This window comes from Peribacillus deserti (assembly GCF_016909175.1).
In the GTDB taxonomy this organism is placed as follows: Bacteria; Bacillota; Bacilli; order Bacillales; family DSM-1321; genus Paraperibacillus; species Paraperibacillus deserti.
This window is the reverse complement of the sequence record NZ_JAFBFI010000005.1, coordinates 115,343-173,013: the sequence shown is the minus strand read 5'-3', so window position 1 is coordinate 173,013 and position 57,671 is coordinate 115,343. Positions and strand designations below refer to the sequence as shown.

The 57,671-nt window shown below is 37.7% G+C and carries 58 protein-coding genes, 2 other RNA genes, 2 pseudogenes and 2 riboswitches (2 of these 64 running past the window's edge); of the genes and pseudogenes, 54 read left to right on the top strand and 8 right to left on the bottom strand.

Annotation, left to right across the window (positions count from 1 at the left end; all coding sequences use genetic code 11):
* The 5 genes from JOC77_RS07655 to thiW form a co-directional block, all read left to right on the top strand.
* Positions 1-698 carry the 3' end of a GH1 family beta-glucosidase gene (locus tag JOC77_RS07655; RefSeq protein ID WP_204541096.1) on the top strand. 712 nt of this gene lie to the left of the window's left edge, so only the last 698 of its 1,410 coding nucleotides appear in the window; its start codon lies off the left edge, out of view; it ends in the stop codon at positions 696-698.
* A 375-nt stretch (positions 699-1,073) separates the two neighbouring features.
* Entirely contained in the window at positions 1,074-1,778 is a 705-nt protein-coding gene (locus JOC77_RS07650) for a GntR family transcriptional regulator (RefSeq protein ID WP_204541093.1), read from the top strand.
* A 328-nt stretch (positions 1,779-2,106) separates the two neighbouring features.
* Positions 2,107-2,712, top strand: a complete 606-nt coding sequence (locus tag JOC77_RS07645; RefSeq protein WP_204541090.1) for a YdcF family protein — start codon at positions 2,107-2,109, stop codon at positions 2,710-2,712.
* 137 nt (positions 2,713-2,849) lie between these two features.
* A complete protein-coding gene (locus tag JOC77_RS07640; RefSeq protein ID WP_204541087.1) occupies positions 2,850-3,401 on the top strand; it encodes a GNAT family N-acetyltransferase in 552 nt (183 codons plus the stop codon).
* Positions 3,402-3,485: 84 nt separating this feature from the next.
* Positions 3,486-3,594, top strand: a riboswitch (TPP riboswitch).
* Between the two features lie 282 nt (positions 3,595-3,876).
* Positions 3,877-3,988: riboswitch (TPP riboswitch) on the top strand.
* A gap of 72 nt (positions 3,989-4,060) precedes the next feature.
* Positions 4,061-4,579, top strand: coding sequence for an energy coupling factor transporter S component ThiW (gene thiW / locus JOC77_RS07635; RefSeq protein ID WP_204541084.1), 519 nt, complete (start codon positions 4,061-4,063; stop codon positions 4,577-4,579).
* 1,247 nt (positions 4,580-5,826) lie between these two features.
* Here the strand turns inward: thiW and JOC77_RS07630 are convergent.
* Positions 5,827-5,925, bottom strand: coding sequence for a helix-turn-helix domain-containing protein (locus JOC77_RS07630; protein WP_377336971.1), 99 nt, complete (start codon positions 5,923-5,925; stop codon positions 5,827-5,829).
* Between the two features lie 62 nt (positions 5,926-5,987).
* On the bottom strand, positions 5,988-6,473 hold the full coding sequence (locus JOC77_RS07625) for a DUF2975 domain-containing protein (protein WP_204541081.1): 486 nt from the start codon (positions 6,471-6,473) through the stop codon (positions 5,988-5,990).
* Between the two features lie 558 nt (positions 6,474-7,031).
* On the opposite strand from JOC77_RS07625, the gene JOC77_RS21835 reads away from it, so the two are divergent.
* The 13 genes and pseudogenes from JOC77_RS21835 (at position 7,032) to JOC77_RS07565 (ending at position 19,312) form a co-directional block, all read left to right on the top strand.
* Entirely contained in the window at positions 7,032-7,619 is a 588-nt protein-coding gene (locus JOC77_RS21835; RefSeq protein WP_420850654.1) for a CBO0543 family protein, read from the top strand.
* Between the two features lie 369 nt (positions 7,620-7,988).
* The gene (locus JOC77_RS07620; protein ID WP_204541078.1) at positions 7,989-9,377 is read left to right on the top strand and encodes a branched-chain amino acid transporter BcaP; all 1,389 of its coding nucleotides are present in this window, start codon (positions 7,989-7,991) and stop codon (positions 9,375-9,377) included.
* A gap of 318 nt (positions 9,378-9,695) precedes the next feature.
* Positions 9,696-10,457, top strand: coding sequence for a transporter substrate-binding domain-containing protein (locus JOC77_RS07615; protein WP_204541075.1), 762 nt, complete (start codon positions 9,696-9,698; stop codon positions 10,455-10,457).
* Positions 10,458-10,517: 60 nt separating this feature from the next.
* On the top strand, positions 10,518-11,162 hold the full coding sequence (locus JOC77_RS07610; protein ID WP_204541072.1) for an amino acid ABC transporter permease: 645 nt from the start codon (positions 10,518-10,520) through the stop codon (positions 11,160-11,162).
* Complete coding sequence (locus JOC77_RS07605) at positions 11,159-11,887, top strand: amino acid ABC transporter ATP-binding protein (protein WP_239558653.1); 729 nt, start codon at positions 11,159-11,161, stop codon at positions 11,885-11,887. Before JOC77_RS07610 ends, JOC77_RS07605 begins: the two co-directional genes overlap by 4 nt.
* Before the next feature lie 304 nt (positions 11,888-12,191).
* On the top strand, positions 12,192-13,142 hold the full coding sequence (gene corA / locus JOC77_RS07600; protein WP_204541069.1) for a magnesium/cobalt transporter CorA: 951 nt from the start codon (positions 12,192-12,194) through the stop codon (positions 13,140-13,142).
* A gap of 252 nt (positions 13,143-13,394) precedes the next feature.
* A pseudogene (locus tag JOC77_RS07595) lies at positions 13,395-14,154 on the top strand (Nif3-like dinuclear metal center hexameric protein).
* A 137-nt stretch (positions 14,155-14,291) separates the two neighbouring features.
* Positions 14,292-14,690, top strand: a complete 399-nt coding sequence (locus JOC77_RS07590) for a 2'-5' RNA ligase family protein (RefSeq protein ID WP_204541276.1) — start codon at positions 14,292-14,294, stop codon at positions 14,688-14,690.
* Positions 14,691-14,881: 191 nt separating this feature from the next.
* Entirely contained in the window at positions 14,882-16,120 is a 1,239-nt protein-coding gene (gene fabF, locus JOC77_RS07585; protein ID WP_204541066.1) for a beta-ketoacyl-ACP synthase II, read from the top strand.
* Between the two features lie 464 nt (positions 16,121-16,584).
* Positions 16,585-16,752: a hypothetical protein gene (locus JOC77_RS07580; protein WP_204541063.1), complete on the top strand. Its 168-nt coding sequence runs from the start codon at positions 16,585-16,587 to the stop codon at positions 16,750-16,752.
* Positions 16,753-17,577: 825 nt separating this feature from the next.
* The gene (locus JOC77_RS07575; RefSeq protein WP_204541060.1) at positions 17,578-17,787 is read left to right on the top strand and encodes a hypothetical protein; all 210 of its coding nucleotides are present in this window, start codon (positions 17,578-17,580) and stop codon (positions 17,785-17,787) included.
* 168 nt (positions 17,788-17,955) lie between these two features.
* Positions 17,956-18,276, top strand: a complete 321-nt coding sequence (locus JOC77_RS07570) for a putative quinol monooxygenase (protein ID WP_204541057.1) — start codon at positions 17,956-17,958, stop codon at positions 18,274-18,276.
* A gap of 667 nt (positions 18,277-18,943) precedes the next feature.
* On the top strand, positions 18,944-19,312 hold the full coding sequence (locus tag JOC77_RS07565) for a DUF2500 domain-containing protein (protein WP_204541054.1): 369 nt from the start codon (positions 18,944-18,946) through the stop codon (positions 19,310-19,312).
* A gap of 444 nt (positions 19,313-19,756) precedes the next feature.
* Here the strand turns inward: JOC77_RS07565 and JOC77_RS21225 are convergent, their stop codons facing one another.
* Positions 19,757-19,972, bottom strand: coding sequence for an NUDIX hydrolase (locus JOC77_RS21225; protein WP_338047201.1), 216 nt, complete (start codon positions 19,970-19,972; stop codon positions 19,757-19,759).
* A gap of 754 nt (positions 19,973-20,726) precedes the next feature.
* On the opposite strand from JOC77_RS21225, the gene JOC77_RS07555 reads away from it, so the two are divergent.
* The 8 genes from JOC77_RS07555 (at position 20,727) to JOC77_RS07520 (ending at position 28,074) form a co-directional block, all read left to right on the top strand.
* The gene (locus tag JOC77_RS07555) at positions 20,727-21,731 is read left to right on the top strand and encodes a DUF3231 family protein (RefSeq protein WP_204541051.1); all 1,005 of its coding nucleotides are present in this window, start codon (positions 20,727-20,729) and stop codon (positions 21,729-21,731) included.
* 228 nt (positions 21,732-21,959) lie between these two features.
* Complete coding sequence (locus JOC77_RS21830) at positions 21,960-22,235, top strand: GNAT family N-acetyltransferase (protein ID WP_377336931.1); 276 nt, start codon at positions 21,960-21,962, stop codon at positions 22,233-22,235.
* 604 nt (positions 22,236-22,839) lie between these two features.
* On the top strand, positions 22,840-23,184 hold the full coding sequence (locus JOC77_RS07545; RefSeq protein ID WP_204541048.1) for an antibiotic biosynthesis monooxygenase family protein: 345 nt from the start codon (positions 22,840-22,842) through the stop codon (positions 23,182-23,184).
* Between the two features lie 544 nt (positions 23,185-23,728).
* Positions 23,729-24,748: an STAS domain-containing protein gene (locus tag JOC77_RS07540; RefSeq protein ID WP_204541045.1), complete on the top strand. Its 1,020-nt coding sequence runs from the start codon at positions 23,729-23,731 to the stop codon at positions 24,746-24,748.
* A 164-nt stretch (positions 24,749-24,912) separates the two neighbouring features.
* Complete coding sequence (locus JOC77_RS07535) at positions 24,913-25,266, top strand: VOC family protein (protein WP_204541042.1); 354 nt, start codon at positions 24,913-24,915, stop codon at positions 25,264-25,266.
* Between the two features lie 554 nt (positions 25,267-25,820).
* Positions 25,821-26,228, top strand: coding sequence for a MerR family transcriptional regulator (locus JOC77_RS07530; RefSeq protein ID WP_338047197.1), 408 nt, complete (start codon positions 25,821-25,823; stop codon positions 26,226-26,228).
* A 49-nt stretch (positions 26,229-26,277) separates the two neighbouring features.
* Positions 26,278-27,612, top strand: a complete 1,335-nt coding sequence (gene glnA / locus JOC77_RS07525; protein WP_204541039.1) for a type I glutamate--ammonia ligase — start codon at positions 26,278-26,280, stop codon at positions 27,610-27,612.
* A gap of 174 nt (positions 27,613-27,786) precedes the next feature.
* Positions 27,787-28,074 carry a hypothetical protein gene (locus JOC77_RS07520; protein ID WP_204541036.1) on the top strand — a complete coding sequence of 96 codons (288 nt, stop codon included), beginning with the start codon at positions 27,787-27,789 and terminating at the stop codon, positions 28,072-28,074.
* A 262-nt stretch (positions 28,075-28,336) separates the two neighbouring features.
* Here the strand turns inward: JOC77_RS07520 and JOC77_RS07515 are convergent, their stop codons facing one another.
* Entirely contained in the window at positions 28,337-28,522 is a 186-nt protein-coding gene (locus JOC77_RS07515; RefSeq protein WP_204541033.1) for a hypothetical protein, read from the bottom strand.
* A 237-nt stretch (positions 28,523-28,759) separates the two neighbouring features.
* On the opposite strand from JOC77_RS07515, the gene JOC77_RS07510 reads away from it, so the two are divergent.
* Positions 28,760-29,905, top strand: a complete 1,146-nt coding sequence (locus JOC77_RS07510; RefSeq protein ID WP_204541030.1) for an aminopeptidase — start codon at positions 28,760-28,762, stop codon at positions 29,903-29,905.
* Between the two features lie 654 nt (positions 29,906-30,559).
* On the opposite strand, the gene lexA is transcribed toward JOC77_RS07510, so the two are convergent.
* Complete coding sequence (gene lexA / locus JOC77_RS07505; protein ID WP_204541027.1) at positions 30,560-31,183, bottom strand: transcriptional repressor LexA; 624 nt, start codon at positions 31,181-31,183, stop codon at positions 30,560-30,562.
* 153 nt (positions 31,184-31,336) lie between these two features.
* Here lexA and yneA point away from each other — a divergent pair, with 153 nt between their 5' ends.
* The 8 genes from yneA to JOC77_RS07465 all read left to right on the top strand — a co-directional run bounded on the left by yneA (position 31,337) and on the right by JOC77_RS07465 (position 40,403).
* Positions 31,337-31,639 carry a cell division suppressor protein YneA gene (gene yneA, locus JOC77_RS07500; RefSeq protein WP_204541024.1) on the top strand — a complete coding sequence of 101 codons (303 nt, stop codon included), beginning with the start codon at positions 31,337-31,339 and terminating at the stop codon, positions 31,637-31,639.
* A 39-nt stretch (positions 31,640-31,678) separates the two neighbouring features.
* Complete coding sequence (locus tag JOC77_RS07495) at positions 31,679-32,323, top strand: YneB family resolvase-like protein (protein WP_204541021.1); 645 nt, start codon at positions 31,679-31,681, stop codon at positions 32,321-32,323.
* A gap of 74 nt (positions 32,324-32,397) precedes the next feature.
* Entirely contained in the window at positions 32,398-32,631 is a 234-nt protein-coding gene (locus JOC77_RS07490) for a DUF896 domain-containing protein (RefSeq protein ID WP_204541018.1), read from the top strand.
* A gap of 189 nt (positions 32,632-32,820) precedes the next feature.
* On the top strand, positions 32,821-34,830 hold the full coding sequence (gene tkt, locus JOC77_RS07485) for a transketolase (protein ID WP_204541015.1): 2,010 nt from the start codon (positions 32,821-32,823) through the stop codon (positions 34,828-34,830).
* A gap of 211 nt (positions 34,831-35,041) precedes the next feature.
* Positions 35,042-35,515 (top strand): sporulation inhibitor of replication protein SirA, encoded by a 474-nt coding sequence (gene sirA / locus JOC77_RS07480; RefSeq protein ID WP_204541012.1) that lies wholly within the window; start codon positions 35,042-35,044, stop codon positions 35,513-35,515.
* A gap of 51 nt (positions 35,516-35,566) precedes the next feature.
* A complete protein-coding gene (locus tag JOC77_RS07475) occupies positions 35,567-35,779 on the top strand; it encodes a YneF family protein (RefSeq protein ID WP_204541010.1) in 213 nt (70 codons plus the stop codon).
* A 1,079-nt stretch (positions 35,780-36,858) separates the two neighbouring features.
* Positions 36,859-38,604, top strand: a complete 1,746-nt coding sequence (locus tag JOC77_RS07470; RefSeq protein WP_204541271.1) for an ABC transporter transmembrane domain-containing protein — start codon at positions 36,859-36,861, stop codon at positions 38,602-38,604.
* A gap of 2 nt (positions 38,605-38,606) precedes the next feature.
* On the top strand, positions 38,607-40,403 hold the full coding sequence (locus JOC77_RS07465; RefSeq protein ID WP_204541007.1) for an ABC transporter ATP-binding protein: 1,797 nt from the start codon (positions 38,607-38,609) through the stop codon (positions 40,401-40,403).
* Between the two features lie 35 nt (positions 40,404-40,438).
* On the opposite strand, the gene JOC77_RS07460 is transcribed toward JOC77_RS07465, so the two are convergent.
* Positions 40,439-40,633, bottom strand: coding sequence for a Spo0E family sporulation regulatory protein-aspartic acid phosphatase (locus JOC77_RS07460; RefSeq protein ID WP_204541004.1), 195 nt, complete (start codon positions 40,631-40,633; stop codon positions 40,439-40,441).
* Between the two features lie 301 nt (positions 40,634-40,934).
* Between JOC77_RS07460 and JOC77_RS07455 the strand changes: the two genes are divergently transcribed.
* The 8 genes from JOC77_RS07455 to nagE all read left to right on the top strand — a co-directional run bounded on the left by JOC77_RS07455 (position 40,935) and on the right by nagE (position 47,106).
* Positions 40,935-41,642 (top strand): cytochrome c biogenesis CcdA family protein, encoded by a 708-nt coding sequence (locus JOC77_RS07455; protein ID WP_204541000.1) that lies wholly within the window; start codon positions 40,935-40,937, stop codon positions 41,640-41,642.
* A gap of 130 nt (positions 41,643-41,772) precedes the next feature.
* Entirely contained in the window at positions 41,773-42,132 is a 360-nt protein-coding gene (locus JOC77_RS07450; protein ID WP_204540997.1) for a response regulator, read from the top strand.
* Positions 42,133-42,325: 193 nt separating this feature from the next.
* Positions 42,326-42,751 carry a CcdC family protein gene (locus tag JOC77_RS07445; RefSeq protein ID WP_239558660.1) on the top strand — a complete coding sequence of 142 codons (426 nt, stop codon included), beginning with the start codon at positions 42,326-42,328 and terminating at the stop codon, positions 42,749-42,751.
* 84 nt (positions 42,752-42,835) lie between these two features.
* Positions 42,836-43,105 (top strand): hypothetical protein, encoded by a 270-nt coding sequence (locus JOC77_RS07440; RefSeq protein WP_204540994.1) that lies wholly within the window; start codon positions 42,836-42,838, stop codon positions 43,103-43,105.
* 905 nt (positions 43,106-44,010) lie between these two features.
* A non-coding RNA gene (gene ssrS / locus JOC77_RS07435) (6S RNA) lies at positions 44,011-44,204 on the top strand.
* A gap of 99 nt (positions 44,205-44,303) precedes the next feature.
* Positions 44,304-44,499, top strand: a non-coding RNA gene (ssrS, locus tag JOC77_RS07430) — 6S RNA.
* 198 nt (positions 44,500-44,697) lie between these two features.
* Positions 44,698-45,375, top strand: a complete 678-nt coding sequence (locus tag JOC77_RS07425; protein WP_204540991.1) for a LysM peptidoglycan-binding domain-containing protein — start codon at positions 44,698-44,700, stop codon at positions 45,373-45,375.
* Between the two features lie 276 nt (positions 45,376-45,651).
* Positions 45,652-47,106 carry an N-acetylglucosamine-specific PTS transporter subunit IIBC gene (gene nagE / locus JOC77_RS07420; protein WP_204540988.1) on the top strand — a complete coding sequence of 485 codons (1,455 nt, stop codon included), beginning with the start codon at positions 45,652-45,654 and terminating at the stop codon, positions 47,104-47,106.
* Positions 47,107-47,208: 102 nt separating this feature from the next.
* Here the strand turns inward: nagE and JOC77_RS07415 are convergent, their stop codons facing one another.
* Positions 47,209-47,409 (bottom strand): cold-shock protein, encoded by a 201-nt coding sequence (locus JOC77_RS07415; protein WP_101645790.1) that lies wholly within the window; start codon positions 47,407-47,409, stop codon positions 47,209-47,211.
* A gap of 403 nt (positions 47,410-47,812) precedes the next feature.
* Here JOC77_RS07415 and JOC77_RS07410 point away from each other — a divergent pair, with 403 nt between their 5' ends.
* Together JOC77_RS07410 and JOC77_RS07405 are read left to right on the top strand one after the other, a co-directional pair.
* Positions 47,813-48,109 (top strand): hypothetical protein, encoded by a 297-nt coding sequence (locus JOC77_RS07410; RefSeq protein ID WP_204540985.1) that lies wholly within the window; start codon positions 47,813-47,815, stop codon positions 48,107-48,109.
* A gap of 307 nt (positions 48,110-48,416) precedes the next feature.
* Positions 48,417-50,348: a BglG family transcription antiterminator gene (locus tag JOC77_RS07405; RefSeq protein ID WP_204540984.1), complete on the top strand. Its 1,932-nt coding sequence runs from the start codon at positions 48,417-48,419 to the stop codon at positions 50,346-50,348.
* Positions 50,349-50,499: 151 nt separating this feature from the next.
* On the opposite strand, the pseudogene JOC77_RS21825 reads toward JOC77_RS07405, so the two are convergent.
* A pseudogene (locus JOC77_RS21825) lies at positions 50,500-50,715 on the bottom strand (hypothetical protein); the annotation flags it as partial.
* 577 nt (positions 50,716-51,292) lie between these two features.
* Between JOC77_RS21825 and JOC77_RS07395 the strand changes: the two are divergent.
* The 9 genes from JOC77_RS07395 to JOC77_RS07355 form a co-directional block, all read left to right on the top strand.
* Entirely contained in the window at positions 51,293-51,598 is a 306-nt protein-coding gene (locus JOC77_RS07395; RefSeq protein WP_204540980.1) for a lactose/cellobiose PTS transporter subunit IIB, read from the top strand.
* A 12-nt stretch (positions 51,599-51,610) separates the two neighbouring features.
* The gene (gene celB, locus JOC77_RS07390) at positions 51,611-52,954 is read left to right on the top strand and encodes a PTS cellobiose transporter subunit IIC (RefSeq protein WP_204540977.1); all 1,344 of its coding nucleotides are present in this window, start codon (positions 51,611-51,613) and stop codon (positions 52,952-52,954) included.
* A 10-nt stretch (positions 52,955-52,964) separates the two neighbouring features.
* Positions 52,965-53,720: a chitin disaccharide deacetylase gene (gene chbG / locus JOC77_RS07385; RefSeq protein WP_204540974.1), complete on the top strand. Its 756-nt coding sequence runs from the start codon at positions 52,965-52,967 to the stop codon at positions 53,718-53,720.
* A 13-nt stretch (positions 53,721-53,733) separates the two neighbouring features.
* Positions 53,734-54,039, top strand: coding sequence for a PTS lactose/cellobiose transporter subunit IIA (locus JOC77_RS07380; protein ID WP_204540971.1), 306 nt, complete (start codon positions 53,734-53,736; stop codon positions 54,037-54,039).
* Positions 54,040-54,236: 197 nt separating this feature from the next.
* Positions 54,237-54,548: a PTS sugar transporter subunit IIB gene (locus JOC77_RS07375; RefSeq protein ID WP_204540968.1), complete on the top strand. Its 312-nt coding sequence runs from the start codon at positions 54,237-54,239 to the stop codon at positions 54,546-54,548.
* 78 nt (positions 54,549-54,626) lie between these two features.
* Positions 54,627-54,956 carry a PTS lactose/cellobiose transporter subunit IIA gene (locus JOC77_RS07370; protein WP_204540965.1) on the top strand — a complete coding sequence of 110 codons (330 nt, stop codon included), beginning with the start codon at positions 54,627-54,629 and terminating at the stop codon, positions 54,954-54,956.
* Positions 54,953-56,281: a 6-phospho-beta-glucosidase gene (locus JOC77_RS07365; protein WP_204540962.1), complete on the top strand. Its 1,329-nt coding sequence runs from the start codon at positions 54,953-54,955 to the stop codon at positions 56,279-56,281. The genes JOC77_RS07370 and JOC77_RS07365 overlap by 4 nt, the downstream gene beginning before the upstream one ends.
* Positions 56,282-56,504: 223 nt before the next feature.
* Positions 56,505-57,281 carry a Cof-type HAD-IIB family hydrolase gene (locus JOC77_RS07360; RefSeq protein ID WP_204540959.1) on the top strand — a complete coding sequence of 259 codons (777 nt, stop codon included), beginning with the start codon at positions 56,505-56,507 and terminating at the stop codon, positions 57,279-57,281.
* A gap of 36 nt (positions 57,282-57,317) precedes the next feature.
* Positions 57,318-57,671, top strand: partial view of a YczE/YyaS/YitT family protein gene (locus tag JOC77_RS07355; protein WP_204540956.1) — the 5' portion only. The gene runs 264 nt beyond the window's last position; only the first 354 of its 618 coding nucleotides appear in the window; it begins with the start codon at positions 57,318-57,320; the stop codon falls past the right edge of the window.

Sequence of the window (57,671 nt, the reverse complement as noted above, 5' to 3'; positions counted from 1 at the left end):
GACATGCTAATGAATATGAAACTTTTTGGTACTATGACCCCATTCTAAAAGGGGAATATCCGTCATATGTGGTTAAGCAGCTAGAGGAGAAAGGCTGGACGCCAGACTGGACAGAAGATGAACTGAATACGTTAAAGAGAAATGCGGGCAAAAATGATTTTATTGGTATTAATTATTACCAGCCCATTCGAGTAGAAAAAAATTTAGAAGCTGTTTCATCCATGGAACATTCTAGAGAAACATCTACACTAGCTCCAGGCAACCCCTCTTTTGATGGCTTTTATCGGACTGTTAAAATGGAAGATAAAACATATACCAAATGGGGATGGGAGATCTCACCGCAGGGATTTTTAGACGGGCTGCATATGTTAAAAGGCCGTTACGGTGATATCAAAATGTATGTAACAGAAAACGGACTTGGCGATGAGGATCCGATTATAGATGGTGAAATAGTCGATGTTCCTCGGATTAAATATATTGAGGAACATTTAAAAGTGATTAAACGTGCGATCAATGAAGGTATTCATTTAAAAGGGTATTACGCATGGTCTGTCATTGATTTATTAAGCTGGTTAAATGGGTATAAAAAGCAATACGGATTTATTTACGTGGATCATAACGATCATTTAAACAGAAAGAAAAAGCTTTCGTTCCATTGGTATAAGCATATTATCGAAACCAGAGGGGAAGAGCTGTAAATAAGAAAAGCGGAGAACGGTGCCTTTTCAAATAAACACTAATGCATAGAATCAATGAAATGCAAAATATTTATTAAAATCTATATAACTCGAAAGGCAGACACCTGATAGGCATAAGAAAAGCGGCATCGAAAGGCCGGTTTTGCCTTTTGATGGTGATTGGCTTATGACCAAAGGTGTCAGTTCGGAGCTGGACAACACGAAGAGCGGAGAACAATGTACCTGCCACATCGGATGTCAGTTGCAGCTAGACAATGGACAGTTATCCACGTTCAGAAAGTGTTTATCCCTTAAAACAAAACCTCTTGATTCTATTCAAGGGGTTTTGTGTATAATAGAGGCATTACATGATTGAACGAATAACAGGGAGATTATATGGCTAAATATAAAGAAATAGCTGATTATTTAGAACGTGAAATTCTGGATGGGAAATTTGATAAAACAAAAAAGCTGCCTACAGAAGACGAACTGATAAAGCATTTTGAAGTGAGCCGAAATACGATTCGAAAAGCAATTAATCAGCTGGTCAATCGAGGCTATATCTATCAAGTGCAAGGCAGCGGAATGTTTTTAAGAGAAAGATCTGTAACAGATTATATTAATTTAGGCAGTCTTAGAGGGTTAACAAAGGATCTGCCTTCTAAAATAATTGAAACGAAAATTCTAGCTTTGCATGTACTGAAAGCTGATGAAGTAAAGGCAAAACAATTGCGATGTGAAGTGGGAACAGACCTTTATTATATTAAGCGGCTCCGAATTGTAGATAAAGAACCCTTTTCGATTGAAGTAAGTTACTTTAGAAAGGATATTGTACCTTATTTAAATGAAGATATTGCAACAAGTTCTATTTACACATATATAATAGAAGACTTAAAATTAAGCATTGGTTTTGCTGACAAAGTTATTAACTGCGATAAAATAGATGAAGAAAGTGCGGGAGTACTGCATGTGAATCCTCTAGACCCTGCCTTAATTATTGAAAATACAGTAAGCCTAACAAACGGAACGATCTTCGAAGTATCTAAATCCATATTTCATTACCAAAAAGCAAAAATCTTAAATCGAATCAATTTTAAATAATATAGCTGGGCGATACTTTTACAAAGTATCGCCTTCTTTATATTTGATAACAAGAAAGAGTGAAGATTCGTATTTTTCATAAGGGTGAGTTAGGTGAAAAATATGTGGTGCATGGAAGTCTTATTTTTATACCGCTAAAAAACGGCTAGTTAATGAGGGAGTTAGTGTTTACCTGAGCGAATTCTAATTAAGATGACCGAGCAGTCTTAGTTGACTAAAACGGTACTGCTAAAAAAACTAGTGCGTTGATCAAGAAGGATTAGAGCTTAGCTTGTTGAATTAATTTTATTAAAGCCCGTGAAGTGAAATATAAAAATAGAGGTGACAAATGTATATATCTAAATTAGAAGGTGAAAAACTTTCAGATAAACAGATGACCAACCTGTTATTTAGAGGGATTGAGGATAACAACAAAAATGGGGACTGTATCTTTGTAGCTGGCAGTAGTAAGGCTGTTCAGTACCGTTTACCTAAAGCGGTGCAGCTTTATAAAGAAGGAAGGGCTGGGAAAATCTTATTTTCTGGCGGTGTTACTTGGATGGGAAGTGATTACCCAGAAGCTATCATGTTAAAGAACGAGGCAATTGCATTAGGTGTATCTGAGAAAGATATATTGATTGAAGACATATCTTTACATACAAAAGAAAACGTACTTGCCTCACTTTTAGTATTGGATAGGGCATTCTACTTACATAATATTAAAAGGGTGTTAGTTGTAACTGCTTTTTATCATATGAGAAGGCTGCATTTGACATTAAAAACATATATGCCTCCTTGGATTAAATATACTTTGTGTCCTGTTATTGACAAAACGATAAGAGAGGATAACTGGTTTCTTAGCGAAATAGGCAGGAAGCGAATTGAAACAGAGTCTATAAAACTTATTAACTACGTTAAATTGGGAGCTTTGGTTGATGAGAATATCGATATTTGACCAAAATTATTAAAACGTTAGCTAAAGAGATATATCGACGATCGAATAAAAAATAAACAAAGTTTGACGAGAAGCATACAGATCAAATTCATTCCTAAAAGAACTCGAGTGCTTATATAAAGGAGGAAAGAAATTTAATGGCAAAAGAATATCCTATTATTGAAACAAGAAGATTACTCTTAAGGGAAGTAACAATAGCGGATGCGAATGATATGCTAACGTATTTATCTGATAAAGATGTGGTGTCACCTATGGGATTAGCACCTTTCCAAACAGAAAAAGATGTAGGGGATGAAATTAGGTGGTATAACTCTATTTATGAGGAGGGTACTGGAATTAGATGGGGAATTACGCTAAAAGATTCTGGCAGAGTTATAGGAAGTTGTGGTTTTCTTAATAGGCTTACCAAACATTATCGAGCTGAAATTGGATATGAATTAAGCAAAGATTACTGGGGAAAAGGAATAGCTAGTGAAGCATTGGAAGCAGTTGTTATGTACGGTTATCAACACTTTCAGCTAGAAAGAATTGAGGCTTTAATTGAGCCAGCGAATCTCTCATCACAAAAACTAGTAGAAAAGCTAGGCTTTAAAAGAGAGGGCTGCCTGAGGCATTATGAATTTACGTGTGGTAAATTCGATGATTTATATATGTACTCAATCATAAAAAAAGATTTTACTCTTATTTAATTAGAGCAAGCTTTCAATGTCGGATATTTAAAATCTTTACTAAATAAATTCTAAAGACTACTATAAAAATAATCAAATAAGATTTTAAACTACTAGGGGTGCCTTATTCGGGCTGAGAGAAAAACGATAAGTTTTTTAACCCTTTGGACCTGATCTGGTTAATACCAGCGTAGGGAAGTAGCAAAGTGGAAATTTCCCTTTTCTGACTACTTACGCTGGATCCCTTATCATGGATCTGGCTTTTTTATGTTTTAACTGGATGATTTGACGATAAAAGCTGGGAGGTTTTAGGAGGGAATAACAAAAATAGAGTTCTAATGTAGAAGAGTTAGTGGTTAAATGCGTTTATGCATAATTAAGGTTATAGCGATAGACTTCTTTCCTAGAAGTCTATTCAGTAAAAAGGCAGAAGAAACCTGAAACATAAAGAAAGAGGTCATAAAAGCTTATTGTTCATTATTATTCAAAAATTTAAAATTAGCACTGGGGGAGCCAGAAGAGAGTGGCTGAGATTAGATCCAAAAGGGTCTTAACCCTTACTACCTGATCTGGCTTGTACCAGCGTAGGGAAGTGTTTCTTTATAAACTTGCGTTATATTTGCTGGCCAGGTTTAGACACGTATCCCTCAGTGCTCAATAAAACTTGGAGGGATTTTTTTATGGGTAAAACACAGAATCTTACAGTTACGGCAATGATGATTGCAGTTGGTACGTTTTCAAGCCAGTTATTTTATATACCGCTCGGGTTTACAAAGGCGTTTCCGGTTCAGCATCTTATAAACGTCCTGTCAGCTGTTCTGCTCGGACCTTATTATGCAGTGGCACAAGCATTTTGCGTCTCACTTTTAAGAAATATTATGGGGACGGGTTCTGTTTTTGCTTTTCCTGGCAGTATGGTTGGGGCCTTGCTCGCTTCGGTTTTGTTTGCAAAAACTAGGAAATTATATTTGGCCTTTCTAGGAGAAGTAATCGGTACGGGATTCTTTGGAGCGATTCTTTCATATCCGATTGCAGCATTTATTCTAGGGCAAAAAGCGACACTGTTAGGATTTATTCCCTTATTTATTTTCAGCTCCTTTGCTGGAGCATTGCTAGGATTCATAATAGCTATCTTGATAAAGAAGAAGGCTATTGTCTTTCTAAATAAGAATTATAGGAATAGTAACAGAGAAAGGTAATATGTTAAAATATGGGTAATAAAGGGGGGAGAGGATAATTAGGGATACCTTTAATATTAAACTAAATGCTTATTTATTGCTGGCAATCATACTGCTTTCTGCTCTTGGATATTATTTTGCAGTACACAATGAATCTTTATTTTTCTTGTATGAATGGCTTCTTGTGGCAATCATAATCCTTTCAATGCTTTTCTCAATAAAAAATATTTTATCGATCAAAAGTGCACTAAAATGGGTTGCTGTGTCGATTTTGGCTTTTTTAATTCAATTTTCAGTTCTTGGTTTATTTTTAGGGCCACTCACACACTTTCTCATGTTTTATCTATATTATGTGATTACTTTCCTTACTTTGGTTGTTTTTATAATAACCCTAAGGAAAAATAATACCTTGCGAATTATCCCAATAATTTTCACTATTTTAACGGGTTTATTCACGCTTTATATGGTATTTTTAAACGCCTTGTGGGGTAATAATCTGAGTTAAAATGTCCCTGCCCGGAACTTTTAGCTTTGTGACACAATGGTTTTTCAACTAAAAATAAAGGTGCGTTATTACAATTATCAGGGTTGCTTATGCAGCCTTTTTTCTTGTCTTATGACGTGCAAGTTATGGAATAAACTAATGTTATAAATCAAACCGAATGGATAATGGGGCTGTATCCCTATAATTATTACCGGTTGTCAACTTATAGGGAACTAATATCTCTGCGCGGAAGATTCTTTCCTTTGTAATATATATGTAGAATGTTATCTTGAACGAGTGAAAATCTAGGTATGAAATCTAAAAGAGCAATCCCGGCCATTTCTGCGACCCCACTACTTTTGAAAAATAAACAACAAAACAAAAGGATTCTGAAGAATTGGGCTTTAACGATAAGGTGTATTAGTTAAATAAGAATCTATAATAAAAAGAGGTCAAGATATTAATAAGGGTTCTGTTTTGAAGTACAAAATGTCAATTAACAAGCTAATTAACAATGTAATATGCATCTTAATTAGCACAACATTTAACAACAAAAAACAGGGGAATCAGAATAACGGGTTCCCTTTTGAGGTGCAAACATTGCAAATCACATCCTTTTTTGTCACTAATATCAATACAATTCTAATGGAATACTCAGAGTAAATAACATCAATAAACACAAAGAAGGGATAGCTTAATGGCTATCCCTTAAATTTTCTATCGACTCCAGTTAGTTAAATAAATTTGTTGTCTGTTTTTAATAAGTGTCTTCGTCGCTTTTGTACTACAAAATATCACCTGGCTTACAATCAAAAGTCTTACATTTCGCTTCTAATATTGAAAAACGAACCGCTTTTTCTTTCCCATTTTCAAAGGGGGAAATTAGTCATAGTAATTCCAATCCCTCCGAAAGTGGCACCTAGTTAATTAAATTTTATCAAAACATTAATCATTTTTTGGTTTTAATTCAAGGACATTTTTTAATGGCTTTTGAAGTACATCCACAATGGCTGCAATGATACTTGTTGCTAAAATACCCATTAGACTTAGTGATATAGGACCTGCTGGGTCGTCTCCTGAGATTTTAGAAATCACCTTTAGGCTTATTATCATTAACACAATGAAGAAAATGGCTGTAAAAGCACATTTTTTTATAACCTTCAAAGATTTAAGAGATAACTCAGAGAAAGCGTTGTTCCTTTCGATATAGGTTAATAGTTTATATACTTGATACAGCGTAAAAGAAAATGTAATACAGATTCCATACGCACATACTAAAAGGGGATATAGCGAGTAATCCCCACCTGGATGTGCTTTTACATCTCTAATGGTTAACACAGGCATCCAATAAATACACAAAGTAAGCACTGTAATGCCAGCCAGAAAAATAATTACCTTTAAGAAATTAGTTGAACCTCGTTTAATATGCATTTAAAGCACCTCTCTTATTTAATGACAACATGATTTTATCATATTATTTATTGTTTTACAATAAATTCATATTGTTTTTTGTTATATTATTATTGTTATTGAAATATCCTTTTAATTTGGACAAAAATAAAAAGCAGAAACATATCAACCGCTTCGCTCTCACTGTATTTTGTATATTCAGCATATTTTTTTACGATAGCTCGTACACGTTCCGATACAAGTCTACATTGCCAGCATGTTGTTTTCGGCTTAATAAGCTTCAATAATCATCGTCCTCCACAATCTAAAAATTACCGCTCAATTAACACACCTTTTAACATCTTTTAGCACACCTTTTCGAGGTTGTCTGCTAAACAGCAGGTACTTGCTAATTAGTATGCTAATTAGTATGTTAATTTGATTGTTAAAACTGCTATAACCCTTTTATATCAATAAAAAAGCAGTACCAATTCTGATGCGAATTGTACCGCAAATTGTTTTGTTTTTTTGATTTTTGTACTTCAAAACCGAACCCGTTAAGATATTAATTCACCTCTTTTACTAATTACCTGTATTACTTTGTATTATTTGCTGAAAATAAGGGATAGAAGTAATTATGGGGGGATATTACTGGTTATTTACACATCTTATATTGAAGTATTCGATGCGGCAAAGAATTTTCGTGATTTATCTTATGAACACTGGATTAGCAGCGAATTATTCACATTTGATTGGTGGTTCCTTCTGATTATCTCTATTATCCCTTGGGTTATATGGTGGAAATTATTCGATAAGAATAGGAAAACTACTATTATTATGTTCGGTTTATTTATTGCATTATTTTCTGTAACTTTTGAATATATAGGTGAACACATAGCATTATGGTGGGGGTATAAAACAAGATTGTTTCCTGTACTAACGTTTATCGTTCCCTTTGATTTAACATTTCTCCCTGTTGTTTTTATGCTGGTTTACCAATTCTTTAATAACTGGCGTTCATTTCTTAAAGGTATGTTAATGTTATCCTTTGGAGGAGCCTTTATTTTTGAGCCTTTACTTCATTGGATGGATATATACATCTTGTATACTTGGAAATACATCTATTCTATGCCTATTTATTTTTTTATGGGTCTTTTTTTTAAGTGGCTTGTAGAAAAAATAAATTAAACCGTTGTCTTTCTTTAACGTACGGGTATTTTAGCTTATGAACGTAAGGCTGCTGCTGCAGCCTTTCTTGCGTGTTCCAGTAAGGGGGGTTAGCAAGACTGATGCAGGACACACAACCCCTCGGTCTTAAATATCTGTTTTTATCTCCACATTAAGTCTTAGAATAACAAGGTAAAAGTGCATTCTTAGAAGGGAGTGTCCAGCTAATTTACAAAGGAGTTGGCAAGAAAATCAAGTGCCTATCTTATTTATTACATAATACAGAAAATTAAAAGTTTACAAAAATATAATCTCCTAGTAAAATAACGTAGGTGTTCGACTTTTTTCGACAATCTTATATATGACAAGTTAATTTTAACGGAGGATTTTATGAATCTATTTAGAAAAAAAGTAGTATCCAATCAGTTTTCAGAAAATTCTCTTAACAGAGTCTTGGGGGCAATGGATTTAACCCTGTTAGGAGTAGGAGCCATTATAGGTACAGGTGTGTTTGTACTCACCGGTGTTGCTGCCGCTAAATATGCTGGTCCTGCCTTGATTTTATCTTTTATCATTGCAGGATTAGCCTGTGTTTTTGCTGCTTTATGTTATTCGGAATTTGCCTCGATGATTCCGCAATCGGGAAGTGCTTACACATATAGCTACGTTGCATTCGGAGAAATATTTGCCTGGGTTCTGGGCTGGGATTTAGTTCTTGAGTATGGGCTTGCGTCTTCAGCAGTAGCAAGCGGTTGGTCAGGATATTTTCAAAGTTTATTATCCGGGTTTGGTATTCATATTCCCACAGCTTTAACCAGTGCGTTTGATCCTTCAAAAGGCACAGTTATTGATTTACCGGCTGTTATTATCGTCCTCTTAGTGACTTTATTGCTTACAAGGGGGGTTAAAGAATCTGCCAGATTTAATGCGATCATGGTTGTCATCAAGGTCGCAGTTGTTCTTCTTTTCATCGCGGTAGGAGTTTGGTATGTTGAGCCTGCTAACTGGGAACCGTTTATGCCTTTTGGATTTTCAGGTGTTGTAACGGGTGCCGCAGTAGTGGTATTTGCATACTTCGGCTTCGACGCCGTGTCTACTGCTGCCGAGGAAGTGAAGAACCCCCAGAGGAATCTTCCAATCGGGATAATTTCGGCATTAGCAATCTGTACCACCCTGTATATAGCAGTTTCTCTTATCCTAACAGGGATTGTACCTTTTAATATGTTAAATGTTAAAGATCCGGTTGCCTTTGCATTACAATTTATTGGCCAGGATTGGGCAGCCGGCTTTATCTCTCTTGGAGCTATGGTGGGGATTACTACTGTTCTAATCGTAATGATGTTCGGACAAACAAGGTTATTCTTTGCAATGAGCCGTGATGGTCTTCTTCCAAAGCGATTATCAACAGTACATCCAAAAACTAAAGTTCCCTTGGCAAGCACATGGGGAACTGGCATTTTAGTTGCACTCTTTGCCGGTTTTGTACCTCTCGATAAATTAGCAGAATTGACAAGTATAGGTACTTTGTTCGCCTTTGCCACTGTTTCCCTAGGTATAGCTGTTCTTCGTAAAACGCAGCCAGAGTTAAAACGTGGATTCAAAACACCTTGGGTTCCACTTATTCCGGCTTTGGCCGTAATCTTCTGCTTTTATCTCATGCTTCAGCTCTCTTCATTTACTTGGAAAGGATTTGTTGTGTGGCTCATTATAGGTCTGCTAATTTACTTTAGCTATGGATATAAGCACAGCAAATTAAATCCAGTAAGGAATAAACAATAGAGTGATCCTTGTGGTAAAAAACGAAACTAATATAACGTAATTTAGATATAAGGGCACCTGAATGAAAAAAAGTGGCAGTGCCCGAAAATATCCTTAAAGTATAGCCTGCCGCTTCTTTCAGAAATTTGACAGGATAGTCAATCATTGTCTATCGCTGTCCTGATTTTTATTTTTTAATCTATTAAGCATCGGGAAAGTAATTATTTTACAATATTGTTTCCGTTTATACTTTTATGAATTTTGTGGTATATTTAAAAAAATACCCAATTTTTAAAGGGTTGTTATTCTACCATTTAACTGAAAAGAGGAGAGATTGGTTTGAAGAAATTTAGTTTATTATCCCTATTTTTAATCCTTATCCTGGTACTTGCTGCGTGTGGTAATGGAAATAATGCAGATGAAAAGGATAAGGTATATAAAGTTGGAGTAGATACAACTTATCCACCTTTTGAATTTAAAGAAGGTGACGAGTATAAAGGGATTGATATTGATTTAATTAACACAATTGCTAAAGACCAAGGCTTTAAAATTGAACTTTCTCCTATGGACTTTGGTGGTATTATTCCGGCAATGCAAGCTGGTGAACTAGATCTAGCCATCGCAGGAATGAGTATTACCGATGATAGAAAAAAGGTAGTCGATTTTTCAAAACCATACTTTGAAGCTGGTCTTTCACTTGTAGTAAAGAAAAACAATACTGAAATTAAAACAATTAAAGACTTAAAAGGGAAAACAGTTGCTGTCAAAAAAGGTACTACTGGTGCAACATTTGCTCAGAAGAATGCTAAAATAGAAGGGTTTAAAGTAGTGCAGTTTAATGACAGCCCATCTATGTTCCAGGAAGTATCAAACGGTAATGCAGATGTTCTGATTGAAGACTATCCGGTAATTGCCTATGCTATTGCCCAAAAAGATCTTGGATTAACAATTGTAGGGGACCGTTTAAATGGCGACCAATATGGAATTGCAGTTTTGAAGGGTGAAAACAAAGAGTTATTAGATAAAATTAATAAAGGGCTGCAAGAATTAAAGAAAAACGGAAAATACGAAGAGATTGTTAATAAGTATCTTGGGGAATAATGTAATTTTAATGAGAATGCGCGCATCCTGCGCGCATTCTTTATGAAAGGGGAACATTAAATGGAAACAATTTTGGCAGCACTGCCTTACTTATTAGAAGGGCTGCAGGTAACCATCTATATTTTTTTAATAGCTATTATTTTAGGTTTTATGATCGGTATGATTATGGCTTTGCTTCGCTTGGCACCGATTAAAGTGCTAAATTGGATTAGCAGAATTTTTGTTGATGCGATCAGGGGAACTCCATTCCTTGTCCAGCTGTTTTTCATTTACTTTGGGTTAAATTCCCTCCCCTGGATTTCGTTTGACAGCACTACTGCTGGGATCATTACAGTTGCGATTAATGCTGGAGCATATTTCTCAGAAATAATAAGGGCAGGTATTCAATCTATTGATAAAGGCCAGACAGAGGCAGCTAGATCCATTGGTCTTACATCTGTCCAAACAATGAGGTTCATCATCCTGCCTCAAGCATTTAGAAGAATGCTCCCTACAATTACTAATCAGTCCATTATCAGTTTGAAGGATACATCTCTGCTTTCAATTATTGGAATTGCAGACTTGACACAGCAAGGGGAAATTCAAGCCTCTGCTACATTTGAAGCTTTTAAGATATGGCTGACTGTTGGTGTTATTTATTTTGTAATTATTTATTGTTTATCTTTACTGGCTAATTTCCTTGAAAGGAGATTTGAACTGCGATGAGTATTATCCAAGTTAAAAATTTACAAAAGTCGTTTGGTCATATAGAAGTCCTAAAAGACATTAATGTAGAAATTCAGGAAAAAGAAGTTCTATGTGTTATCGGGCCATCTGGTTCTGGTAAAAGTACATTCCTCCGCTGCCTTAATAGGCTAGAGGATATTTCAGGCGGACATGTTATAGTTAATGGACATGATATAACAGATTCTAAAATCAATATTAATAAAGTAAGACAAGAAGTGGGAATGGTTTTTCAGCAATTTAATCTCTTTCCCCATAAAACGGTCCTGCAAAATATAACCCTTGGTCCCATTAAGATCCGTTCAATTGATAAATCTAATGCAGAGAGCAGGGCAATGGAGCTTTTGGCTAAGGTCGGGTTAAAAGAAAAGGCACATAGCTATCCAGGTGAACTTTCGGGCGGACAAAAACAGCGTGTTGCCATTGCAAGAGCATTGGCGATGGACCCGAAAATTATGCTGTTCGATGAGCCGACTTCCGCACTAGATCCTGAGATGGTAGGGGACGTATTAGATGTAATGAAACAGTTGGCCAAAGAAGGTATGACGATGGTTGTAGTAACGCACGAAATGGGCTTTGCCCGTGAGGTTGGGGATCGGGTGATTTTTATGGACGGAGGATATATCGTCGAAGAAAATAAGCCGGAAGAATTGTTTGGGAACCCGCAGCATGAACGGACAAAAGCATTTCTAAGTAAAATTCTGTAATCAGAAAAGATACAAACAGTGAAAAGAGAGGGGGGGATCGCCTTCCTCTCTTTTCACTGTTTTTTAGACTAAAAAGGTAGAGAATTTATCGAGGTAATAATAATTCCTCTTTAGGGGATTTTATCTAGTTATGGAAGTTATAGTGTCATAACATAAAAAATAAAGCCAAGCTGGGTTATCAATAGGACGTTATGGGTATTAAAGATTAGCTATTGGGTCACTTCAGTCAGAAAAGGAAATATCGATGTAATAGAGTCTAACTAATTGAACATACTTCATTTCACTTTATAAATAGGGAGAAAAAATGATTAGAACAGCAGCAATCACTAAGGATTATAAATTGAAAGAACATGTACCTCTATCAGAACTTAATGATAATGATTTCCTATGGTACTGGGTAGATTTTGATCAACCCAATACTGAGGAAATTGACAAATTAAGAGACCCGCTAATGTTTCATCCTTTGGCAATTGAGGACTGTATTCATACTTTACAGCGGCCTAAATTAGATTATTACGAGGATTACGTTTTCTTTGTAGCACAGGCTTTAAATACTAGTAACCTGGTTAGAGAGGAAGTCGACATATTTCTTGCGGAAAATTATATTGTTACATACCACAACGATAAATCCGAAGAGATTAACAAAGTTTGGCAGCGGCTTGTACAAAGTTCAAAGGTTGAAAAGTGGGGCCCTTCTCATGTTTTGTATCAAGTCCTCGACAAAATTGTAGATAATTATTTTCCTTTGGTACAAAGAATAGAGGAAACACTAAATGAGATTGATGATAATCCCCACAATAAAACAATGCAGATGCTTCTAGTCGATCTTTTTGAAGCAAGACATAATATTCTTTTATTAAGACAGGTCATTTCTCCAATGAGAGATCTTGGGTACCGAATCTTGAACTCCAATAGACTAGCCTCAATTCAAATTGAAAAGGAGTATTTTACTGATATTTACGACCATCTTGTAAGACTAAGAGAGATGATTGAGGCAAGTCGTGAATTGACAACAGATATTAGAGAGAGTTATATAGCATTAAATTCAACACAAACAAATCATGTAATGAAGGTTCTCACTGTTATAACTACTATCTTCATGCCATTAACCTTTATAGCCGGTATATATGGAATGAATTTCGAACATATGCCTGAATTGACATGGAAATATGGGTATTTTCAAGCCCTATGTCTAATGATTGTAATAGGGATGGGAATGTTTATCTGGTTTAACAAAAAGGGATGGTTTAAATAAGCATTGTTGTGCTCATTTTTCTGCTTTCAGGGTAAGTGGCAGTATGAATGATTCAGCTGAATGCCTATATATGAGATACCTATGCTGCATATCAAAGCGACCAAGGAAATCTTTAGGTCATTCATATGTAAGCCAGCCACTAAAATCTCAATCACTAGAAAGATAAAGAAGAATCGTTTAAAACGGTTCTTTTTTTATTGAGAAATAATGGTAATAGTGTGATAAAATTTATTAAAACTATGGAGGTATTCTATGAACCTGAATGAATTTAAAGTAATAATAACGAAGCTCTTTAATAGAGAATTATTGGAAGAATTTCAAGATGATTATGGATTTACAAATGAATCGAATATCTGCATATCAAAAATTGGTTACTGTACGAATCTCTCTATCGACACGATCGAAAAGGCTGCGGAAAATAAAGTGGATTTGATGATTACACATCATGATGCCTGGGATTTTATTTATGGGTTGAGAGAGCAATGTATAAAAAAATTAAAAGAAATATTAGTCATTTTTTTATACATGGTCCTTTAGATTTCATTGAATTCGGAACCAGCAGCTCACTCATGAAGTTGATCGGTATCGATAGTATCAGGCAATACTCTGTATATCAGAACGGTGAAATACCAGGAATTGGTGAGTTTAATCACCCAATTAGTTTTGAAACCTTCGTTCAGAGAATGAGAAATATACTGGAGGAATCTGCAAGAGCATGGAGACACAATGAAAAGGAATTTAAAAGAATTGGAGTACTAACAGGAGCCGGGCATTCATCAGACTTATTAAACTAGCAGTTGAAGGCGGTTGTGACACATATGTAACCGGTGAGGCTACCTTATACACCATACAGTATGCTCAATTTGCAGGGATTAACTTAGTTGTCGGAAGCCACACTTTTACGGAGATATTCGGTGTAGAATCATTAGCTGAGAAAATAAGACAATTCAATATCGATCTAAAAATAGTTAAACTCCATGAAGAACACTTCGAACTAAACCACGAGCGGTAAACATATTCAATAGAAGGTGAACCTTATTTTAAATAGATCAATTTTGCATTTTTTCTCAATTCATTAATATACAAAAGATTTATGAGTTTAGAAAAGTATGACCCACTCAATCGTTTTATTGAACCACATATTATAATATATTTCCCTCTAGCAGCCCTTTAAGTAGTGATTATTTAAGAGAGCATATAAGAGAATCCATACATGATCTTAAACCTTTTGAGCTTGTTATGCGTGATGTGACAGGCTCCGAAAACGGCTATTTATTTTTAAATGTAAAAAAGGGAAATGACGAAATCATCGAAATGCATGATCAATTATATAGAGGAATCCTAAAGAGTATCCTTTTTAGAGAGGTTACTTATATTCCACACATGACGGTCGGGAGATTGAAAAATAAGCAAGACTTTCATAATGCATTAATAGGAGCCGAGAAATTTCACTTTGAGTTTTCGACTATTGTAAACGAAATAACCGTAGAAATCATTGATCAAAACCAAAAATCAAACCTAAACTTTACAGTTAGCTTAGAAGGATAAAAAGTGGCAAGTCGTTTTTTGTTCCAACTAATGGGAAATGAACATGCCATAACGCCACTACAAAAAACATTACTTATTTTATTATCTACTGCTAAGGCATTTTTTTGTTTTAAATTTACAAATAAAGGAAATTAAGAGAACGGTGTCGAATTTTAGCTAACATATAATGTCCATATGTTAGGAGCAATATTATGAGAAGAGTAGTCATTACAGGAATGGGAGCGGTCACTCCATTAGGCAATAGCGTAGAAGAAACATGGGATTCTGTCGTTAAAGGTCATTCTGGAATAGGTAAATTAACTAGATTCGACTGTACGAAATTTTCAGCAAAAACTGCCGCACAAGTACATAACTTTGATTTATCTGACTATATGCAAATAAACAAGCGGCACCGAATGGACCGTTTTGCTCAATACGCAGTAGCCTCTTCCCTTATGGCTATAAAGGATTCTGGTATTGTACCAGGTGAAACCATTACTAGAGAACGAATTGGTGTATCTTTTGGTACAGCCATTGGAGGAATCGAAAGCTTTGAAGAGATGCACAAAAATCTGCTAGAAGGGGGGTATACAAATTTATATCCTTTTTCGACGACTATGGTGATTTCAAATATGGCAGCTAGTCAGGTTTCAATTGCATTAGGAGCCAAAGGTGTAAATACGGTTTCCGTTATATCTTGTGCATCTGGTTCGAATGCAATTGGAGATGCATTTAGAATTATCCAAAGAGGAGAAGCGGATGCAATGCTCGCCGGCGGATCAGAAGCTTCTTTAACACCACTTGGTATCGGAGCTTTTTGTGCCATGGGTGCTATCTCCACTAATCCAGATCCTAAAACAGCATGCCGTCCCTTTGACAAACACAGGGATGGATTAGTTATGGGTGAGGGGGCAGGTGCACTCGTACTAGAAGCCTTAGAATCTGCCGTTCGTCGTGACGCGGATATATATGGTGAAATAGTTGGGTATTCTTCGGTTTCGGATGCTTACCATATAACGAGTCCTGCACCTGGAGGTGAAGGGGCGATAAGAGCAATGGAAGGCGCTCTTAGTCAGTCTGGGCTTTTAAAGGAGGATATTGACTATATAAATGCTCACGGAACAAGCACCAAATATAACGACAAATTTGAAACACAGGCCATTAAAACATTCTTACAGGAACGAGCTTTCAGCATTCCGATAAGCTCTACTAAGTCAATGACTGGCCACATGATGGGAGCAGCCGGTGCAGTGGAGGCCATTTTCACATTAATGACGTTAAAAACAGGAGTGATTCCCCCGACTATCAATTTAACAACTCCTGACCCAGAATGTGATTTGAATTATGTCCCTAATGCAGCTAAAAAAGCAAGAGTAAACGCAGCCTTAAGTAATGCACTAGGATTCGGCGGGCATAATACCGCGTTGATTTTTAAAAGAACAGAAGAGTAAAGCTTGTAATTTTTAATGCCGGACAACAAAAAGACATACCAAAATTGGGAGCCTTTTTGTTTTTATATGTGTCTGTTTTTTAGTGTGGACGTTTATATTATCTGGGAAGGTTTGCTAAGTATTGGCTTTGAATAAATAATGTATTGTTGTCGGTATAAAATAAAGGATCTCTCTAGAAAGTCCTTTGTCTGGAAGACGGGGAACTACTTTATTAAAAATTGGGCGACAACGAACAAATCACTTTGTTTGCAGCATTTACTTATCAAAAAGAGGGAAAGGACTACTAAAAATACAAAATGGGGGAAGGAATTTAATCCGCCAATAAACAACCTTTCATTTATTTCTTTCCGATCGTTTTACATATAAGGTAAATATCTTCATGCGTGCTCTTAAATAAAATAATTTTATATAAATACAAATTCAAATAGGATACAAGGCTATAATAGCTTTAGGAGGTGATGAAAATGAACGACCAACAGTCGCAAGACCTGATCGTGCAATTAACACGGATTGCTGATGCACTGGAGCGTATATATCCACCACCACAGCCGAGAGAAGGCAACATGCGTGATTTATTACATTCCCTGAATCCGAATCAATCTGAACTGAAAAAAGATCAGAATAGTAAATAGGATAAAATCAAACAAGCCGCTAATAATTTAATGAATGTCTACACACGGGAAGAATTAATTAATAATTTTATTTCAAAGGAGTAAGGAGGCTGCTTAGGCAGTCTTTTTTTGTTTAACTGGGCAGGTTCGTTTGTGCTCAGCAGCAAATATAATCGATGTATTTCAGCTCCCTTTTCTATTTGTTATTATATTTGGAGTATTGGTTATTGTTTGGGTGTTAAAAAAAGGAATAATAGGTTACTAAAAATAGCCATAGGTTAGTACTTCATAAGGAATTTCAACTGAGGGTTTGTCAGTTCATGAGAGACAGCCTCCTTTACCTAAGAATCGTATAAGCGATTCTTCAGAGTGTAGACAAAATCAATTTCAAACAAACTTTGTCGCGAAAAATGAGGTTTGTCAATTTATTTCTTGCATATATGGTGGCTTTTCTTAAAGTTAAGCACTATATATTGAGGGTTAAATATTATTAAAAAATAGCTGTCGACTTTGTCGACAGCCTGAAGAATCGTATAAGCGATTCTTTTTTATTTTTAGCTGCCGAGAAGATTTTTTTGATTTACAGGAGTTAAATGGGCAAAAGTGGAATTTAGATATAATGAAGAGGAAAATCAGAATATCCATATACAACTAACAAAAGGAGGGAAATAGATTATGAAAAAATCTTGATCATGATGTTCAGCCTGGTTGTGATCGGTCTTGTTGTGACTCTATTCATAGGATTTATAGATAAAAGTAAAATATATAACTATCAGGGGAACAGCGAAAACTGGAAAGTTACATTCAACTTAAGCGGTCATAGCCATACGACAACAATCGATTATATTGGAAAAAGAACCGGAATTTATAAACTGGATGCTGGAAGGAAGGGGTTTTGGAACGGGTGCAGGCCATGCATCTCTTGAAAATAAAAAAACAACCAGGACAGAATCGGTATCTGATTTACCTGACCCCGATTCGTATAATCCAGAAATCGAAATTGAATGGAACGGGAAGAAAGAACAGATCATTCTAACTAACAAGAAATCTAAATAAACTATAGTTTTATCGGGGAGCTGCAAATATGGCGGCTTTTTTCTTTTTCAACTAGGGAGAGGTTATCAAAAGAAAGAATTTATTTTTTTACTAATAGAAATAACAGGAAAGTCAGTTTTAATACAGAATATGTATTTAGGAGCTGAACAGAAAGAGAGGAGAACAAATATGACCAAATATGGTTTGTATGGCAAGTTCACAGTAAAAGAAGGTGAACGGGACACATTAGTAGATATTCTGTTAGAGGCAGCAGAATCAATGGAGAATTTAGATGAATGCGAGATATATGCTGTAAATATTTCGGACGATGAGCCAGCTTCTGTATTTGTTTATGAAGTATGGAGCAATGAAAATGCTCATCAAGCATCATTATCACTTGAAGCTACTCAAACATTAATCAAGCGTGCGAGGCCGATCATTACAGAGATGGAGAGAATCAGTACTTTGAAACCAAGGGGAGGAAAGGGCATTTCAACTCATTCTTATTAAACATATGGTTGCGTTCGTTCAGGTAACTTATGGCTGCTGCTATCGGCAGCCTTATTTTTTGCTTAAAATAATAGATAAGAAAAAGCGGGGTTTTTAATAATCGAAGTGTTAGTTGTTTAAACGGTAAATGGCAGGGTCGACGCTCTTTGTAAGGCGGATTTGTGCAGATTTGATTCACCAGAGGCTCGCTAAAGGGCCGCAGCCAATTGCTTTTCAATACATTGAGACGTTGGAAGGACAATAGTATTTAGTTACGAACAGTGCAGCCAACTAACTGAATTTTTTTAATTAAGTTTAATCTGACAGTGAAAATGGCTCGTCCTTTTTCTGATTGATTGACTGTACATTTTGAAAAGAAAAGGCCTTAAAAAAATTTGTTAGAGACGGGGAAACTCACCAATATGATATGTATTTCTAATCGGCCGCTTGTCTAGTTGTATGGGAGCTGCAATTGCTTTAGGTCCTGGTAGGCAGCGCCATTTCTAAAATTATTTTAAAATGCTAATATACTCTTACTATACACAATAAATTAGTAAAGTAATTTGTACGAATTGCCAGGCTTCTTCTGCAGTCCTTTTTTGTTTTCCTATTTTGAGAAGTATCCTGAATATTGCAAAGTGGCAGATGGTGAAAGTGTTAAAATAAGGAAAAGAGAGGGAGCTGTTCGATGATTAAAAGCCAGACAGGAGATTTCATGTTTCAGGTTGTGCCCATTATTATAGGCATTGGATTTATTATTGTCATAGTAACTATCTTGGTGGCCGTTCTTAAGGGGATTGCTCGGTGGAATAAAAATAATAGCACACCCAAATTAATGGTAAAGGCTGAGGCAGTGGCAAAAAGAACGGAAGTACATGGAGGCGGAAATACCAGTGCTTACAATTACTATTTTATTACATTTGAAGTGGAAAGTGGAGACCGCATAGAATTACAGGTAAAAGATTCAGATTTTGGCATGCTGGTGGAAGGAGATCAGGGAGAACTTCAGTTTCAAGGAACGAGATATCTAGGCTTTAAAAGATTATCATCAAAATAGAGATGCAATCTAGTAACGGAGTTAGTTTAATAGTTTCTGTTTTACATGGTGCAGAGCGAATTTTAAAAAATAGTCAGCTAACTTATAGAATTAGGAGGAGCTATGGGTAAAATTGCAGGTTCTTTCTTTTTAACTACAATTTGTTCCTTTGAATCTGGGCAGAGTTTGTACCACTAGAAGACCCATCTGAGGCAGATAGTGTAGGCTGGGCTGTTATTGGAGGGTCGGTACTTGCCATACCCATTTCTATATTTATAGGCATTATTGGTGCATTCACTGCTTACTGTAAAAGCAAGGATTAATAAGCGATGTGTGTAGTCATTTTAACAGAATGGATGATGTAAAGAATCGGCTGCCTTATTTAGGGAGCTGTTTTTAACATCTTAAGATTCTTTACTGTTGTTTAAGTAGTTTGTGATTATTCTTTTACTAATTGAAGTTTGTTCAAATATGGAGCTGTATAGGTGTCAAACATACTATATTTATTTTTATTATAGGGATACAGGCAGCTTCAATAATATCCTGATTGTCTTCGTTATTTTTATCAAGGTGCAGCTCTCCACCTGTAACCTCTGCAATGAAAGAAAATTTAGCAGAGTCATTATGCAGCAGCCTGCTTATATCCACATCATAACCTGTTTCTTCTTTTACTTCTCTGATACAAGCCTGTTCCGGAGTTTCTCCTATTTCTATTCCGCCACCCTGAAAATTCCAAACGATGTCGCCCCTCTGTTACCATTAATATTTTGTTTCCTTTTATGATTAGAGCCTGTGAAAGCATTAGTCCGCCATCCTTATCTATTTTGATAAATATACTTTCTACACAAAACTCTTTATCCCTTTTTTCACAGATGTTTATTATTATTCGAACATATCTTGATTAACTAAAGAGCAGACAGCTAGCTATAGAGGAAGCAGTGTAATTTGGTGAAGAACCTCTAGATTATTGGCATAATTTATTCTCTCCACTATAAACCCTTCTTATCAAGTTTCCCCCTATTTAAAAAGAACTAATTGATTTAGACAAACGGACCGCTTTTCTGATAACGCGGCAAAGGTTGGCTGGCAGCTTTCTGTGATAGGCTTTTGCAGCAATGTAACGAGAGAGCTTATAGTCGCATTCCAGGAAAACTTTGTATTAATTTCTTTAGTTAGGGTACTTTAATCAAATAGAAAAATGGGATTTTCCCATTATGGATGGTGGAGATTGCAGTACGCATTAATCATTGACTCAGGCTTCTGCTTATCACTGCCGAATATTAAAAATGGATCCGTAAATCAGAAAAGCTTAAGTTAACTGGTAAGAAAAGCTATTCTTTCCGGTGCTGAAGATAAAGTATTAGCTTACCCTTAGTGGAGTATAGATAGGGCGAATATGGAAACTACTAAGAAAAAAACGGGGAGCGTAATTTGAATGGAACACAGACCGGACATTGTTTCTTCAGAAGTAGCTGTATTGTGGAATGCATATATGCAGAACACAATGGCTTATTGCATATTACAGCATTTTAACAGCGTAAACGAAGATGTGGACATGGAGGATGTAATTCAACAGGCTCTAGAAAATTGTCATTTCGTTGTTAATGGAGTAAAGGATATTTTCGAAAGAGAAAAGTATGCTTTGCCTTTTGGTTTTACGGAAGGCGATGTAAACCTTAACGCGCCTCGGGTATTTTCTGACCTATTTGCATTAAGATACATTAAATATACGGCCGCTGCTGGTACAGCTGCTGCTGCAAATATGCTGGAATTATTGGCGAGAAAAGATGTGCGAGAATTATTCACTCAAATACTAGTGAAGTTTACGAATCTCTACAATAATGCTACTGATTTACTCTTGAAGAAAGGTACATTTATTCGCTCACCCACCATACCCCCTATGGAAAAGGCTGAGTATCTTCAAAACGAGTCTTTTTTATCAGGATTATTAGGTCGTCACCGGCCTTTAACGGTGGTCGAACTTGCTCACATCTCTAAAAATACAGAAACGAATTCAATTGGCAGATCATTAGTTATAGGATTCAGCCAAATTGCACAATTACCAGAAGTGCAAAAATATCTGCAGAGAGGGTCTCACATCGCTCAAAAGCATGAAACGATTTTTAGAGAAATTTTAATAGAAGATGGTATACCATTACCAAGTACTTGGGATTCCACGATATCAAGTTCAACTGAGCCTCCATTTTCTGATAAATTGATGATGTATCAAACAAGTCTTCTAAATAATACAAGCATTACGGCCTATGGAGCTTCTATTGGCGGAAGCATGAGACTTGATTTAGGGGCCGCTTACACAAGGTTAATGGCAGAAATTGCTCAATATGCCATGGATGGGGTCAAATTAATGATTGACAATCGGTGGCTGGAGCAGCCTCCTCAAAACGTTGATCGAGAAGCACTGAGAAAAAAGGAAAAATAATGGTGTGTATGCTTGTACCCGTAGAGGCTTATGTACCGAGAAGATATATAGCTCTCGTCCTAAAGATGAATTAATCTTGGGGACGAGAGCTTTTTTATTTATATTCAGGACAAAAATATATTAGATAACGGAAGTGAATACGATGAATCCTATATTAATAGAAGTTCGTTTACTCTGGAAACAGAAAGGCTGCTGCTTAGAAGTCCAAAATTATCTGGATATGGGAGCGTGGTAAATGAAGCTTTTAAGAAATCCATCAATGAACTAAGGTGGCTTCCTATTGCACAAAGCATTCCTGCTGGGGAAGATACAGAGGTTAATTTAAGAGAGGCGCATATAAGCTTTCTAAAACAAGAAAGCCTCCGCTTTCTTTTTAATAAAGAAACACAAGAATTTAAAGGCTCAACAGGTTTTCACAATATTGACTGGGAAATTCCTAAATGTGAAATAGGCTACTGGTTTCATACAAAATTTAGCGGCAATGGATTTATTACGAAGCTATAAGGGAATTAACGAACCTATTAAACAAATGAATTTTTAAAGAGTAGAAATCAGGTGCGAGTCGAAGAATGTAAGAAGCCGCTGTATACCAGAAAAATTAGGATACACCCTGAAAGGAATTCTTAAGAATGAAGACCTTTCCGCAGACAGAAAAAGAGTGACAGAAACTTGTGTATATCAGTAACTGTAAAGTAAATGAAATACTTTTACTGGTACGAGTTCAATAGGTCACCAAGGCTTCCTTTGTAATACCCTGTGGATACAGCCCAGATACAAGCTTCTGCGGAAGTTTCGCATAATACTGGCATATAATAATTGCATCAGATAAGAAATTAATTGCGCTAAACTCGGTAATCATGGTGCGAAAAGGAAATGGGACTAATTTAAATGCGTTTTAATTCTGCTAATAGAGCCGTAACGCCTTTAATTTGCACGAATTCTCCATTATTGCGCTTTTGAATTTAATGCCAGTCCTCCATTTATTTTTGAGTATATTAGTAGATTACATTTATCAACAGCTTTCATATTTGCTTCTATGAGAATGCTTCTTGTGAAATAGCCAAAAGACGTATTGATTATCAATAAATAAAGAATGGGGGAAATCAAATTGAGTGGAATCGCTAAAACACCAAAACCACCCTATTATGCCGTGATATTTGCTTCACAGCGGACGGATGCTGATCGAGGTTACGGGAAAATGGCTGAAAAAATGGCAGAGTTAGCGTCCCAACAGAAAGGCTTCTTAGGGATGGAAAGTGCCCGTGATGAGGGACTTGGAATTACGGTTTCCTACTGGGAATCAATAGAATCGATAAAGAATTGGAAAGATAATTCAGCACATCAAACTGCACAGAGTAGAGGGAAAAAGGAATGGTATAAAAATTTTGCCCTAAGAATATGCAAGGTAGAAAGAGATACCTTTTTCGAGATGAATGACCTTAACCATTTATGAAGCAGTAAAAAACTCATATAAAAGATTTGGAACATCTCTAGAGAAGCAGCTAACTCACCATGATCAGCTGCTTCTTTTAACAAACTTTCGGTGAGATGTTTAATAATTTTTTAGAGTGATCCCATATACATGAGGTTAAGGCTCTATTTAACTGGGCATTTTTTTCTAAAGATAAGGATAACCAAAAATCAGCCCCGCTCTAAACTAGGCGGTTATGCTAATCGAAGATCACTATGAAATATGCATTAACTTGTTTAACCATTGGGAATGGGAGAGGCCATATTTTAGTTTTATAACTATGATCCAGGGTAAGTTATGCCTAAATGCTGTCTTAAACTGTAGAATTACTCTGTTTTAATAAATCGTTCATACACATAATTGGACAACCAGCTGGCTAATAATTAGAATAAAGGATATGACCTTTACACCACTATAGAACTACGCTGCATAAAACACCTATTATAATCAGTAAGTGAATGTAAGTTATAGATTCACTAGTTAAGTGAATGCATTTTATTTTGGACTGAAAAAGGAGATTATACTGTTGGCTGAACATTCAAATATAAACGTTGGTGGATTGAATTTTAGTTGGGATTTACAAAAAGGGAAATTTATTTTTGAAGAACAAGATGCCGTTCTATTCTGGATATCATCTGCCATGAAGTCTTTCTTTGATACAATTGAAGAAATTTCGGGTGATGAAGCCTCGAATCTGGTTTTTGAGACGACCGGATTCCGCCAGGGTTTGGTGGTAGGGGAATATTTTGAACAACTGAAGGAAGTAAATGTCGCGGAAGCAGCAGAGATGATCACGAATACGTATGCTTCAGCAGGCTGGGGCCGGACAGTAATAAAAAACTTAAATTTTGAAACCAAAACCCTAACAGCTTATATTAAAGACAGCTGGGAACATAAAATAAATGTGGCACAGGGAAAGTCAACCGGAGGCAACTATCTTCCAGCTCACTACGCAGGTATATTTACTGGTCTTTTTGGAGTAAATATTTGGTACAAAGTCATTCATTATCAACTAGAAGGGCATGAACACACTGTAATTGAATATTTCCCTTCAGATATCACTGTTGCAAACAACATCCATGAATTATCTAGAAAAAAGGAATCCGAACAAATTCAGCAATTAGAAATGGTTGTTAAAGAAAAAACTAAAGAACTGCAGGATCTTATAAAGGAACTTTCTTCACCTATCATACCGGTTCTGGAAGGTATAGTGGTTGTTCCGCTACTAGGAAAATATGATGAGGAACGCTCGGAAGAACTGGTAGTCAGAACGTTAAACAATTTACCTTCTTATAAAGCTAACTATCTTCTCCTGGATTTATCTGGTCTGGATAAAGATATTAGTAATCACACCGCAAGTCTTCTCGAGAAGATTGGTTCTGCCGCATCACTTATCGGAACAGAAACTATTTTGGTTGGTATTTCTCCTGAACTTAGTATTATGATTTCTCAGTCCACCATTAATTTTTCTAAATTTGACTGCTTCCAGACCTTACAGCATGGAATCCTTTTTGCCATGGGGCAGCTGGGAAGAAAAATTATTTAATAATAAAACAAGCGGGACTTGCCCGTAAATATGAATGTACATTTCCGAGTTTAGGCTGCCTTTTTTACAAGGTGGCTTTTTTTTATTGCTCTAAGGGAGAAGGAAAGTTCTTTCTACTATCGAATATAATTGATAACTATGCCAGGAAGGTTGGAGGTGTTTTTTTGAATAGTCCTATATTGAACCAAATTGGAACGGTTTTCATTCCGGTAAGCAATATAGAAATGGCACGGGATTGGTACTGTGAGATTTTAGGCTTACAAGCAGATGGAAATATTCAATTAGGGCATATTTATGTGCTGCCGATGAATGGCACGGGAATTGTGTTAGATAGTAAAATTTATTCAGCAGAAAATATAATAAAAACCCCTTTATTTCATTTCAATGCTGATAATATTGAAGAAGCATATGAATTTATGAAGAATAAGAAGGTTGAATTGATAACTGGAATTGAACATAATCACTATTTTAATTTTAAGGATCCTGATGGGAATCTTCTCATGGTTTGTAAGTGTTAGGATATATCAGCCATTCTAGTCTGTGTCAGTCTTTGCTTTCGGCTCTTTTTGGGCGGGTTGCAGAAGCATTACGTGGTGGGGGGATGCCTTACCTAATCTTAATACATAAAGACTTGTTAACTGCACCCAACCTGAATATTACCAACCCTAAGATGGAATGGCTCGCTTAAGAGTGCACCGCAAATATAGGTAAGAATGTAACAGAGTAAAGCCGCTGCTTTACTCTGTTTTTTATATAAGATTATAAATTACTATGGTATTTAAGTGAGATCGGACATAGGCGTTGAAAATTAAGGGTGGTACTAGCTATTAGGTTATTTAAGGAGCTGAATTTCCGATGGATTTTGCTGGATTAAGAAAACATGGATTGTTATTTTGCAAACTGGATGCAGTTAGATGGAATAAAAAGGATCTTAAGAAAGGTGTCTATTTCTTAATAGAAAAGGTGTTTTATTTAATAAAAATTTTCATGTTAGAAAATATAACATTTGTTTGACATGTTTGTTGACAATGAATATAATAAAACCAGAATCATCCTAAAGGAGGATAAACAGGTGAGCGGCAGCCAGCTTAGACGTTCTTTGCCTATATTTTCAATCGGATCTGTAATGCAATTGACGGAGTTGTCAGCGCGCCAAATCCGATATTATGAGGAGCATGAACTTATTATACCCCAAAGGACAGAGGGTAACCGCCGGTTATTTTCATTAAATGACATAGACCGGCTGCTCGAAATAAAAGAGCTGCTGGAGCAGGGAGTAAACCTTGCCGGCATTAAGAAGCTGATGGAAGTTAAACAAGAACAGAACTTATTAACAACTAAAGAGGTTAAGCAAGAGGAAAAACCAAGACGTGATCTCTCGGAGAAGGAGCTTAGAAATCTCCTCAGGTCTGAATTATTACAGGCAGGTAAGAATAAGTCTTCTCTTCGACAAGGAGACATGTCCCGATTTTTCCATTAATTATAAAATGCTTATATAAAAAACAGAATTTAGGGAGGAAATAAAAAGCATGGCAAAGTACACTCGCGAAGATGTAGAGCGTTTAGCTAAAGAGGAAAATGTAAAATACATTCGACTTCAATTTACTGATATTCTGGGCACGATTAAAAACGTGGAAATCCCGGTAAGCCAGTTAGGAAAAGCGCTTGACAACAAAATGATGTTCGATGGTTCTTCTATTGAAGGATTTGTGCGCATTGAAGAATCTGATATGTATTTATTTCCGGACCTGGACACTTGGGTAGTCTTCCCTTGGACATCTGAAAAAGGAAAGGTTGCTCGTTTAATCTGTGACATATATAATCCAGACGGTTCTCCATTCGAAGGAGATCCGCGTGCTAACTTAAAAAGAATCCTAGGTGAAATGAAAGAGCTTGACTTTACTAATTTCAACGTGGGGCCTGAGCCGGAATTCTTCTTATTTAAATTAGATGAGAAAGGCGAGCCGACTCTTGAGTTAAATGATAAAGGCGGATATTTTGACCTTGCCCCAACAGATCTTGGTGAAAACTGCCGTCGTGATATTGTACTTGAGCTTGAAGAAATGGGCTTTGAAATCGAAGCATCCCATCACGAAGTAGCACCCGGACAGCACGAAATTGACTTTAAATATGCAGATGCTATCTCCGCGTGTGATAACATTCAAACTTTTAAACTAGTAGTTAAAACAATCGCCCGTAAGCATGGCCTGCATGCTACATTCATGCCAAAGCCATTGTTTGGAGTGAATGGTTCAGGCATGCACTGTAACGTATCTCTTTTTAACGGAAAAGAAAATGTATTCTATGATACTGGCGCTGAGCTTGAATTAAGTGAAACAGCACGCCAATTCATCGCAGGTATCATTAAGCATGCACCGAACTTTACAGCCGTTACTAACCCGACTGTTAACTCTTATAAACGGTTAGTGCCTGGTTACGAAGCTCCTTGCTATGTAGCTTGGTCTGCAAGAAACCGCAGCCCGCTTGTCCGTATTCCAGCTTCCCGCGGACTAAGCACACGTGTAGAAGTGCGCAGTGTAGACCCTGCAGCAAATCCATACCTTGCGATGGCTGTTCTTCTAAGTGCTGGATTGGACGGAATTAAAAATAAATTAACACCTCCAGCTCCAGTTAACCGCAATATCTATGTTATGGATAAAGAAGAACGCTTAGAAGAAGGTATTGTCGATCTTCCTGCTACTCTTTATGCGGCGTTAGAAGCCCTAAAATCTGACGAAGTAATCAAAGCTGCTCTAGGTGAGCACTTGCTTGAGCACTTTGTTGAAGCAAAAGAGATTGAATGGGATATGTTTAGAACTCAAGTTCATCCTTGGGAACGCGAACAGTATATGAGCATGTATTAATTAGAGGAACCCTTGACACTATAGGTGTTGAGGGTTTTTTTGTCCTATAAAAATAGATTGCGAAGGTTATGAAGCAGCGAGATGCTGGTCAAAATATACTTTTAACAGTGAATGAATGTTATACAATCGGGGCAGAATCGTGATACATACTCAAATGAATGGAGTTTTTACCCTATGAGCACGATTACAAATTCTGCTGTTAAGTATAGAAGCGATCTCATTGTATATCATGTACAAACCAATGAAAGGATTCACCTATCGGACAAGTCCTGTTATGATATCCTGAGCAACATGGCTGCTGTGGTGGAGAAGCTGGAAAAGCAGCTTCATAGATATAAGGAAGATAACCATGCATTGCGCTGGAATGAGCTCCGAATCCACCTAGAAAGACATAAACCGGAAGGCTGCGAGGAGACTCTTAGAACTATGGAGCGGCTAAATAGGAAAGAGAGTATTAGATAGATTATTTGGCTGGAAATTTTCACTGGTTGAAAATAAAAGTTTTTGCCGCAATTGCATTCATATTCAGTTTAATTCAATCAAATTGATTAAATGGATGGCATAACGGAGCATATCTTTCTGCGATTTTATTGAACGGCGGAATTATTTTCGTATATGATGCAATTATTTGAAAAAATGCGCAATTATTTTTTTATACGGTGCAATTATTTTGAAAATCGGCGTAATTATATGTGATCTTGGAATTCAAAACAAAAGCCCCATCTTAATCAAGAGGGGCTATTGTCGTTATAGATATATTCTGGCTTAATACGCCTTCAACTTTTGTAATTTGTTTTTTGCCGAGCTTAACAATCTCATACTCATCTGCAACAGAGTTAACTATAATGCTGTTCCGGATATCATCAGTACCGTGCTTTTGGACGAAATAGTCTACTCTATATTGTTTCATTTAATCTCCTTTTCCTGCTTTAGTTTGTAATGCCCTTACCTCCATAATATTCCTTTAAGCTTAGAATATCAAATAATGGCTATTTTTATGCATACTTCGAGCCGGTAAAGTACAGAAGTATCCGGAAAGATAGTACAGCAAATAAAGGGGGAAATTGTAAGATGAAAAAGTTTGACAATAGAGAATATTGAAAACAAAATTGACCTTATAGTCGATTTTTATAAAGGGGGATAAAAGATGAAAGATCCTAGATTAACTAAGCTGGCAAATGGGCTTTTAGACTATTCCACAGAAATAAAACAAGGTGAACCTATATTGATTGAGGTGTATGGAGAAGGCATTCCGCTAGCAAAAGAACTCATTAAAGGAGCTTATGAAAGAGGCGCCTTTCCATTCTTAAAGATTGTAGATGAAGAGTCAGCCAGACTGCTGCTGGAAGGAACAACTCCAGAACGATCCGAACTGCAGCGTAAATGGGATTTATCCATGTGGCAGGATATAAAAGCTGCAATCCGGATTTTTGGATTGAAAAATGATAAAGAAAGCGCAAATGTCCGGATAGAACAAAAAAGGATTCAGCAAAATGCGATGAAGCCAGTTCTAGACCATATTATTAATAAAACGAGATGGGTTCTTTTAGAATATCCTACTTACTCAATAGCCCAAAAAGCTGGAATGTCACTGGAAGAATTTGAAGACTTCTACTTCAAAGTCTGCACACTGGATTATCAAAAAATGGATCGGGCGATGGATGAACTTAAGGCTCTTATGGATAAAACGGACCGAGTACATATAAAAGGTGAAGGAACGGACCTTCACTTCTCTATTAAAGACTTAGGCGCCATCAAATGCTCCGGTCTAAGAAATATCCCGGATGGAGAAGTCTACACTGCACCCGTTAAAGATTCAGTTAACGGCGTAATCACCTTTAATACCTCTACCACCTATTTAGGAACAAAGTTCGACTCTGTTAAATTTATTTTTGAAAACGGTAAAATTGTAAAAGCTGCTTCAAGTATTACAGAGGCTCTTAATCGTATCCTGGACACGGATGAAGGTTCAAGGTTTATCGGTGAATTTGCGATCGGAGTTAATCCTCATATTTTACATCCAATGGATGACACATTATTTGATGAAAAGATTGCAGGGAGCTTTCACTTTACTCCGGGCCAGTCTTATAAAAACGAGTCCTATAATGGAAATGACTCTAATATTCACTGGGATATCGTGAACATACAAAGACCTGAATACGGTGGAGGAGAAATTTGGTTCGACGGAGTTCTGATCAGAAAAGACGGTTTATTTGTCCCTGAGAGTCTTCACCCTTTAAATCCCGAGAACCTGCTGTATTCAAACCAGAAAACCGAAGAGGCTCTTGTTTAATTAAGGTTATATATGTCAGCTCTTGGTTTATGAATCGGGAGTTTTTTTAAGTGAATGGTAATAAAGTATAAATGGCATGCAGAATTGAGAGCACTCAGGACAGTTAGCAGAGAAAGACTTTAATTTAATAATTTAGCTAGTGACAAATGAATAGACCAAGTTTGATTAACATCTGCACATAATAGAATTATTCTAAAGGATCTGCTCATAAAGATACGCAGTGATGATCTCTCGGTACGGAATCCGGCTGTTACTCGGCTTAAAGTGATGCTATCCTGCATGACGTTGTAGGATTATACGATGAACCTTCACGGAATCAAAATAGGAGCTGTGGGTTTTAAGGGATACAAAGATTCACAAGTTGTTGTTGAAGTTTCTATGAGTATAGCAGACTTTTCTTCTATGATATGAGTTGTTGAGTCCCCTAAAACTTTTTAACGACTAAATTATCGTATTAAATACCTTTTGCAGAAGAAGTTCTGCGCCAATTGAAGAATATCTTAAAAGAAGAAACGGGAACAACTGAAGTGTTTAGAAAGTCATCTTTCCAGCAGCCTTTTAACTTTTTTAGTAGGAAAACTTATCTTTAGCAGGAACAAAAAAACCTTTTCCAAACTTGGGAAAAGGTTTTTTTATATGAATCTATCTTTTTTCTTAATGAATCTGCCTGTAAAGCCCGATGACTTTACCCAGGATGCTTACATTCTGCAGGATGATCGGCTCCATAGACGAGTTTTCAGGCTGAAGCCGGATATAATCTTTTTCTTTGAAGAATCTCTTAACAGTAGCTTCGTCTTCATCCGTCATGGCTACAACAATATCGCTGTTGTTCGCTGTTTTTTGCTGACGGACTATTACGTAATCCCCGTCTAATATTCCAGCTTCAATCATACTGTCCCCCATTACCTCAAGCATGAAAACATGGTCATCATGCGGCACAAGGTGTTCAGGCAGTGGAAAGTATTCCTCGATGTTTTCGATAGCTGTAATCGGCAGACCAGCTGTAACCTTACCTAGGAGAGGAACATTCACCACATTGCTTTTAGGGATGTGGGATCCTTCATCTAACTCCAGAATTTCAATGGCTCTTGGTTTCGTAGGGTCCCGGCGGATCAGCCCTTTGCTTTCCAGCCTAGCTAAATGTCCGTGCACAGTAGAACTTGAAGCGAGGCCGACTGCCTCTCCTATTTCACGAACGCTTGGCGGATACCCCTTCAGCTTAACTTCATGTTTAATAAAATCTAATATATCAAGCTGCCTCTTAGAAAGTTTAGTCATTTTTTCACGCACCCTATCATAATATTATCTTGTCCTGATTATACCATGTAAGGAAGTCTGATACAAACATAAGTTCGAATATTTTGTTTGACACAAAACAAGTGTTCGGTTTATAATTTGGATACATCGAACAAACATTCGGGAGGAATATATATGAAAAACCTATTAAGAAATCATACTTATACCATTTCCTTTTTAGCCATTATCTTTATATTTTCGCTTATTTTTTTACAGAATTCCGAAGAAAAATATAAATCTGCTACAGTGACAGTAGCCGAAGGAGACACACTTTGGACCATTGCTGAAAGATATGAAACAGATGACCTTCCAAAGGAAAAAATGATAAGCTGGATAGAAGAGAACAACAAGATTAATAATGGCCTGATCCGGACCGGAGACGAAATAAAAATACCTTACACACTGGACGCTGGTACAGGCAGTTTAGCAAGTGAATAGAAAACCAGCTATGACATTACATCCAAAAGGTTGATTTAAATGAAAGCTATTATTTACTGCCGTGTTAGTACTGAAAAGGCAGAACAGGAAACATCGATCGTACGCCAGGAAAAAGAGCTTTTGGCTCTGGCGGAAAGACTGGGGTTCCAGGTCGTGCGAATCATAAGCGAAAAAGCGAGCGGTTACGATTTAGACCGGGATGGCATTTTTGAACTTCTCTCTCTATTAAAAGACAAACAGGCGAACGCAGTGTTAATCCAGGATGAAACAAGGCTTGGAAGAGGAAATGCGAAAGTTGCACTTCTCCACTGTCTCTTAAAAGAGGAGGCAGTTCTGTATTCACTTACACATAATGGGGTAATGGAAGTCTCAGATTCAGATTCCATGGTTCTTCAAATTGTAGCTATTGTAGAGGAATATCAAAGAAAGATCCATAATCTGAAAATTAAGAGGGGAATGAAAGAGGCTGTAGAAAAAGGGTATAAGCCTCAAAAAAACCTCAAAAATCAAGGGAATCTCGGTGGGAGGGAGCGAAAGGAAGTTCCTGTAGAAGAGATTATCCGCCTTAGGGGAAATGGATTAACCTTCGAAGAGATCGCAGCTACCTTGAAGGGCTTTGGGTATAACATTTCGAGAGCGACTGTCCATAGAAGATTTTTAGAAGCGGCAAAAACCGGAGAATAGTTCATATAGCTTGTTATTTTGGTTTGATTTGTATACCATAACTACAAGGATCAAACAATGAAGGAGCTTGAACTATGCTTTCCAAAGAAAAACTCTCTAGAATAAATCAGCTGGCTAAAAAAGCCAAAGAGCAAGGACTATCAACTGATGAGGCGAAAGAACAGTCAAAACTTAGACGAGAATATCTCGAGACTTTCAGGAATTCAATGGCCAATACACTAGAAAATGTGACGGTTATCGACCCTGAAGGAAATGATGTTACACCGGAAAAATTAAAGCAGATTAAACAAAGAAAGAATTTGCATTAACTTTTAATAATAGAAGGAAAGGGATACAGCGCCGCATGTATTCTTTTTTTTTACACAAAATAGAGTCGGATGTCTTTTTTCTTTGATATACAGTTTGTTTCAGGTATTATTAGTTGTGTTTCTCTTATTTGGACTATAATATAAAAAAATAAAATAATTTTTTACATAAGGAAAGGAAGTCTTATAAAAATGATAGAAAAAATTGATGCACTTTCCATCAATACGATTCGTACATTATCGATCGATGCGATCGAAAAGGCGAACTCAGGCCACCCGGGTTTGCCAATGGGGGCTGCTCCAATGGCGTATACACTTTGGACACAATTCATGAATCATAATCCTAAAAATCCTGAATGGTTTAATAGAGACCGATTTGTATTATCGGCTGGCCATGGATCTATGCTGTTATACAGCTTGCTTCACCTTTCTGGCTATGGAGTTACAATGGAAGATATTAAAGGCTTCCGCCAATGGGGAAGCAAAACGCCGGGACATCCTGAGTACAAACATACACCGGGTGTAGAAGCTACCACTGGCCCGCTTGGGCAGGGTATCGCCATGGCAGTGGGTATGGCAATGGCAGAACGTCATTTGGCTGCTACTTACAATAGAGAGAATTTTGATGTTGTCGACCATTTCACGTACAGCATCTGTGGAGACGGGGACTTGATGGAGGGCGTTTCTGCTGAAGCTTCTTCATTAGCTGCCCATTTGCAATTGGGCCGACTAGTTGTGTTATATGATTCAAACGATATTTCCCTTGATGGTGACCTGGACAAATCAATGACAGAGAGCGTTGAACAGAGATATAAAGGTTATGGCTGGCAGTACATCCTGGTTAAAGACGGCAACGATCTGGATGAAGTTGCCAAAGCAATAAAGGAAGCGCAGAGCGATCTTACTCGTCCGACTTTGATTGAAGTTAAAACGATCATTGGCTATGGTTCTCCTAATAGATCAGGAACGTCAAAAGTTCATGGAGCTCCTCTTGGCGAAGACGAAATGAAATTAACAAAAGAATATTACAAATGGACATTTGAAGAAGACTTCTATGTACCGGATGAAGTATATTCCCACTTTGAAAAGACGATTGCTGAAGCTGGTTCTCAAAAAGAAGAGCAGTGGAATCAAAAATTTGCTGAATACAAAAAAGCTCATCCGGAATTGGCAGACCAGCTTGTTAAAGCAATTAAGGGAGACCTTCCAGAAAATTGGGATCAAGCCATCCCTGTGTATGAGGAAGGAAAGAGCCTTGCGAGCCGTGCTTCCAGTGGAGAAGTTCTGAACGCGATTGCACAAAATATGCCGACACTTATTGGAGGTTCTGCTGACTTAGCAGGCTCTAATAATACTATGATCAAGGGTTCTGGTGATTACTTCCCAGGTGCTTATGAAGGAAGAAACATTTGGTTTGGTGTGCGGGAATTCGGAATGGGAGCAGCAATGAACGGAATTGCACTTCATGGTGGATTAAGAGTATTTGGAGGTACATTCTTTGTATTCTCTGATTATCTTCGTCCAGCTATCCGTTTAGCTGCGCTTATGGAGCTGCCTGTTACCTATGTATTTACCCATGATAGTGTGGCAGTAGGGGAAGACGGTCCTACACATGAACCGGTGGAACAGTTAGCTTCCCTTCGTTCAATGCCTGGACTTTCCATTATTAGACCGGCTGACGGAAATGAGACAGCAGCAGCATGGAGAGTTGCAGTTGAAAGCACAGACAAACCACATGCTCTTGTGCTAACAAGACAAAACCTGCCTACAATTAAAGGTACAGATAAAAATGCATATGAAGGTGTTAAGAAGGGTGCCTATATCATTTCTGCATCTGGTAAGGAAACAGCAGATGCATTGCTGATTGCTACCGGATCTGAAGTTAACCTGGCAGTAGATGCACAAAAAGCACTGGCTAATGAAGGTATAAATGTATCGGTTATCAGCATGCCATCAATGGATCGTTTTGAAGAACAAACGAAGGAATATAAGCAAAGTGTAATTTCTCCGTCTGTCAGAAAACGCTTGGCCATTGAAATGGGTTCGAGCTTCGGCTGGCATAAATATGTTGGCGATGAAGGAGATGTGCTGGGCATTGACCGCTTTGGTGCTTCTGCCCCTGGTAATACAGTTATTCAAGAATTTGGCTTTAGTGTAGATAATGTAGTATCAAAAGTGAAAGCTCTTCTTCAAAATAACTAATTTATATAGCCTATATAGCCTGCTTCCTAATAGGAAGCAGGCTTTTTTAGTTTAAATTGGAAAAAGAAACAAAGAATCGTTTATAATGAATTAAAGTGTCAGAATTATAAGATTTCGACAAAAAAACATTATTTTTTCTCCAATAATCAACATATCTTTCGGCGGGCGGCATATATACTAGATAAAAGAGATTGCGATTGGAGTGTTTGGAGTGAGAATTTACGACTTATATTTAATAGACGATGAAGTAGCCAGACATTATTTCGGCCGTGAAATCAAGTTATATAATTTGTTTTTAGATTACTCCAAGTCCTCAGGAAATTTACAAGAAATTATACGCAAGCAAATTCAATATATTACAAAACCCCTGCCATTGCTGCGATTGCAGAAGACACTCGAGCAGCATTTGAAAAACAACAGGGATTTTAGTGAAAACAATGGGGTATATTGTATAAAAAAGAACGATGGCCTTAGCAGCGCAATCCTAAGTGTGAAAGAAAACCAATTAGTAATAGAGGCGAAGGGTTCCCTTGAAGCTGAAACCGAGTTTTTTGAATGTCTGCGCAAAACAGAATCGAGTTTTCTAGCCCTCGATCTTGCCAATCGGAAGTTTGGCTGGCTCAAACCGATCAAAGAAAGAAAATTCGGCTTAAAAGAAGGAAATTATTATTCGGATATTGTATAATAACCTTTGGTTTAGTACACTGTTGATAGACAACATGAAGGAGGAAATAGTATGTGGACGGAAATACTAGTTGGTATCGTGGCACTGCTTGCCGGGATAGCACTAGGATTTTTCATTGCTCGTCGCTATATGATGACTTACCTAAAGAAAAATCCGCCAATTAATGAACAAATGCTCAAAATGATGATGATGCAAATGGGAATGAAACCATCCCAAAAGAAAATCAACCAAATGATGAGCGCAATGAACAAACAAACAAAATAAGGCAGACAAGCACTCAAGCGCGAGTGCTTTTTTTGTTTGTTACAGTCTTTAACCCAAAAATAAAAAAAGCCTGTCAGCAAGGCTGAAAGGCTCGATATATTTTTTAGGAAATTTCATGTTGACTTTAACTACTAGGACTAAACAGACATGCCCAGAAGTAGATAAAACGAGTGCCTCAGCATTTGCAGAATATAGAACAGACACAATGTGTCCAAAATAGCTTCATCAGCATTCATCGGCAAAGTAAAAATAATGAGTATTATGTGTCGAGCCAGATACCTGCTAGGCTTGCCGCTACAACCTTTTCTGTAGGCACGGCAATACAACCTGCGGCTTAGATTTGGTTCGATTATATAATAGCTTGACCGTCTTTCGAACAATCAGTTCTCTTTATTTGTTGAGTCTATCATAACATATAAGAACAAGTGTTTGCAACAAAGAATATGGAAATTATTCTCCTTTTTTTAAATATTTTTATTTGACTGTTATTTTACTGGCTGGGAGCGGAAATGTAAAAAGTTAATTACCCTCTGGTGTCTCGCTTTTTCCTTTTAGATTGTTTGTCTTGTTTATTGTTACTCTACTTAGAGCACTCCTTACTGAAGGTGATGACGCTAAAAAGAGGAAGTGGTTTTACGGTTATGATGGCAGTTCCAACCTGACATATGGATACAACTTCGATCTAGAATATTGTATTTTTACTCCAGAACATCTTTTGATCGCTCAAGAATCTGGAAGTTTGTTTCCACCAATTCCGATCCTGAACTGTTATTTCTCGAATCGGAGCTTATATATTTTTAACTTTTACTATCCCCTCATTAACTTCAAGATCCAAAGTCCATCAAAATAATCACTTATCCCTTACTTCTTCTATTAATGTAAGTAGTAATGGCGGCGTAATCTTACTAAAACTTATTCCAAGCCGATATTGAAACGCGCCATTTCAGCTTTTAATACCTTTCTAAATACATCAAATATTCATAATAATCTTTTATAACCTTTTTCTGTTTCCTCAAATTTGATAAAATAGGAAAGCGTTTAAAATTTAAGAGATATAGAGCAGTTTGGGGGAATCGATGGTGAAGATATTCTTAGATTTAAAATGGTTCTTCAAACAGGAGCAAAAGGCCTATGGATTGGGAATTGGTCTGCTGGTTTTTGTAGCTATGCTCCAGCTTATTCCGCCAAGGGTCATAGGAGTTATTGTTGATTTAATTCAAAATGACATATTAAACCTACGGATACTATTTAAGTGGCTGGGCATTTTGGCAGCCGCGGCCATAGGTATGTATGCTCTCCGTTATTATTGGAGAATTATGATTTTCGGTTCGGCTGTTAAGCTTACAAGGCAGATGAGAAACAGATTGTACAGCCATTTTACTAGGATGTCTCAGGCATTTTATCAAAGGCGCAGAATCGGAGATTTAATGGCACATGCCACTAATGATCTGCAGGCGATTCAGCAGACTGCTGGTGCTGGAGTATTAACGCTCGTGGATTCATTAACTACTGGGGGTACGGTCATTATTGCCATGGCCTTTATAAGCTGGAAGCTGACGCTGATTTGCTTGATTCCCATGCCGATAATGGCTTATCTTACAAGCTATTATGGATCCCTTCTTCATAAGAGCTTTCATAAAGCACAGGAAGCCTTTTCTGACTTAAATGATAAAACCCAGGAAAGTATTAACGGCATTAAAGTTATAAAAACCTTTGGGCAGGAGCAGGAGGATATTGAATCCTTTAAAAAACAATCAGAGGATGTAGTAAAGAAAAATATGACTGTTGCCAGGATTGACGCTTTATTTGATCCTACTATTTCTATTATAGTGGGTATTTCCTTTTTTCTTTCCATTGCGTATGGCTCCAAATATGTTCTGGCCGGCGATTTAACAATTGGGGAACTTGTATCCTTTTCGACTTACCTAGGATTATTAATCTGGCCGATGCTGGCGTTTGGCTGGCTGTTTAATATAGTAGAAAGAGGACGTGCCTCCTATGACAGGGTCATGGTCCTGCTTGATGAAAAGGTGGATATAACTGAAAAAGAAACCGCCATACATGCAAAAGCTGAGGGTGCCATACAGTTTAATGTAATGGAATTTACATACCCGAATGAAGATTCTCCGGTATTGAAAAATATTCACTTTACCTTATTGCCAGGCCAGACATTAGGAGTTGTCGGGAAAACAGGATCAGGTAAAACTACTCTTTTAAAGCTGTTAATCAGGGAATTTGATGGATATACAGGAGAAATTATTTTTGGCGGTCACAACATTGAAGAATATACACTTGAAGGCCTTCGCCGCTCAATAGGTTATGTGCCCCAGGACCATTTTCTTTTTTCTGCAACAGTTGCAGATAATATTGCTTTTGCGGATCCGGAAGTTTCGTATTCTGATATTATGGAAGCGGCTAAGAGTGCTTACATCCATAAAGATATTCTTCAATTTACTGATGGTTACGAAACAGTTGTAGGGGAAAGAGGCGTTTCACTATCCGGCGGTCAAAAACAAAGGATTTCCATAGCACGTGCCTTGATTATGCATCCAGAAATCTTAGTTCTCGATGATTCTTTATCTGCAGTAGATGCCAAAACAGAAGAAATCATCTTGAAAAACCTGAAGGAAAACAGGGAAGGGAAAACGACAATAATAACAGCACACCGGCTTAGTGCCATTCAGCATGCCAATTTGATCCTTGTTCTTGATGAAGGAGAAATGATTCAGCAGGGCACTCACGAAGAGTTAATGCAAAAAGATGGCTGGTATCAAACAATGTACTTACAGCAGCAACTTGAAGAGCTTGTGGAGCATGGAGGATGAACATGGATACTGAAAACCTGTCTTTAAATGGGAAAGAGCAGCGTAAAGTTCTCATGCGTTTGCTCAGTTATGCAAAACCGCATAAAAAGATTATTTTCATTGCTTTTTTCTGCTTATTAATGATGACATTGGGAAATATATTCAGCCCAATCATCATTAAGATTTTCATAGATGATTATTTAACACCGAAAAACTTAGACAGATCAGCCATCATAGGGCTTGGTACAGCGTATATGGGAATACAGATTGCCATGGTTTTTTTCATGTACTTTCAGCTCCTTAAATTTCAGCAGATTGCCTTAAGCATTATCCAGCAGCTGAGAATCGACATTTTTTCAAAAGTACAATCACTTGGAATGAAATTCTTTGATAAGACGCCGGGTGGCAGTCTTGTTTCCCGGATTACCAACGATACAGAAGCGATTAAAGATATGTTTGTAAGTGTCATCAGTACGTTTATTCAAAGTGCTTTTCAGCTGACAGGCATTTTTATTGCCATGTTTGTTCTGAATGTAAAATTGGCTTTCTTTTGCATGCTTATCCTGCCAATCATTTTTTTAGTTATGAGGACATATCGGAAGTATAGCTCTATCTACTACCTGGATATGCGTGAACGGCTGAGCCAGCTGAATGCGAAGATTAATGAATCTCTACAGGGCATGGCAATTATACAGGTTTTCAGGCAGGAGCGAAGGCTTCGGAAAGAGTTTGAAGACATCAACGAAAAACATTACGCGGCCGGGATGAAAAATATTAAGGTCGACGGCCTCCTCCTTCGCCCTGCCATAGATTTAATATATGCCCTGGCACTGATCATCGTTTTAAGCTTTTTCGGAATTTCTTCGTTTAACAGTCCAGTAGAAATTGGGGTTATTTATGCTTTTATAAATTATATTGACCGCTTTTTTGAGCCGCTTAATCAGGTGATGATGAGATTATCCCTTTTTCAGCAGGCTATTATTGCTGGTGAGAGAGTGTTCAGAATTATGGATGAAACCGAATTGGCTCCTGGCCAGCAGGTGCAGGGCGATCATCTCATTAACGACGGAGTAGTGGAATTTAAAAATGTAAACTTCTCGTACGACGGCAAAAGAGATGTCTTAAAAAATATCAGCTTTACCGCACGAAGAGGAGAAACGGTAGCTCTAGTAGGCCACACGGGCAGCGGGAAAAGTTCAATCATTAATCTTATGATGCGTTTCTATGAATATCAAAGAGGTGAAATTTCTATAGATGGAGTTTCAATAAAAAAATATTCAGATGCAGAACTAAGAAAGCAAATGGGATTAGTGCTTCAGGATGCATTCTTGTTTTACGGAACGATAAAAGACAATATCCGGCTTCATAACCCTGCTATTACCGACCAGGATATAAGAGATGCGGCTCATTTTGTTCAGGCCCATACTTTTATAGAAAAACTACCTGAAGCATATAATCATGAGGTTGTGGAGCGGGGTTCGACTTTTTCAAGCGGCCAGAGGCAGCTTATAGCCTTTGCAAGAACGATCGCAGCGAACCCTAAGATTTTGGTTCTTGATGAGGCGACTGCCAATATTGACACCGAAACAGAAGAAGCGATTCAATTTGCATTAGAAAAAATGCGCAAAGGCAGAACAACCATTGCAATTGCCCACCGTCTTTCAACGATCCAGGATGCGGATCAAATATTAGTTCTGCATCAAGGTGAAATTGTAGAAAGAGGTACACATCAGGAACTGCTGGCACTACAAAAGCTCTATTATAAGATGTATTTGCTTCAAAACGGTTTAGCAGATAGAATACAAAAAGCGGTAAATTAATAAAAGCCCTTTCCGGCGACGGAAAAGGCTTTTTTCTATGAGTGTGAATACGAATACTCAGCGGGTCGAAAGTCTTTCTGTAAATATAGTTGATCGTATTGATTAAGGAGTTTGTCTAGTTCCTGGCTCCGCTCCAGAGCTAAAGCTGAACTTAAACCGTACTCGGAAGCTGTTAAAATCAATTCCGATCTCTTTTTTTCTATGAGGGATAATAAGTCTTCTTTGCTCACTGACGGGATTCCTTTCCAAGAAACTATGATTGTTACGGTGTTTTGAAATATATGTAAATATGTGATGTATAGAAGTATAAAACATGTAGGAAATAAATACAAATATTAGGTGCCATTGAGCAAAAACATCAGCCCTTAAAGTCTAATGACTCGCAATCTTTCATATATATTTTTATGAGATATTAGGTTTTCAAGCTAATCCAAGGATAAAGCGTACAAATAAATTTCATATTTTACGGCTAAGAGTTATGCTGAATTTGGTAGAATAGAGGTTAGATAGACATGATTAGGGGTTGTGAAAATGAATGATGTAAATATATTTATTGCACTGGGAGCAGGATTTTTAAGTTTTATTTCCCCTTGCTGCTTACCATTGTATCCTGCGTTTTTATCCTATATTACTGGAATGAGCGTAAGTGATATCAAAACGGAAAAACCTATGTTCCAAAGAAGAAGCTTTTTACATACGATATTCTTTTTGCTGGGATTCTCTGTAATATTTATAGCTCTGGGATTCGGATCATCATTAATCGGCACCTTTTTTTACAATTATAATGATTTAATCAGGCAAATCGGGGCCATTTTAATGGTATTTTTCGGCTTAGTCATTATAGGGGTATTTAATTTTGATTTTTTAATGAAGGAAAAAAAGTTTGAGTTTAAAAATAGACCAGGCGGATATTTGGGTTCTATCTTAATAGGACTTGCGTTTGCGGCGGGCTGGACACCATGCACGGGTCCAATATTAATGACTGTAATAGGTTTGGCAGGATCAAATCCGGGTTCAGGTGTTATGTACATGACGGCCTACAGCCTCGGGTTTGCTGTACCGTTTTTTATATTATCCTTTTTTGTAGGAAGGATGAAATGGATTAAGCGCCACAGCCAGACAATGGTCAAAGCAGGCGGAGTCATTATGATTGCCATGGGAATTATTCTATTTTTCAATTGGATGGTAAGGCTGACTTCCTTCCTAACCTCTCTGTTTGGCGGCTTCCAAGGCTTTTAATCTTTAGGCTGGTAAAAGAATAATCTATCATTTTAATTGAAAATAGTATAAAAGTCGGATATATTAAGAATATATTCTTTTACCAGATACAGGTAATTTTTACATCCTTTGGTGTTTGAGGGGGATTTAAGTGGCCAGAATACTTATTGTGGATGACGCAAAATTTATGAGAATGACTCTTTCTACTATCCTCACTAAGGCAAACCATGAAATTGTTGGGGAAGCTGAAAACGGAAGAGAAGCCGTGAAATTATCCAAAGAATTGTCTCCAGACTTAGTGATCATGGATATAACCATGCCTGAGATGAGCGGGCTTGATGCGGTTAAGGAATTGAAAAAAGAACAATCAGATTCGAAAATTATTATGTGCTCGGCCATGGGCCAGCAAAAAATGGTTGTAGAATCTATTGAAGCCGGAGCCAAGGACTTTATCGTTAAGCCTTTTGATGAATCCCGTGTTTTAGAAGCAGTAAATCGAGTGCTGAATTGATTCAATTGGTTAACCCCTTCAGAAAGCTGAGGGGGATTTTAATGTTATTACCTCAGTTCACTTGCTTTTTTTTAATTCAAATATAATATATAAGAAGTAAGCATAATTCAGGTAAAGGGTGACAAAGACCTTGATGATTTACATTTCTTCCATACTAGCTGCGATAATGGCTTCTTTGGTCATCTTCATTAGAATGAAGGCTGCTAAACGGCCAGTTTCTGCCAAGAAAATCATTTTGCCCCCCATTTTTATGAGTACGGGGTCGCTCATGTTTTTTATTCCGGAATTCAGAGTAACTCCTTATGAATGTCTGGAGGCCGTTACAGTAGGTTTGTTGTTTTCAATTTTATTAATAAAAACTTCTTCATTTGAAATTCGTGAAAATGAAATTTATTTAAAACGTTCTAAAGCATTTGTCTTTATACTGATTGGACTCCTGATTGTCAGGATTATCGCCAAGTTTATCCTTAGTGCTACCATTGACGTAGGCCAATTAAGCGGCATGTTCTGGATTCTGGCGTTTGGCATGATCGTACCATGGAGAGTGGCTATGTATCTGCAATATAAAAAATTCCGTGAACGGCTCGTGAGTGAAGTACCTACAAAGTCTGCACATTAAATGGCAAATCTCTTGCTCCCTATTACACATCTTTTACTCAGGACGTATATAATACAGTATATAAGTAATAAGGAGTGATGTGTAATGGCAAAAAGCCGTGCGAAAAAAAGGCGGGACAAACTGGCACGAGAAGGTTTAAGAAATCCCGAAACAGGCAGGGGCAGCAGGAATGTGATCCGGCCAATCAGTAAAATGACCCCAACAAAAAAGGAACAATTACTGAAAATACACAGCAAGCATAAAAAGCGGAATCGAGCATCCTTTCCAGGTGACTATGATTCCGTTTTTTTGTTTGGTAAGCACGAAAACAGGCTCATTTGTTTAACTCTTCCATGGCGCTGCGACAATAACTGAATTAGCTTTTTTCCACCATTCAATGACAGTAGCTTCTATTCTTTATATATTCAGGTAAGGGCGGCATCTGTAAAATGGAATGTATCTAAGTCATATCCATAACTGCTGCCAGAAAAAGCACGCAGCAGAATTTGCTTTTCCTGCCATATGAAGGAGGAGCCCCAAGAAGTTCACATTAATTATTAGTCATCCCTCTCAGTCGAAATTTCTTGTCTTAGACACGAAAAAGGATATGATCTGCCAACAGTCAAAGCTGAAATTACAAGTGACTATGAAAGATCTGCAGCAGGCTCTTGCCATAACAGATCAATTTGCCTGTATTCATAGAGCATAGGACTGGTTTTTATATTAAATCCCGCTTAGGGAAAACCAGGAAGAATCATTCCAGAGACCTTCACAGTGGATAAAGCTGTTTCTTGAACATAGAGGTCTAATAGGTGCATAATGATTGTATGAACATCTTTGCGGATAGTACATAAGAATTTATAGTCAAGGCATCAGAGAGATTTTGATGCCATACGGCGTTTTATATAATTGCTCTTTCAATAAGATATCAATTCTAAACAGAGGGAATGGTTACAGCATGAAAAAATTAGGGTGGGTTTTATCGTGGTTAGGGATGATATTAATAATTATCAGTATTTTGTATCCACTTGACCTTATTAATAAAAATCAATTTATAATACTACTATTGGCGGGGGCAGGTATTATGTTTACCGGCTCGATGATTAGAACATTATCTAGTCTGCGTAGAAAATAAAGAAAAATGCTGCAGGTAATTGGTAAAAAATGAACATTGATTGAAGGCTGTTCGTAGAGTAGAATAAGGACATACCTGCTGAACAACCGCAGGGAAAAGAAATACTTGCCATTGATTCTTCTTTCCCTTTTGGGTATTATAATAGAACACGCTGCTGTGTACGTTGTAAATAATTAAGTTTTAACCTTTAAGCTGTAATAGGGAGTTTTATATCGAGACAGGAATGACAAGCCTTCGTCTATAGGACAGGGAGGACATGCAGGAACGTCTTTGCAAACACCCACTTTGAGGAGTGGTGGTTTAAAACTTTCTTATAGGATACGGCATATGCGGCAATAAGATCAGCCTCTTCAACAGGGGCTGGTCTTTATTTAACTTAATGTTGAGATTTTCATCAATTGCCATTGATATATCCATTTAAATGCTTTAATATATAGAAACACGCTGCTGTGTACGTTGTAAATAATTAAGTTTTAACCTTTAAGCTGTAATAGGGAGTTTTATATCGAGACAGGAATGACAAGCCTTCGTCTATAGGACAGGGAGGACATGCAGGAACGTCTTTGCAAACACCCACTTTGAGGAGTGGTGGTTTAAAACTTTCTTATACTGATACGGCATAAGCGGCATAAAAAACCAGTCTCTTCTGAGGCTGGTTTTTTTGTGGTTCTAAATATCTATTTGATGCGGGCGGAAGTCCTCCAATTATCCCGTTTTTACTACTTGATGATTGGAACGGTTTCAAAACGGGTATTAATCCGAAAAGAAGAGGGATTGTAAACTATACATAATAAAGCGGATTAAAACTAAAATAATGTTGGGGGAAAACCGGATGATTGGATCAACAAGAAACAATTTGGAAGCTGCCATTATTCATAGACCACTCCAGAAATTGAACATAAAAGTGACTCTGCTTGCCAGTTCCTTTTTATTAGGCGTGATGCTCTTGGTAGGCGGGACTCAGGCAGCTGCCTGCAGTGATACATATACGATAAAGAAAGGCGATACTCTTGCTAAATTATCTGCTAAATATCATGTGACCGTACAGCAGTTAAAAGATGCTAACGGTTTGAGCTCTGACAAAATTAAGGCAGGCCAATTAATTGAAGTTCCTGCTTCTCATACAAATAATCTTGTGAAAGCAAAAACTGTGAATGTACCGCAAAGCAAAGGCAAAGGGCAGGCATACGTCGTTAAAGCAGGAGATACTCTATGGTCAATCTCCAAAAAATTCAATGTTACAGTTGATACAATAAAACAGGCCAATCAAAAAAAGAATAACAAACTCCGAAAGGGAGAAAAGCTGATCATTCCCAGTGATGCCCCTAAATCTAAATCTGCTAAAGTCACAGGTGCAGCCGACAATCATTCAATTGAATTCGTATCTGGGAAAGATTATTTTGTACTCCAGGTAGGATACGGAAAAGCTGAGGATCTTGTAAAAAAGATGGCTGGGAAAACGGTAAAGGTTTATTACAAGGACTCACAATTTATTTCATATACTTACTAATAGCGAAATAGTACTGATTCTTTTCTAATCGATTCTTAGTAGATTAAACCAGATCCATACATGGAGCTGGTTTTTTATCGTTATTTAGAAAAAGATAAAAGAATATTGAATATTCCCAAAGTATGGAATTATAATAAACTATAGCGTGTCTTTTTTTAATCTTGGCCTTTATAAGATTCTTTAAAAAAATCCGGATGAAATGTGGGGGTGTGTCTATCAACAGACTGTTATATTGAGTGGACATATAGTAATATGATACAGGGGGGAATGTTAAACATGATGAAATATTTACAAAGAATCGGCCGATCTTTGATGCTGCCAGTAGCTGTTTTGCCAGCTGCAGCGATCCTAATGGGTATCGGTTATTGGATCGATCCAACAGGATGGGGTGCTGATAGTCCGGTAGCGGCATTCTTAATCAAAGCTGGTTCTTCTATCATCGACAATATGTCGATTTTGTTTGCAGTCGGAGTAGCGTTAGGCATGTCTAAACAAAAGGATGGTTCCGCTGCAATAAGCGGTTTGGTGGCTTATCTGGTCATTACTACTTTACTTTCTACAAATTCAGTTTCAATGCTGCAAGGAGTTAAAGTAGAGGATGTTAACCCAGCCTTCGCAAAAATAGGAAATCAATTTGTGGGGATTCTATCAGGGTTAGTTGCAGCTGCTATGTATAACCGTTTCAGCCATGTGAAATTGCCTGATGCATTGGCATTCTTTAGTGGAAAGCGTCTTGTTCCGATCATGTCGGCGGTTTCCATGCTGGTTGTATCCTTAATTATGTTCTTTGTATGGCCGGCTATTTTTACAGGCTTAGTTTCATTTGGTGAAGGAATCAGTAAATTAAGCTATGTAGGTGCTGGACTTTATGGATTCTTCAATAGATTATTGATTCCAACTGGCTTACACCATGCATTAAACTCAGTATTCTGGTTTGATGTAGCAGGTATTAATGATATCGGAAACTTCTGGGCCGGTAAAGGTGAGAAGGGTATAACAGGAATGTACCAAGCGGGATACTTCCCAATCATGATGTTTGGTCTTCCTGCTGCCGCGCTTGCCATGTACCATACTGCGAAAACTAAACAAAGAAAACAAGTGGCCTCATTAATGATGGCTGCAGGATTTGCAGCATTTTTTACAGGTGTAACAGAACCGCTTGAATTTGCTTTCATGTTTGCAGCTCCTGCACTTTATGTAGTGCATGCTGTGCTGACAGGGTTTTCACTTGCGATCGCTTCATTTTTCCATTGGACAGCAGGATTTGGCTTTAGTGCCGGTTTTGTAGATTTTGTTTTAAGTTCAAGGCTCCCGCTTGCGAATCAGCCCTATATGCTAATCGTTCAAGGGCTAGTTTTTGCGGTTATTTATTACTTCTTATTCAGATTCCTAATTGTTAAATTTAATTTAGCAACTCCAGGCCGTGGAGAGGAAGTAGAAGAAGCTGTTCAAGCAGATGGAGCAGCGGCTCCGGGAAATAAATTTACTGTTATGGCAGCTAACATTTATGAGGGGCTTGGCGGAGACGCTAATGTAACTTCTGTTGATAACTGCGTCACTCGATTAAGAGTAGAAGTGAAAAGCATGGACGCGGTAGATCAAAAAAAGATAAAATCTACAGGTGTCCCAGGAATTAATATTGTAGGTCCAACAAGCATTCAAGTAGTTGTTGGAACATCCGTTCAATTTGTCGCTGACGAAATTGAAAAAATACGCGGAGTAAGATCATAAGTACAAACCAGCTCTTTAGAGGGCTGGTTTTTTTGCGGAAAGAAATGTAGACAAAATAAAAGACAGGCCCTAAAGAGCCTGTCCATGTATGTTGTTCAGATATTATGCTTTTTGAACGTTAGTTGCTTGGGGTCCACGTTGACCTTGTTCAACTTCAAAAGTTACGTCTTGGCCTTCTTCAAGAGTCTTGAAGCCTTCGCCTTGGATAGCTGAGAAATGTACGAATACATCGTCTCCGCCTTCGCGTTCGATAAATCCGAAGCCTTTTTCTGCATTAAACCATTTTACTTTACCTTGTTCCATTTGTGTTGCCTCCCAGCATGTATTTTCATACATGTATGTTACTATCCTTGCTCAAATCGTCAGACAGAAAGCTATAAAACTTATCAATCTTATGTAACGAACAAAAATAATTCTATTCAAATATAACAGAAACAAAACCACATTGCAAGAAGAGAGGGAAAAAAATAGTCTATTAATTGTAAAAATATGAACCGATATTACTCTCTTTTTATCTCACTGAATGAGGAATGACTTTTTATAGTATCAGAAGTATTAATTTTGCTTTATTCTATTAGTAAGCCTATGCCTATGAATAGCTGATTTATATTAGGAACAAAAAGTCAAGAACCATGATTTTGAAAGCTTTGGCCCAAGGGCAGGCTCAACAATAAAACAGACAGTACGATGGAGGGAGATATTTACGTTGGAGAGTATCCATGAATTACACTTAGAACTTATAGATGTTTTTAAAAACGATGGATTTAATGGTTACGAAATTGTCTTTTCAGTACAAGGGCAAAGATTCTGCTTTCTTACTGGAAACACTAAACACCCTTTTCCCTTAAATGTGAAGCATCAATTTGCCGAAAAAGATATATGCAGGCTATGCGGAAAAAATATTTATGCTGCGCCTATTGGCCATCAGCTTTGCGCTTATTTTCAAAGAAACATGAGAGAACTGCTTCAGTATTTTCTAACCACACACAAGGACCGCTTCTAAACAGCTTGCTATATGTAAAGTCCTGGCTTCGGCTGGACTTAAATAGTATAGGTGGTTGCCCCTTAACAGGCTGCTGCTGCAAGTCAAATTAAACGGTGCGTGTCGAAAATTAGAATATTACGAAAAATCTGTAATCTATCTTGACCAGACTTTTATCAACATGTTATTATTCCATCAAGCTGGACATGGAAGAAAGGGCTTAACGCATAAAAATATCTTTGTTATAAGTAAAAAAGTACATTCGTATATTCTCGGTTTAAGACTGATTAACGTTTTATTAAAAGTAAAAAGGGAGCGGGAATTGTGGATGCTAAATACACGAATGACTGCAATATTACGGGAATTAATGGGTGCGAAATCGTGTATAACTGGTGAAGAATTAGCAGCAGCAATCGAGGTAACATCAAGAACCATCAGAAACGATATGAAAGAACTGGATACTATTTTATCGGAACATGGAGGCACCATACGGTCAAAAAGAGGAACAGGCTATCAGCTGCTTATAGAGAATGAACAATCCTTCCTTCATTTTTTAAAGGAAAACTTTCAGAAAAATCCTGAAAGAGATGATAATATTCCTTCGTTACCTGAGGAAAGGGTTCAGTATCTAATAAGGAGGCTGCTGCTGTCTGATCAATATGTGAAACTTGAGAATTTGGCTGATGAAATGTTCATCAGCAAATCAACCATTCAGAATGATTTGCGTGACGTAAAAAAACTCCTGGATTTATATGGTATATGGCTGGAAAAACGGCCGAATTACGGAATAAGATTACAGGGAGACGAAGTGAACCTTCGTTACTGCATGTCTGAATATATATTTAATAGAGCAGGAACTCATCCAGATATTAATAAGCTGGGAGTATCGATCCTGACGGCTGAAGAAATGCAGGTTATTAAGCATATTATTCTTTTACAGATAAAAGAGCACTGCATTGCCTTATCAGACATAAGTTTAAATAATCTTGTTATTCATATAGCCATAGCGTATAAAAGAATACAGAACAGCAACTTTGTCTCTCTTAATCCCAGACAGCTCGAGGAAATAAAGAATCAAATGGAATACAAAGTGGCGGAAAGAATTATACAGAACATAGAGGATAAATTAGATGTACGATTTCCAGAAGCTGAAATCGCGTATATAGCTATTCATTTGCTGGGAACAAGGACAATGGCGAATCTTAATACAGAGGAAGCAGCAATGCATGATACCACGGACCCTGTCATTCATCAGCTTTCATTACAGATTATGGAGCAGGTTGAAGAAAAACTTGGCCTTGGTATTATAGATGATCAAGAACTTTTGATTTCGCTAAGTTTGCATTTAAAGCCAGCACTTTACAGATTCCGGTATAAAATGAACCTGAGGAATCCTATGCTAAATCAAATTAAAGCGAATTACCCGATAGCTTTTGAAGGTGGAATCATAGCCGGAATTGTGATTAAAGAAGTAATGGATATTGACATTAATGAACATGAAATTGGATACATTGCCCTTCATATTGGAGCAGCTATGGAAAGGCGGACCATGTCTTCCATTCCTAAGAAGTGCTTAATCATATGTGCTTCAGGCTTAGGAAGCGCGAGGCTTTTATCCTATAAGCTGCAATCTGTATTCGGAACAAAGATTATTATTGCCGGTACGATTGAGTATTACAAGCTGCAGGATTTTCCTATACATACAGTAGACTTTATTATCAGCACGATTCCAATCTCTGAATCAATCCCTGTACCCGTGATCGAAGTTAATACGTTTCTCGGGAACAATGATTTTCAAAAAATTGAAAGCCAATTAAAAACAAACAAGAGCGGCACGACTTCCTATACAACTGAAGAATTAGTTTTCCTGCAAAAGAAATTTGAAACAAGAGAAGAGGTTCTTTCTTTCTTAGCCGATCGCTTGAACAACCTTGGTCTTGCTGATGATTCTTTTCTTGAATCGGTGTTAGAAAGAGAATCGTTTTCACCGACATCCTTTGGCAATCTGGTTGCCATCCCCCATCCAGCTATCCCTCAGACCCAATCCACTTTTTGGGCAGTATGTACACTTCAAAAGCCAATAAAATGGGGCGATAAAAGGGTACAATTTGTGTGTTTACTGAGCGTTGAAAAAAACAGCAGGGGCGACTTTCAAAACATGTATAATCAACTCGGGAGCATTTTAGATGACAGTACAAAAGTTCAGCAATTTCTTAAATGCAAAACATATAAAGAATTTATCAAGGTTCTGACAGAATGAGCAGAAAAATGGTATTCACCCTCTTTGGACTTAAAGAGAGGTGGATTTTTTTTTGCTGGCAATGGTAAATTTATAGGTTATTGTCAAATAAAAAGAATGGATATAGAAATTATCATCCATTCCTTCTTAAAAAAGGGGTTTTCCTCAAACTTTATTCTTTTCTAAAATCATAAGTATCATCGATGGATATTTCTCTACCATTGACAGAAACTGTATCCCTATCAATCCATCGAATATCTCTTATGTTCGGTGATACTAAAAACATGTTCTTTGTTAATCCAGTGGTAGAGTCTTCTAGTAGTCCTACGTAGGTTGAATCTGTATAGAATATGAGCCCTCCGTTGAAATAAACCGTTATTTTTTTCTTTCCATCAGGTGAAAAGTTCCTGCATTATTTTCTTCAGATACCTTTAAGCAATTTAAATTTGGATTTAAAGACTGGAATATGTACATAGATCCTAATACTAAAAAGGCTGTAAAAATTAAAAAATAATGCTTTTTTACTTGCTTCATTTCTATCATGCCCTCAGAAAAAAATTAAGCTTTCCTATTATGCTGCCTGACAAAAAACTCCTGATCTGTTCACACCAAAAATTTAAATAAAGTTTATTATAGTGATTACTATTCCACAAAAAAATTCAAAAACCTTTGTTCCCGCTGCTTATGAAAAGAATCTAAGTTAATAAAAAAACAAGTAACCGCAATCAAGTACCTATTTCATTCGTTTGTACAGGGCTGTCCATACAATCTTATTTAACGGCTGTACACGGGACTTAGAAACACCACTTTTTGTGATATGGGAATACAGAGCAGCCATCCAAAACAGGCTTTTCCGTTAAGAAGAGGGCCGTTAACGGAAAATATATGTGATGAGATGTAAGCGTTTTCAAGTTAAACTATAAATAGTAAGAAAATTTAATAAATAAAAGGTGGGAGGCGAAGGGGTGAACATCTTATTATGCTGTGCAGCAGGAATGTCAACGAGCTTGCTAGTTACCAAAATGGAAAAGGCTGCTTCAGATGAAGGACTTAGCTGCAAAATATGGGCCGTTCCTGGTGATGCGGTAAAAAATCACATTAATGAAGCAGATGTATTGTTAGTCGGGCCGCAAGTCCGTTATTTGCTCCCGCAGTTAAAAAAACTCGGGGAAGAAAAAGGAATTCCCGTGGATGTGATCAATACGGTCCATTATGGAATGTGCAACGGTGCTGAGGTTCTAAAATTTGCTAAGCAATTATCAGGAAAATAGGGGAGTGACAGTATGAGTAGGTTAAATGATATTTTGGAAAACAAGGTCATGCCAGCTGCTGGACGAGTTGCGGGCCAGCGCCATTTACAGGCTTTGCGTGACGGTATTATATTGACTATGCCGCTTATCATTGTTGGGTCATTGTTCCTTATTCTCGGGTTCCTTCCAATACCAGGATATGAAGATTTTATGGCAAGGACATTTGGGGATGCCTGGCTGACCAAGCTGATGTATCCGGTTGGTGCTACCTTTGATATTATGGCCCTTATTGCAGCCTTTGGTATCGCATACCGACTGGCGGAAAAATACAATGTGGATGCATTAACGGCAGGAGCTATTTCCGTTGCAGCCTTTTTGCTTGCAACTCCGTACCAAGTGCCTTTTACACCTGAGGGAGCAAAAGAAGCTATTATGGTAGGCGGAGCCATTCCATCGGCGTTAATGGGAAGCAAAGGATTGTTTGTAGCAATGCTTATCGCTATGATCTCTACAGAAATATATCGATTTATTATTCAAAAGAACATTATTATCAGAATGCCTGACGGAGTACCGCCGGCGGTTGCCAAATCTTTCGTTGCGCTGATCCCAGGTTTTGTTGTTATCGCACTTATATGGGTTTTACGATTAATCGTTGAAAACACAAGCTTTGAAAGCTTGCACAATATTGTGGGAGAAGTGTTAGGAAAGCCGCTGGGTGTTCTTGGCGGAAGCTTAATTGGGACTCTGGTAGCTGTTTTCCTGATCCAGTTATTATGGTCCTGCGGTCTGCATGGTGCCTCCATTGTTGGAGGAGTTATGGGTCCGATTTGGCTTTCTTCCATGGATGAAAACCGGCTTGCATTTCAAGCCGATCAGGCCGTACCAAACATCTTTACGCAGCAGTTCATTGATATCTTCATTTATGTAGGAGGAAGCGGAGCCACATTAGCTCTTGTACTAGCTATGATTCTGCGTGCCCGAAGCCAGCAGATGAAGCAGCTGGGCAGACTTGCTATCGGCCCGGGATTTTTCAACATTAATGAACCGATTACATTTGGGATGCCGATTGTAATGAACCCCTTAATGATTGTTCCATTCGTCTTGACGCCGCTGGTTATGGTAGTTACAACGTATATTGGAATGACTACCGGATTAGTTGCCAAACCGGCAGGAATTGCAGTTCCTTGGACAATGCCTCCAATCATTGGCGGATATCTTGCAACAGGCGGAAAACTTTCTGGAGCTGTCCTTCAATTGGTAAACTTTGCTTTAGCATTCGGCATCTACTATCCATTCTTTAGAATGTGGGATAAGCAAAAGTATTCTGAAGAACAAGGTGCAATTGAAATTACTACTGCCAAAAAACTGCAGGCTTAGGAGATTAGATATGGTTAAATTAATTATTAATGCAGATGATTTCGGTTATTCCAATGGAGTCAATCTTGGAATCATCGAGGCTTATCAGAATGGAATTGTAACCTCAGCCACTTTGATGGCGAATATGCCGGGGGCTGCACATGCTGCAGCTCTGGCCCTTAATAATCCTGGTTTAGGTGTAGGCATTCACCTTGTGCTTGATTGCGGTTTTCCCGTTCACAGCAGCGTTCATTCACTTGTTAATGAAAAAGGCGCTTTTCTAAGTACCAATACTGTCTTAAGCAATGGTGACCTGGAGGAAGTAGAAAAGGAGTTAACGAGCCAGATTGAAAAATTCCTATCCTTTGGCTTAAAACCTACACATCTTGACAGTCACCATCATGTACATGGGCATGAAAGAATTTTTCCGGTCGTTAGAAAGTTGGCCGCTAAATTTGGTATACCCATAAGGCCGGCAGCGGCAGAGTTAATGGGAGAGAATTCTTCATTATCTTCTGTACAATATTTTAATCCGGAATTTTATGGTGATCAGCTTTCTAATGAAACAATCTTTCAAGTGATAAATAAAACAAAAGACTATGAAACGGCAGAAATTATGACTCATCCTGCTTATCTTGATGAAGCAATTCTTACTGGGAGTTCGTATGCACTGCCAAGAGTCAGGGAGCTTGCCATCTTAACTGCTCAAGAGGTTCGTGATTTCATCTTAGATCAAGGAATTGAACTGGTAACTTATAAACAAATAGCCGGTCAATCTTACGTATAAAGGGGAGAAAAGGATGGTAGAACAAGAGCAGATCATTTTTCAGATCATCCTTCATGGTGGAAATGGGAGGAGCTCGGCTATGGAGGCCATTGCAGCTGCAAAACAGGGCAATTTCACCCAAGCAAGAGAAAAATTAAAGGAAGCCGGAGAAGCTCTAAATGAAGCTCACCACTTCCAGACCACACTGATTCAAAATGAAGTCCGCGGCCAAAAATTTGAAATGTCTCTGTTAATGGTCCATGCCCAGGATCATTTAATGAATGCTATAACAGTTAAGGATCTAGCAGGTGAAGTAGTAGACTTATATGAACATTTATAACTAATGTTTTAGGGTCTCTTACTAAAGGGACCCAGTTTTTCTTCAACTCACTATTTCGGTTTGATATTAACATTTTCCTTTATATAAGGAAAAACGATATATGGTTATGAAAGCGTTTTTATACTAGAATGAAAATATATCAAACTTGGAAATAAACTTGCTAATATACGAAGTACATTTTATTGGAGGGAAACTTGATGAATATTCTTTTATGCTGTGCAGCCGGTATGTCAACCAGCTTATTAGTTACCAAAATGGAAGCAGCTGCTGCCGAACAGGGAATAAAATGCAAGATTTGGGCAGAGGGAGCTGGCGCGATCAATAACCACATTGATGCTGCCGATGTACTGTTACTTGGACCACAAGTTCGTTATCTATTACCTCAGATGAAAAAGCTTGGCGAAGAACGCAACATCCCCGTAGACTCCATAAATCCGGTCCATTATGGAATGTGCAATGGAGCAGAAGTATTAAAAACAGCTTTGAACCTGGCCGCCACCCGCGTCTAAGAGGTTCATAAGTTCATTTACATATTTTATATAGTATTGCTGTCAATTGATACAGAATGTACAAGGGAGGGCATAGACATGGAAGATATGGAATCTGTCATTTTTCAGATTATTCTTCATGGTGGAAACGGAAGAAGCTCTGCCATGGAAGCCATTCATGCAGCAAAACAGGGAAGCTTTGATGAAGCAAAAACAAAGTTACAGGAAGCTTCAGAAGCACTGAATGAAGCACACAAGTTTCAAACTGCACTCATCCAAGCAGAAATCCGGGGAGAAAAGACTGACACTTCGCTTCTAATGGTCCACGCACAGGATCATTTGATGAATGCTATGACTTTAAAGGATTTGGCAGCAGAGTTTGTAGATTTATATGAAAATATCAGATTATTGAGAGGTGTAAGTTCATGAAAAAAGGGATTAAAATTACAACCATTGGCGGTGGATCCAGTTATACACCGGAACTAGTTGAAGGCTTTATTAAACGATACTCTGAGCTTCCGGTCAGCGAATTATGGCTTGTAGATGTAGAAGCAGGAAGAGAAAAGCTGGAGATTGTCGGACAGCTTGCAAAACGGATGGTAGAAAAATCGGGATTGCCCATTGATGTTCACTTAAGCCTTGACCGCAGAGAAGCATTAAAAGACGCTGATTTTGTAACCACGCAATTCAGGGTAGGTCTTTTGGATGCTCGTGCAAAAGATGAAAGAATTCCAATGAAATATGGCGTATTAGGACAAGAGACCAATGGGCCTGGAGGACTTTTTAAAGGGCTTCGCACCATTCCGGTTATATTGGATATCTGCCGTGACATGGAAGAGCTTTGTCCAAATGCATGGCTGATCAACTTCACAAATCCTGCCGGTATGGTTACCGAAGCCGTTCTTCGCTATTCCAATATCAGTAAAGTAGTCGGCTTGTGCAATGTTCCGATTGGAATGGAAATGGGAGTAGCCAAGCTGCTTGATGTCGATCACTCGCGCATCCGCATAGATTTTGCAGGATTAAACCATATGGTATACGGCCTGGATGTGTATGTTGACGGTGAAAGTGTGAAAGACCAGGTCATCAATTTATTAACGGATCCTAATAACAGCAGCTTTGTTAAGAATATTCAGGGCCAGGGCTGGGATCCGTCCTTCTTAAAAGCATTAAACGTCCTAACATGTCCGTACCATATGTATTATTATAAAACTCGCGAAATGGTTGAAAAGGATCTAAAGAACTTCGAAAAAGGGGAAACACGTGCCGAGGTTGTTCAGAAACTAGAAAAAGATTTATTTGAACTCTATAAAGATCCTAATCTCGATATCAAGCCACCGCAATTGGAAAAAAGGGGAGGAGCTTATTATTCTGATGCAGCCGTCCGCCTGATTACCTCCATCTATAATGACAAGCGCGACATTCAGCCTGTGAATACAAGAAATAATGGGGCGATCGCAAGTCTTCCTGATGATTCCGCCGTAGAAATCAGCTGTGTGATCACTAAGGAAGGCCCGAAACCGATATCTATAGGAGATCTTCCTGTTGCCGTCCGCGGACTTGTACAGCAAATAAAATCATTTGAACGGGTTGCCGCAGAAGCAGCGGTAACAGGTGATTATGATAAGGCCGTTCTCGCGCTTACAATTAATCCTCTTGTAGCATCTGATAACTTAGCCAAGCAAATTGTAGATGAAATGCTTGAAGCTCATAAAGAGCACTTGCCGCAATTTTTTAAAGTGGTTGAAGCTTAAGGTATTTACCCCGATTGGTTCTGGTACTGCTTAATTAGCGCCAGAACCAATTTTAGGTTTAAGAGATTCTTCTAAATGAGCATGAAATGGCATAGGAATCATATTGTTTATATACAAAGTAAAACTTGAGAATAATTACTTTGGCAGTTTCTCATCCAGTGTTTTTTATTACCATACGCATACATGTCCTCCATTATAGAGATCATTATCAAGGAGTTTAGATATGGAAAAACAGTTAATTTTTTTTGATATAGATGGAACGCTTCTTGATCAAAATAAAAAATTACCGCCTTCAGCAAAAGAAGCAGTGCAAAGACTAAAGATGAAAGGACATGAAGTGGCTCTCGCCACAGGCCGTGCACCGTTTATGTTCAAAGACCTGCTTGAGGAGCTTGATATCCATACTTTTGTCAGCTTTAACGGCCAGTATGTGGTCTGTAATAAGGAAGTGATCCACAAAAATCCTTTAAGTGAAAAGTCTCTGGATTTACTACTTCAATATGCAGTAGAACGGAAGCACCCTCTCGTATTTCTCGATCAGGCCAATATGAGATCTACAATGGAGGAACATCCATACCTGAAGGAGAGCCTCTCCAATATAAAGGGAAATAACCCCTTAATTCATGATCCCGCTTACTTTAAGAATAGAGAAATTTACCAAACGTTATTGTTTTGCCTTGATGAAGAGCAAAGCTCATACACGGGAACATTTAAAGATTTAACGTTTATCAGGTGGCATCCTTTCACAGCTGATGTTCTTCCAGCGGGAGGATCCAAGGCAAAAGGAATTGAAGCGGTCATTCGTCATCTGGGGATCAAACAAGAACATGTCTATGCATTCGGAGACGGATTGAACGATTTAGAAATGCTCCGTTTTGTCAGGAATAGCTTTGCCATGGGAAACGCACCTTTGTTAGTGAAGGAAACAGCTAAATATATAACAAAGGATGCTGGTGACGACGGCATTTTATATGGATTAGAAATGGCAGGGCTTCTTTAACCTAAGCGAAAGATCATATGAGGAGGATGATATGGTTTGATAAAAAAAATCCCGTTATATGCGTTCGGCATTTTAATTGCCTGCCTGGGGGTAGCCTTAATTATCAACTCTACAGTAGGAGCCGGGCCGTGGGATATTTTATTTGTTACTCTTACTGTTAAATTTGGGTTGACAATGGGGACATGGGTAATGATATGGCAGGCGGGGTTCCTGATATTTAACGCTATTCTTCTTAAAAAACGGCCGGAAATTGAGTCCTTTATTACCGTGTTACTCTGGGGAGTGACGGTTGATTTTTGGATGTATGTTGTGGTAAAAGGAATCGATTTAACAGTATCTCCTCTTCTGGTAAAGTGGAGTGTTTTTTTGATTGGGGTGATCCTCATCGGC

What these genes read in the sequence shown, in the direction of transcription:
- JOC77_RS07445 (WP_239558660.1), top strand. Translation starts at nt 42,326, where the DNA reads ATGAAGGCTGCTAAACGGCCAGTTTCTGCCAAGAAAATCATTTTGCCC.
- nagE (WP_204540988.1), top strand. Translation starts at nt 45,652, where the DNA reads ATGATGAAATATTTACAAAGAATCGGCCGATCTTTGATGCTGCCAGTA.
- JOC77_RS07425 (WP_204540991.1), top strand. Translation starts at nt 44,698, where the DNA reads ATGATTGGATCAACAAGAAACAATTTGGAAGCTGCCATTATTCATAGA.
- JOC77_RS07375 (WP_204540968.1), top strand. Translation starts at nt 54,237, where the DNA reads ATGAATATTCTTTTATGCTGTGCAGCCGGTATGTCAACCAGCTTATTA.
- corA (WP_204541069.1), top strand. Translation starts at nt 12,192, where the DNA reads ATGATTAGAACAGCAGCAATCACTAAGGATTATAAATTGAAAGAACAT.
- JOC77_RS07510 (WP_204541030.1), top strand. Translation starts at nt 28,760, where the DNA reads ATGAAAGATCCTAGATTAACTAAGCTGGCAAATGGGCTTTTAGACTAT.
- JOC77_RS07520 (WP_204541036.1), top strand. Translation starts at nt 27,787, where the DNA reads ATGAGCACGATTACAAATTCTGCTGTTAAGTATAGAAGCGATCTCATT.
- lexA (WP_204541027.1), bottom strand. Translation starts at nt 31,183, where the DNA reads ATGACTAAACTTTCTAAGAGGCAGCTTGATATATTAGATTTTATTAAA.
- yneA (WP_204541024.1), top strand. Translation starts at nt 31,337, where the DNA reads ATGAAAAACCTATTAAGAAATCATACTTATACCATTTCCTTTTTAGCC.
- fabF (WP_204541066.1), top strand. Translation starts at nt 14,882, where the DNA reads ATGAGAAGAGTAGTCATTACAGGAATGGGAGCGGTCACTCCATTAGGC.
- JOC77_RS07455 (WP_204541000.1), top strand. Translation starts at nt 40,935, where the DNA reads ATGAATGATGTAAATATATTTATTGCACTGGGAGCAGGATTTTTAAGT.
- tkt (WP_204541015.1), top strand. Translation starts at nt 32,821, where the DNA reads ATGATAGAAAAAATTGATGCACTTTCCATCAATACGATTCGTACATTA.
- thiW (WP_204541084.1), top strand. Translation starts at nt 4,061, where the DNA reads ATGGGTAAAACACAGAATCTTACAGTTACGGCAATGATGATTGCAGTT.
- JOC77_RS07490 (WP_204541018.1), top strand. Translation starts at nt 32,398, where the DNA reads ATGCTTTCCAAAGAAAAACTCTCTAGAATAAATCAGCTGGCTAAAAAA.
- glnA (WP_204541039.1), top strand. Translation starts at nt 26,278, where the DNA reads ATGGCAAAGTACACTCGCGAAGATGTAGAGCGTTTAGCTAAAGAGGAA.
- JOC77_RS07405 (WP_204540984.1), top strand. Translation starts at nt 48,417, where the DNA reads ATGCTAAATACACGAATGACTGCAATATTACGGGAATTAATGGGTGCG.
- JOC77_RS07475 (WP_204541010.1), top strand. Translation starts at nt 35,567, where the DNA reads ATGTGGACGGAAATACTAGTTGGTATCGTGGCACTGCTTGCCGGGATA.
- JOC77_RS07555 (WP_204541051.1), top strand. Translation starts at nt 20,727, where the DNA reads ATGGAACACAGACCGGACATTGTTTCTTCAGAAGTAGCTGTATTGTGG.
- JOC77_RS07565 (WP_204541054.1), top strand. Translation starts at nt 18,944, where the DNA reads ATGATTAAAAGCCAGACAGGAGATTTCATGTTTCAGGTTGTGCCCATT.
- celB (WP_204540977.1), top strand. Translation starts at nt 51,611, where the DNA reads ATGAGTAGGTTAAATGATATTTTGGAAAACAAGGTCATGCCAGCTGCT.
- JOC77_RS07605 (WP_239558653.1), top strand. Translation starts at nt 11,159, where the DNA reads ATGAGTATTATCCAAGTTAAAAATTTACAAAAGTCGTTTGGTCATATA.
- JOC77_RS07360 (WP_204540959.1), top strand. Translation starts at nt 56,505, where the DNA reads ATGGAAAAACAGTTAATTTTTTTTGATATAGATGGAACGCTTCTTGAT.
- JOC77_RS07440 (WP_204540994.1), top strand. Translation starts at nt 42,836, where the DNA reads ATGGCAAAAAGCCGTGCGAAAAAAAGGCGGGACAAACTGGCACGAGAA.
- JOC77_RS07640 (WP_204541087.1), top strand. Translation starts at nt 2,850, where the DNA reads ATGGCAAAAGAATATCCTATTATTGAAACAAGAAGATTACTCTTAAGG.
- JOC77_RS07620 (WP_204541078.1), top strand. Translation starts at nt 7,989, where the DNA reads ATGAATCTATTTAGAAAAAAAGTAGTATCCAATCAGTTTTCAGAAAAT.
- JOC77_RS07380 (WP_204540971.1), top strand. Translation starts at nt 53,734, where the DNA reads ATGGTAGAACAAGAGCAGATCATTTTTCAGATCATCCTTCATGGTGGA.
- chbG (WP_204540974.1), top strand. Translation starts at nt 52,965, where the DNA reads ATGGTTAAATTAATTATTAATGCAGATGATTTCGGTTATTCCAATGGA.
- JOC77_RS07365 (WP_204540962.1), top strand. Translation starts at nt 54,953, where the DNA reads ATGAAAAAAGGGATTAAAATTACAACCATTGGCGGTGGATCCAGTTAT.
- JOC77_RS07495 (WP_204541021.1), top strand. Translation starts at nt 31,679, where the DNA reads ATGAAAGCTATTATTTACTGCCGTGTTAGTACTGAAAAGGCAGAACAG.
- JOC77_RS07650 (WP_204541093.1), top strand. Translation starts at nt 1,074, where the DNA reads ATGGCTAAATATAAAGAAATAGCTGATTATTTAGAACGTGAAATTCTG.
- JOC77_RS07465 (WP_204541007.1), top strand. Translation starts at nt 38,607, where the DNA reads ATGGATACTGAAAACCTGTCTTTAAATGGGAAAGAGCAGCGTAAAGTT.
- JOC77_RS07515 (WP_204541033.1), bottom strand. Translation starts at nt 28,522, where the DNA reads ATGAAACAATATAGAGTAGACTATTTCGTCCAAAAGCACGGTACTGAT.
- JOC77_RS07570 (WP_204541057.1), top strand. Translation starts at nt 17,956, where the DNA reads ATGACCAAATATGGTTTGTATGGCAAGTTCACAGTAAAAGAAGGTGAA.
- JOC77_RS07415 (WP_101645790.1), bottom strand. Translation starts at nt 47,409, where the DNA reads ATGGAACAAGGTAAAGTAAAATGGTTTAATGCAGAAAAAGGCTTCGGA.
- JOC77_RS07370 (WP_204540965.1), top strand. Translation starts at nt 54,627, where the DNA reads ATGGAAGATATGGAATCTGTCATTTTTCAGATTATTCTTCATGGTGGA.
- JOC77_RS07610 (WP_204541072.1), top strand. Translation starts at nt 10,518, where the DNA reads ATGGAAACAATTTTGGCAGCACTGCCTTACTTATTAGAAGGGCTGCAG.
- JOC77_RS07580 (WP_204541063.1), top strand. Translation starts at nt 16,585, where the DNA reads ATGAACGACCAACAGTCGCAAGACCTGATCGTGCAATTAACACGGATT.
- JOC77_RS07645 (WP_204541090.1), top strand. Translation starts at nt 2,107, where the DNA reads ATGTATATATCTAAATTAGAAGGTGAAAAACTTTCAGATAAACAGATG.
- JOC77_RS07625 (WP_204541081.1), bottom strand. Translation starts at nt 6,473, where the DNA reads ATGCATATTAAACGAGGTTCAACTAATTTCTTAAAGGTAATTATTTTT.